Source organism: Rhodobacter maris (genome assembly GCF_900217815.1).
Classification (GTDB): domain Bacteria; phylum Pseudomonadota; class Alphaproteobacteria; order Rhodobacterales; family Rhodobacteraceae; genus Rhodobacter; species Rhodobacter maris.
Map to the genome: position 1 here is coordinate 275,630 of NZ_OBMT01000003.1, position 54,324 is coordinate 329,953.

A 54,324-nucleotide genomic window follows, 5' to 3' on the forward strand; every position below is an offset into this window, starting at 1 on the left:
GCATCAGTTTCCGGCGAGGGTGGAGAGGGAGTTTGCGCTGGTCGCCGAACCGGTGATCGCCGAAAGCGCCTTTTGCCACTGCACATAGGGCGCCTCTGTGACATAGACGGTATCGCCGTCGCGGATCACGAAGTCGCGCGCCATGAACATGCCGTTCGGCTCGGTCAGGTTGAGCACATAGATCATGCGCTGATCGCCCACGAGATCATTCCGGCCAAGCACCACCGAGGCAATCTCGGCCGGTTCGTTGCGCAGAACGAAGACGCCGGTGGGATCGGCGAGGTTGGTCTGCAAGCCGCCGACGGTGGCAATGGCTTCGAGCGCGGAAAGCGTCTGGGTCTGGAAAGGCACGCGGGCCTGTGCGCCGGTTGCGCCAAGCGAGGTGAAGGCGCGGGTGTCCTCTTCCACGAGGATCACATCGCCCGGGCGCAATGCGATGTCCATGCGCGGGTTCTTGTAAAGATCGGTGAGCCAGGCGGTGCCCTGCTTGCCGCCGCGCTTGACGGTGATCTTGGCGATCTCGGGCTTGATGCTGACGCCCCCCGCGCGCGCGATCATCGCGGAAAGGGTGCGGGTGGGGCGCTCGATTGCATAGACGCCCTGGCCGCCGACCGCCCCCATGATCGAGACGGTCGCACCATCGCCCGCGGCCCGGGTGACGAGCACTTGCGGGTCCGGGGTCTGGGCATCGAGCTTTTCGGTGATGATCTTGCGCAGGGCGTCGGGCGAATTCCCCGCCGCCTTGATCTTGCCTGCGTAAGGCACGAAAATATTGCCCGCGCCATCGACCTGCACTTCGGACAACTGGGTGGCCGAGGCCCCCTGGGGCGCCAGAAGCCCGTTGTCGACGTTTTCCCAGATCGTCAGCATCAGTGTGTCGCCGGGGTTGATCGTATCCGACCCGATCACCCCAGCCCTTTGAAAGTCAGACGAAAATCCGAGGGCGGGTTGTACAGCGGTGGCACGCGCGACATGGTCGTTGACGGAGACGACAAAGGCGTCGCCCTGCCGCATCACGGAGCCGGAAAAGATCTCGCGCTTGTTCGGGCCAGAGCGCGGCAGGCCACAGGAGGCCGTCCCCAGAACGGCCACCGAAAGGCCCAGCATGAGGGCCCTGCGGGGGAGTTTTGTCGTCACTGCTCGGGCTCCTCTTCGGGATGGCCGTTTTGTTTCGCGACAAGTTAGCGCGTAACTGCCGAAAAATCCATCACGATCAGTTCACAACGCGCAACTGTTGCCGTGGCGCCGCGTTTCCAGCGACGAGCGCCTCATAAGGATCTTCGGGGGCGAGCATCATGTCGATCACCTGACGCATCAGGATCCGCCGTCCCCGCGCCGAATAGAAACCGCCCGGGATCTGCGAGGTCTCAAGCAGATAGTGGCGGTAATCGCGATAGCCGCGGGTATCGGGGCGGGCCGGGGCCGCGAAGAAGGCGGCGAGCGGCTGGGCGGAGACGAATTCGGGTTTGTCGTAGACGGCGCGGCCAAAGATCTTGAGCGGCAGGCCGCGCCAGAGCACCTGCTGGCCTGCGGTCGAGTTGATGGTGACGGCCGAGCGCGCCTGGGCGAGCAGCGCCGCGAGCTTGCCGCCACCGATGAAATGCACCCGCCCCGCGAGCCCATGGCGCCGGGTGGCGGCCTGGATCTTGCCGGCGAGCGGTGCACGCCCGTCTTCAAGCGGATGCGCCTTGAAGACAAGATGGTGATGGCGCGGCGCCCCCTCGGCAAAGCCCGTGGTGACGAGGTCGATGAACTCTTCCTGCGTGCGGAACGGCGAATGCATCTGCATCGAGGCGTCATGCTCGAGTTGCAGCAGCACGAGATGGATCGGATGACCGGAAAGCCGCACCCGCGCGGTTGAAATCATCCGTTCGAGCGCCTGAAACGGCATCCCTATGAGCCGCTTGAAGTAGAGCCGGGTCTCCGAGACCACCGAGACACCGCGATGCGGCACGAAGCCCGGATAACCGCGGTTCATCGCCAGCACGAAAAAATGATAAAGCGCGCCATAAAAGATATGCTGGCGCGTGTCGCCCCAGCGCGGCGGGGCATCGGGAAAGTCGATCTCGCTTTGCGCGAGCGCGGCACGCATCTGCGCGAGGCTGAGGGACATCAACCGCGAATGGCCGTTCGCGCCGCCGCGCTCATAGGTGACCCAATAAGGGCGCAGGTACCCCTCCTCGAACACATGCACGGTGAGCCCGCGCGCCCGGGCCGCCGCGATCGCCTGCGCATGAACGGGTCTTGTATCGCCGTAAAGCACGAGATCGGTGACGGATTTCTGCGTGAGGATGGTCTCCAGCACTGCGGGCCAGTCCGCGGGCGGGCCGTTGAAGGGCAGGTAATGCGCCTTGTCCGGCCAGAAAGCCTGATCGCCGCGGTTGAAGCCTATGCGCCAGACCTCGGCGCCCGCGCTCTGCAGCATCCTCCCGAGTTGCGCGAAAAAGGGTCCGTGTGGACCTTGCAACAGAAGGAAGGTGCGGCCGGAGGCGGTCATTGCGGGCGGGGTCTTTCAGTCTGGCTCCTTCTTGTGGCGCGGGGCGGGGGCGGTGTCACGCTCAAATAGGGAGAGGGACGCGACCGGGAGGGCGAAACCCGGACAAACGCGACGCTCGGACGCATTTCTGCGCCGGTCCTGTGCACTCATGCGTCGGGCGCAAGCCTTGCGTGCGCGCCCCGTGCGAGCTAGGCAGAAGCAAATCAGGCAAAGGAAGAGCCATGTTCACCGGAATCGTGACCGATCTGGGCGAGATCGTCAGTCTTGAGAAAACGGGCGACCTGCGCGCCCGCATCCGTTCGGGCTATGACATGAGCACGGTCGAGATCGGCGCCTCCATCGCCCATGCGGGGGTTTGCCTCACCGTGATCGCCACCGGGGCGGATTGGTATGATGTGCAGATTTCCGGCGAGACGGTCTCGAAAACCAATATCGGCGCCTGGGAACTGGGCAAACACATCAACCTCGAACGCGCGCTGAAAGTGGGCGACGAGCTGGGCGGGCATATCGTTTCGGGCCATGTCGATGGCGTGGCCGAGATCATCGCGATGAAGGACGAGGGCGAAAGCATCCGGTTTTCCTTCCGCGCGCCGGACATGCTCGCCAAATACATCGCGCCGAAAGGCTCCGTCGCGCTCGACGGATGCTCGCTCACCGTCAACGAAGTGGACGGCTGCACCTTCGGCATCAACATCATTCCCCATACCAAGTCCGTGACCACTTTTGGCACCGCCAGAGTGGGCGACATGGTCAACCTCGAAATTGATACGCTCGCGCGCTATGTCGCGCGGCTGACGGAGTGGAAGGCATGACGAACCCGGTGGACAAGTCCGGCGCACACGACAAACCCGGCCCGGTGGAGCAAAGCTATCACGATGCGATCTCGACCATCGACGAGATCATCGAGGATGCGCGCAACGGCAAGATGTTCATTCTCGTGGACCATGAAGACCGCGAGAACGAGGGGGATCTGATCATCCCCGCGCAGATGGCCACACCCAATGCGATCAACTTCATGGCCAAGCACGGCCGCGGCCTCGTCTGCCTTGCGCTGACCGCAGACCGGATCGAGGCTCTGGGCCTGCCGCTGATGGCCTCGGCCAATTCCTCGCGCCACGAAACGGCCTTCACCGTCTCGATCGAGGCCCGCGAGGGGATCTCCACCGGCATCTCGGCGCATGATCGCGCCCGCACCGTGGCCGTGGCGATCGACCCGACCAAGGGGCCGCAAGACATCGCCACGCCGGGACACCTGTTCCCGTTGCGCGCCCGCGAAGGCGGCGTGCTGGTGCGCGCGGGCCATACCGAAGCCGCGGTCGACATCTCGCGGCTTGCCGGCCTGAACCCCTCGGGCGTGATCTGCGAGGTGATGAACGAAGACGGCACGATGGCGCGGCTTCCCGACCTGATCGCCTTCGCGCAGATGCACAACATCAAGATCGGCACGATCTCTGACCTGATCGCCTATCGCCGCCGCCATGACAGCCTGGTGCGGGAAACCGCGCAACGCCCGGTGCATTCGGTGCATGGCGGCGACTGGTCGATGCGCGTTTTCACCGACCAGACCGAGGGCGCGGAACATATCATTCTCACCAAGGGCGACATTTCGACGCCTGAGCCGGTGCTGGTGCGGATGCATGCGCTTGATCCGCTCGCCGATGTGCTTGGCCTCAATGCCTCGAAAGTGGGCGATCTGGGCCGTGCGATGGAGGCAATTGCCGCCGAAGGCCGCGGCGTCGTCGTGCTCTTGCGCGAGACCAGCGCCAAGATGGTGATGCCGGGCGAGGCCTCGCCGCAGACGCTGCGCCAATACGGGCTCGGCGCGCAGATCCTGCTCGGGCTGGGGATCAGCCATCTGAAGCTGCTCACCAACTCGCCCAAGCCAAAGCTTGTCGGCATCGAGGGCTACGGGCTCACCATCGAAGAAACGCGGAGCTACTGAGATGGCGGGCAACGAAAGCCATTACACGCTGCCGCTTCCGGCGTTTGACAAGCCGGTGAAGCTCCTGATCGTTGTCGCGCCCTATTACCGGGACATCGCCGACAACATGATCAAGGGGGCGAAAGCCACCGCCGAAAAGGCGGGCGCGAGTGTTGATATCATCGAGGTGCCCGGCGCGCTGGAGATCCCGACCGCGATCGGCATGGCCGGGCGGATGGCCGATTACGATGGCTATGTGGCGCTTGGCTGCGTGATCCGCGGCGAGACCACGCATTATGACACGGTCTGCAATGACAGCTCGCGCGGCCTCACGCTCCTCGGCCTGCAGGGGCTCTGCATCGGCAACGGCATCCTGACGGTGGAAAACCGGCTCCAGGCCGAGGTCCGTGCCGACCCCGCCGATCAGGACAAAGGCGGTGGGGCCGCGGCTGCGGCCTTGCATCTTGTCGCGCTCTCGCGCAAATGGGCCACCCGGACGAAGGGAATCGGCTTCCGCCCCGCAGGCGAAGAGATCCGCATCGCCGGTGAGACCGAAGGACCGAGCCGCGCATGACCGACACTACCCCCGAGACCCCGAAGAAACCGAGCCCGGAAGAAAAACGCCGGATGCGCTCGGCGGCACGGCTCTATGCCGTGCAGGCGCTTTTCCAGATGGAAGCCGCGGGGCAGGGGGTGGACCGGGTTGCGCGCGAATTCGAGGATTTCCGCTTCGGCATGGCGACCGAGGATGAGGGGACGGAGCTTTCCGAGGCCGATCCCTCGCTGTTTCGCCGCCTTCTCGACGATGCGGTGATGTGGCAGGCGCGGGTGGACCAAGCCACCGACCGCGCGCTGGTGGCCACCTGGCCGATCGACCGGATCGACCCGGTCTTGCGGGCGCTGTTCCGCGCTGCGGGCGCCGAGATGGTCAACCCGGCAACGCCGATCAAGGTGGTGATCACCGAGTTCGTCGAGGTGGCGCGCGCATTTTTCCCCGAGGGGCGCGAGCCGAAATTCGTCAATGCGGTGCTCGACCACATGGCGCGCGAGATCCGGCCCGAGGCCTTTTGAACCGGACCGGAGCGGCCCAATGGGCCAAACCTTGACATTAAATATGCCATTTTGTCGATATTTTGTGACGCGACTGCGGCAAATTGGCAAAATTTCGGTATGAATCTCCGGATTTCGCGCTAGACTGATTCCAAAGCTGGAGGAATCGACATGCCGGAGTTGGTGCGTCTCTACATCCGCAACATCCTTTTCGGGGCTCTTCTCTCGGCGGCCTTTGTGGGCATGTTGCTTGGCTTCAACGTCGTAAATCTGCGGCATCTGATCCTCACCTCCGATATCGGCTATATCGCGATCGCGCTTCTCTTCGTGTTCAACACGGTGGTGTTCGCGGGCGTCCAATTCGGCATCTCGGTGATGGCTCTGGCGGAGAAAGAGCCACCGCGCGGGGGGGGGCGGCGCGATGCCATTCCGACCTTCGAGATGCCGCTCGACATGGTGGCCATTCCGGTTCCGGTCGACTCCAAATCCAAGCGCAAGATCGTCAAGAAACTGTACTGAACCCTCCGGACACGGAAGCCCCTCGCTTCGGCGGGGGGTTTTCGTTTGTGAAGGCTCAGCTTTTCGCGTCGGCGAGTGTTGCGGTTGCGCGTTGAAGGGCCTGAAGGCCACGGCATCGGCAAAAGGTGGCGGAAACCGCAGCGACCGTGGGGGCGAGATTTCCCGAGAGCCTGACAAGTCAGGTGGGTGCCAGATACCCAGGCCAGGGCCAGGGCAGAGCCAGTTCCCTCAGGAATGGTTATCGGCCACTGGAAAAAGGCCCCGTTCACGCGAAGAGCAGTAACCGCCGCCTCTCAGATAGGATGTGCCGGGGCGCAGGGCAAGGGCTCAGAGTTCCTCCCAGCGGCTCAATCCTTTGCGGCACCAGCGTTGCTGCTCGATGAGCCCGATCGAGAGCGTGTAGATCGGGATGCCGAGCAGCGTCGAGGCAAGAAAGATCGTCGGATCCGCCACGATTCCGCGCCACCCGAACACCGCATTCACGGTGATCCAGACCAGCCCGAACGGCAGCCCATAGGCGAGCAGCCGCAGATGCAGCGGCAGATAGGGCCAGGGGCGCGGCTCCTGCCCGACCAGTTGCATCAGCCGGATGGCGACAGGGCTAAGCGGCCGCGCCCGCAGGCCGGCAGCTTTCATTTCGGCCTGCGCGGCCGCTAGACGGCGTTCGTGCTCGGACATGGCCTGACCCTTGAAGATCGTTACCGCCTCAGCCTCGCGTTCCGCCCTCGCGTCGTCAAATGTCGCAATGCCGCACTCGACAAATGTTCTCTCTTCGTTCATGCTTCGGGCATGGCAAAGGATCTTCTCCCCGGTCAACTTATCGCGCGTGGCGTGATGCGCTGTCTGATGGATCATGGCTTCGCCTGCCTGCCCGAGGTCGTGCCAAAGCCCGGATTACGGGTCGATGTGATGGCGCTTGGCCGCAAGGGCGAGATCTGGGTGGTGGAGTGCAAATCCTCGCGGGCGGATTTTACCTCGGACCGCAAATGGCAAGGCTATCTGGCTTATGCAGACCGGTTTTTCTGGGCGGTTGAGGGAGATTTCCCGACCGCGATCCTGCCGGAAGAAACCGGTCTGATCCTTGCGGACCGGTTTGGTGGCGAGATCCTGCGCCTGCCGCCCGAGGCGAAGCTCGCGGCTCCGCGCCGCAAGTCCGTGATGCAGGGATTTGCCCGCACCGCGGCCCTGCGCCTTGCGGGGCGCGATGCGGCAGGGCTCAGCGTTTTCCTCTAGGCTTGGCGCCTTTCGGCTTTCCGCCAGCGGCGATCTCGCGGGCCGCCTCGGCCGCGGCGAGCAGCTCCTCGGCGATTTCTTCCGCCTCTTCCGGGTCGAAATCGAAGGGCAGTTCGAACCCGTCACCCGAAACGAAGATCCGCACCATGCCCTGATCGGTGGGGCCGATCTGCAAATCGCCCGCCATTTCGTTTTCGTCGTTGATCCCCATCCTCTCCTCCGCTGCGGCTTCTCGTCCCGGCCTAGCCAAAGCAGCGCGGCGGGGCAAGCGCTTCGGTCATTTCTGCGCCCGCTTCCCTCTTGCATTCCCCCGCGCCAGAAGCTAAACGCCCCTCAGTGCCGCCTTAGCTCAGTTGGTTAGAGCGCTGGATTGTGGATCCAGAGGTCCCCCGTTCGAGCCGGGGAGGCGGTACCATCCCCCCTAAATGAGTGAACCGCAAGCACCTCGTGATCAGAGGTTGGGCGTGCGGCGCAACGGTCGGCTGTCGAGGATCTCCCAGTCTGCGACGGGAATGGTTGCGGCGGACCGCACGATCTGCACCCGGTCGAACCGGAGCGACCGCCCGCACCAGAGCGCAAGGCCGCGTGCCGCAGCCGTGCGATGCGCATGGGCGCGCGGGCCGTAACCCAACGAGAGATGTGGCCGGAAGGCGCCGTGCCCTGCCTCGGGGGGGAGCGATTCCGCGAGCGCGCGGCGCAGGCCTGTCAGCCCCGGTCCGGGCTGGAGCGCGAGGTAGAGCGCGCGAAACCGCTTGGTCTCGCCGGCCAGCGCCGTGATCCGGGCCGTGAGCGGTGGGGTGGAGCGGGCCAGCGCGTCAACGGCCGCCTCGAGCCGCGGCAGGGGAGCGGCATTGTCGCCGATCAACGTTACATGCGGGGCGAAAGCCGCGGTGCCGGTCCGCGTGGCGATCCGCGCGATCTCCGCCGCGAGGGCGCGCGCCTCTTCTGCGGCCGGGACGAGCCAGATCGAATGCAGGGCGGCGGGGGTCAATGGCTGTTCCTTGCGATGAAAGGCGCGGGGATCCGCACCACGCGGCCGGGGCGCTGTGGCTCGGCAAGCCTGCTGGCGAGCAAGGAGAGGATCTCGGCCACTGTGGCGCGCGCATCGTTGCGCACGGTCGAAAGCGCGATGCCGGGCCAGCAGGCGATCGAGATATCGTCAAAGCCGACGACCGAAATATCCTCGGGAACGGCACGGCCATGGATCTCGCGCAGCGCGGCCATCGCGCCCATCGCCATCGCATCATTGCCACAAAACAACCCGTCGAGCGCCGGGGCCTGACCGAGCAGCCCGGCGACGGCGGCGTAGCCGCCCTCGAAGCTGTAATCGGCGCTGCAGGTGGCGGCGGGCAGAAGCCCCGCTTGCGCGATCGCGGAATGAAACCCCGCCCGCCGTTCGGCATCAGAAAAGAGATCAGCCGGACCGCCGAGGTAGCCGATCTGGCGCCGCCCCCGGGCGATGAGTGCCCCGACCGCCGCCTCGGCGCCGCCAATATTGTCGCCGCAGACCGAATCGACGCCGGGCAGATCCATCACCCGCCCCGAGACGACGAGCGGGATGCCAAGCTTGCTGCAATAGTCCACCACCGGCGCCCCAACCGAGCCGCCGCGCAGGATCAGCGCATCGAGCGGAAAGCCGAGCACGCCGAGAATATCTTCCTCGATCATTTCGGGAGCGGCGAGGATCACGAGCGGCCATTTGCCCATCGCCGCGAGCCCCTCAAGGAGGATTGCCTGAAAATCGCTGTCGAAATGATTGGCGAGTTGCCCCACCAGCACCGCCACGAGGTTGGACCGGCCGCGCCCCTGCAACCCCGCGGCGAGCCTGTTGGGCCGATAGCCGAGCTGCTCGGCCACCTTGAGGATGCGGGTGCGTTTGTCGGCATCGAGGTAGCTTCCCGGCGTGAAGGCGCGCGAGACCGCCGAGCGCGAGACGCCCGCGCCCTGCGCAACTTCGGCCGCTGTTACCCGCCGCACGGGTCCGCGGCTCTCGTTTGCCTCGACACTCATCCGCCCCTCCCGGTCTCGTCCCGTCACACCGCTGTAACAGCGGCGGTCTATGTGAACACGTGTGCAGATTTTGCATGACGGTTTCATGAAGGCGAACCCATGACCCTTGTCGAACACCGCACTTCACCGCTCGGACGGAGTATTTCCCTTGCAGGGCTTCATCTTGGCTATGACGGTGCGGATGTGATCACCGATCTGTCGCTTGATGTGGCTGCGGGCGAGTTCATCGCGCTTCTGGGCGAATCGGGCTGCGGCAAGACGACAATCCTGCGCGCGCTTGCCGGCTTTGTGCCGGTGCGGGCGGGAGGGATTGCGGTCGACGGAGTCGACATGAGCCAGACCGCGCCCGAGGCGCGCGGCATGGCGATGATGTTTCAGAGCTATGCGCTCTGGCCGCATATGACAGTGGCCCAGAATATCGGCTACGGGCTGAAATTGCGCCGTCATCCGCGCGACGTGATCCGCGCAAGGGTGGCGGAAATGGCCGCGATGGTGGGGCTTGAGGATCTCACCGGGCGGCGGGTCTCTGATCTCTCGGGGGGGCAACGGCAGCGCGTGGCGCTGGCGCGTGCGCTCGCCATCGATCCGCCGGTGCTGCTCCTCGACGAACCGCTCTCCAACCTCGATGCCGGGATCCGCGCGAGCATGCGTCACGAGATCCGCGCCCTGCAGCAGCGCCTTGGCCTCACCACCATTCTCGTCACCCATGATCGCGAGGAGGCGATGTCGATGGCCGACCGGATCGTGATCCTGCAGGAGGGCCGGATCGCCCAGGCGGGCCGCCCGGAAGAGGTCTGGCACCGGCCGGCAAGCCCCTATGTGGCGCGCTTCATGGGGGTGGACAACCGCCTTGCCGCGCGGCTTGAGGGCGGGCTTTTGTGCGTCGGCCCTGCGGCGCTGTCGCTCACCGGTGCGCTCCATGCGCCGCAAGGGCTCGCCGAGGGCGCCGCGGAGGTGATGTTTCGCGCCGAGACCGTCCGGCTTGAGCCGCCCCCCGGTCCTTCCCTCTCCCTTGCGGGGGAGGTGCTTTCTCATTCTTATCTGGGCTCCGTCTACCGCCACGAGGTCGCGATTGGCGCGGACCGGATCATGGTGGACGCCCCGACCCGACATGGGACCGGCGCGCGCGTCGATCTGCATGTACCGGCCACGGCGCTCTGTCTGTTTCCTGCAAGATCCGAGAGCGCCGCGACCGGCCAAGAGGCGGCATAGCTGCCGTTCCCCCCTTGATCCGCTAGGAGAAAACCATGCCCCTGCGAATTGCAAAGACTTTCTGGCCCGCCGTGCTGACGCTGGCCGCCGCGCTGGGCGGCGCGAGCCTCGCCGAGGCCGAGGAGACCCTCACCGTCGCCACCGGCGGCAGCGAGAACATGGTCGATTACGTGACCGATTACCTCGGCCCGATGTTCGAGGCACAAAACCCCGGCTGGAAGGTCACCACCGTCGGTACCGGCCCGGGTGATGCCGGCAGCCAGGCGATCCTCGAAAAGCTCACGGCCCAAAAGGACCGCGATGTCTGGGATCTCGATGTGATCGTGACGAACCAGCTCAAGACCGGCGAGATGGTCGAGAGCGGGCTTTTGCAAAAATACCGCGACGAGATCGCCACCGGCCCGCTCGTGACGAGCGTGAGCGCCGAAAACGCGCTGGGCACCGATGTGGCGGGCTACGTGATGCCGATGTTCATCTCGCAAACCGCGATCGCTTATAACCCCGATCTGGTGCCCGAGCCGCCGCAAACGATGGCCGGGCTCCGCGACTGGGCGGCGGCACACAAGGGCGCCTTTGGCTACAACGGCATCAAAAACGGCATGTCGGGCGTTGCCTTTGCCACTGCCTGGATCTACGCTTTCGGCGGCGATGCGGCCGTGCTGATGACCGGCCCCTATGACAAGGCGCAGGAGGCCGGCTGGACGGCAGCCTTTGCCGAGCTCAAGGCCTTCAACGAAAATGTCACCTTCACGCCGGGCAATGCGGGCACGCTCGACATGCTCAACCGTGGCGAGATCGCGATGGGTCCGGTCTGGGTCGACATGTTCTACAGCTGGCAGCAGGACGGGCGGCTCAATCCGAACCTGAAGATTTTCCTGCCCGAGCCCGGCATGCCCGGCCAGCCCTATTACTACGCGATCCCCGCGAAGGCCGCGCATGCGGAAGCGGCGAAAAAATTCATCGCCCTTGCCACTTCGCCCGAGGTGCAGGCCGAGGGGATCGTGAAAAAGTTCAACTGGTATCCGGGGATTGATGCGACGCATCTGCAAGGCGTGCTCGATGAGGCGAGTTGGGCCAAGCTCTTCACCGACATCACCCCCGAGGATCTGGCGGCAAAGGCCAAGCCCTTCCCGCTGGGCGCCTATTTCAACGATCTGCTTGAAGATTACGAGACCAAAGTCACGAACTGATCTGCGCGACATCCACCGGGGGCGGCGGTGACCGCCCCCGGATTTTCGTCCTGAAGGCAAACCCCATGTTCGGTCGCAAGGCTTCGCTCCTGCTCATCACCCCGGCGCTGACGATGATGGCCGTGCTGTTTCTCTTCCCTCTCGCGTCCTCGCTTGCCTCCGCCTTCTGGCAAGACGCGGAGGCGCGCTGGGGGATGGGCAATTTCTGGCGCGCCTGGCAGTTCTACTCTGCCGATATCCTGTTCTCGCTCGTCATCGTTGTTCTGGCAACGGCACTTGTGGCTGTGCTCGCCGTGGCTATCGCGGGCTATCTGACGCTCGGCGAGAGCCGCCTGTTCGTTGCGCTGCTGGGCTGGCTTTACCGCTGGCCGCTCTTCATTCCCTTCGTGGTGGCGGCGCAGCTGATGCGTACCTTCCTTGCCAAGAATGGCATGATGAACACTGCACTGGTTGAACTGGGTCTGCTCACCCCCTTCACTACCCAGAGCTTTCTCGACTGGCGTGGCATCGTCATCACCTTCGTCTGGAAGCAGACCCCGTTTGTCGCGCTGCTTCTGGCGGGCGCGATGGCCGCGCTCGACCGCGCCACGATCGAGGCGGCGCGCAACCTTGGTGCGAAGCGGTTGCGGTTGCTGCTCGATGTGGTGGTGCCGCAGGTGATGCCGAGCCTCGCTTCCGGGCTGATCCTGAGCTTCGTCACCATGATGTCGGTGCTGTCCGTGCCGATGATGATCAATGCCGAAAACCCGACCATGCTCACCGTCGACATGGCCTGGCGCATCAATGCTTATGGCGATTACGGCATGGCGAATGCGCTTGGACTCATCGCCTATGCGATGACCGGGCTCGTGGCCTGGGGCTATTTGCGGCAGGGGCTCAAGGAGAAATCGGCATGACGCCGCGCCGTCCCGTCCTGCCTTCCGCCCTCAGGGCCACGCTCACCGGCCTTGCACTGGCCGCGCTCGCGCTCGCGGTCTTCGGGCCGCTGACAAACATGCTTCTCTGGGCCTTTGCCGAGACCTGGTATTTCCCCGCCAAACTGCCGCAAAGCTATGGGTTCGCGTTTTGGGAGCGAGTCTTCCGGCCGCAGGGCAATGCAATGATCTCGCTGGGAAATTCGCTTGTGATAGCGGTGCTGACCGTCGTCGTCTCGCTTCTTGTGGCGGTGCCGGCAGGGCTTGCGCTCGCGCGCGGGCGACTCCCGGGGCGGGCGCTTTTCCTGTTTTTGTTCCTGCTGCCGCAGGCCTTTCCGGCGATTGCGGTACAGATGAACGTGGCGCGCATCTTCTATAGCCTCGGGCTCAATGGCACTTTCCCCGGGGTCGTTCTGGTGCATGCGATCCAGGGGCTGGTGTTCTCTGTCTGGATCTCGGCCGCCGCCTTTGCTGCCGTTGATCCCGCGCTTGAGGAGGCGGCCGCGAATATGGGCGCGCCCCGGTTCACCGTGTTTCGCACCGTCACCCTGCCGCTGGCGCTGCCGGGTTTGATCGCCAGTGCGATCTTCGTTTTCCTGATCTCGCTCGATGAATTCACCGGAACGTTCTTTGTGGGCGTGCCCGATGTCACGACGCTGCCGCTTCTGCTTTACAGCGCCGCGCTGGAGGGGAATTACCAGATCGCCTCGATCACGGCGCTGATCCTGCTCGTTCCCTCGGTCGTCTTCATGCTGGTGATCCAGCGGTTTCTGAAAGCCGATGTGCTCGCCCGGATCGGTTGAGCTCACGCCGCCCCAAGCGTGAGGAGGGCACGGCGAAATTCGGGCTCGCTCAGCACCACCTCGCCGGCGCCGAGGGCTGCCGCATGGGCGAGCGCGCGGGAGGTGAGCCTTTGCGCGGTTTCCACCGCCTGCGGCAGGGGGTGGCGGCGGCCGAGCCCGGCAAGGATCAGCCCGGCAAACAGATCCCCCGTGCCGGGGAGCGCGATCGGCAGATGCGCGGTCGGATGGCGGCTCGTGCCCGAGGGACCGAGGATTACACTCTCGATCTGTCCCGGGGCGGTGTCGTCGAGCGCGCAGCCTGTGGTGATGAGTGTGGCCGCGGGCGCAAGGTTCAGCGCCGCTTTCGCGGCGACGAGATCGGCCAGCGTGGCCACCGGTTGCCCGGTGAGCCAGCCGAGCTCGAACGGGTTCGGCGTGGCGAGATCGGCAAGCGGCAGGAGACGGTCGCGCATCACCCCGGCAATCGCCGCGGGCACATAAAGCCCGGGGCCCGCATCGCCCAGAACCGGGTCGCAAAGATAGCGGAGCCGAGGGTTCGCGGCCTTCGCCTCTGCAACGAAATCGGCAGTCATTTCTGCCACTTCCTGCGAGCCGATATAGCCGGTGAGGAGAAAATCGGCGCGTTCGGCCAGCCCGCGTTCACGCGCGCCCTGCAATAGGTCGGAGAAGAATTCAGGCGGCAGGGCGCGGCCGCGCAGCGTTGGATAATCGGGGGTGTTGGAAAATACCACGGTCGGGATCGCGGCGACCTCGAGCCCGGCGGCCTGCATCGGAAAGAGCGCCGCGGAATTGCCGACATGGCCGAACACGACCTGGCTCTGGATCGAGATCACGAAGGGAGGGGGAAGCATTCTGGCCGCTTGGTCCTTTGCGCCGGTTCGTGCCGTCGCGACGGGCGGGAGGGTCGCGCAGGGCTATGCGGCCCAAATAAGGCGCCTTGGCGGCGGGATGCAAGCCCGGCCGGAGCGCGGGAACGGCCCTGACGGTCTGACAAAGCCGAGGCCCGCGGATCGTGCCGCGCGAACCTGGGGTCACCCGGGCGCCAGACTTCGGGCAGTTCCGGCGATTCCTGCCAGCCCACGGCGCGCGTTGCCCCGGATCCGGAGCGGGCGGGCTCAAAGCCGGGAAAGCGTGGCGCTGCGCAGAAGCCGGCGCACGTCGCGCTCGGTACAAAGCTCGGTGGCGGGGGTCATCACCGCTGCCGCGGCTGCCGCTGCGCCCCAGCGCAGTGCCTCGGGCAGCGCGAGTCCGCGCCCGAGGCTGAGCGTGAAGGCGGCCACAAAACTGTCCCCCGCGCCGACCTTGGAGATCACCTTCTCGGGCACCGCCTGCGCCACCCAGCGCTCGGTTGCGGTGGCGAGCACGTTGCCATCGGCCCCGCGCGCCACCACCACCGCATGCGCGATACCCTTGTGCACGAGTTCCTGCGCAAAATCGGCGCTGTCGGAGCGGGCGGGCAGCGCTCGTCCGGCGAGCTCTTCCGCCTCAAGATCGTCCATGCGGAGCACATCGACCGGTTGCGCCCCGGCAACGAGGAGCTGATGCAGTGCCTTGCCCGAAGTATCGAGAAAGAACCGTGCCCGGGTGCGGGCAATTTTCGTGGCGAGCCGGGCCGGGAAATCATCGGGTACGCCCGGCGGCTGGCTGCCCGACAGCACGACGATGCCGTTTTCGGGTGCGGATTTCGCGATCCGGTCGAGCACCTTGCGTACATCGGGGCCGCTCCATTCCGGTCCCGGCATCACGAAGCGGTATTGTTCGCCGCTTGCGGCATCGGTGACGGTAAGGCTCTGGCGCGTCTCGCCCGGTGCGGGGAAGGGGGCAAGGCCGATTCCCTGCTCGGCAAGCAGGTGCATGACCTTGTCGCCGGTCGGCCCGCCGAGAGCGACAAAGGCGGTCGAATGGCCGCCGAGCGCCGAAATTGCCCGGCTCACATTGATGCCGCCGCCGCCCGGGTCGGTGTCGGGCCGGGTGCAGCGCAGCTTGCGCTCGGGGGCGACAGTATCGGCAAAAATGGAAAGATCGACAGTGGGGTTAAGGGTGACGGTGAGAATCGCTGTCATGCCTTGCCTTTCCGGGGGGCGCCTGGCCCGGGGAGTATTTAGCGCCAACATTGCAGGTTCACCCTCCCGGGGGAAGGGCAGAAACCCGTTATTAAGATCTAGATGTTTATTTATTCAAGAACACGATTGGAGGTGTGAATGATTCCTGATGTGTCCGATCCGCGCTGGAAGCGGGTCCTTACGAGTGACTCCGATCTGTCGGCGGCGTCCCTGGCAACCCGGATCCTGATCTCGCGCATGCGCCGCGAGGTGGCCGAAGCGCCGGGGGCGCTTGCTGCCAAAGTGGGCGAACTGCGCGATTTCGTGACGAAGAACCCCTTTGCTGTCGCTGATGTGTCGAAATTCTGACCGGAGAAAACGATGAAAAACGAAATGTTGACGGTTTCCGAGGTCTCGAGTCGAATCGAAGCCGGGGATGTGATGGTGATCGCGGGCGACGAGGCGCTGCTGGCGCAACTGCCCAAGGGTGCCTGGATTGGCGGGACCACTGTTTACTTCGTCACCGAAACCGGCGGTGCGGTGGTGCGTGACCGGCTCTTTTGCACCACGATCAGCGCCGCGACCGGCGCCACGCCGCGCCATCTCGATGTGGCGGGGCTTCCGGGCATCTCCGCGGGTTACAAGCCCGGCGGTGTGACGATGATCATGATCCCGGCCTTCTCGGTGGCGCATTCGCAATTCGCCGTGGATGGCCAGAGCTATCCGGGCCTGTTCGACCAACCGCTCGCGGGCTGGATCACCGGCGTGCATCTCGACGAGATCGGCAAGCGCGCGCCGAAAGTGTTCGACGGCACCACCGGCATCGGTCATGACGAGGGTGCGGTTCTGCTCCATGTTGCGCTGCCCGAGAGCGTCTCGATCGACCTCGACATCCTCAACATCTTCGCCCGGGGTGATGACGCGAAGCTGAGCTTCGTCTTTGACGAAAGCGGCTTTGTGGCGAAAACCGCGATGGTGAATGGCGAACGGGTGAACCTCGCCGCCTATATCACCGAAAACAAGATCGACACGCGCCTGCCGCTGGTGGCGAATTACGCAGGCGCGCTCGTCAATGTCTCGATCCAGTCGGCCGATCCCGAAACCGGCGAGGTGAAATTTTACGCGCCTGTTGTCGCGGGCGTCGAATATCGCCTGGCGAATGCGCTGGGCTCCTATGCCCAGGCCTTTGCGCAGGGCGCGGGCGATGCGGGCGCGGGCCAGTATTCGTGCAACTGTATCCTGAACTACCTCTATGGCGAGCTTGAGGGCCAGCGCACCGGCGGCTTCACCGGCCCGGTCACCTTCGGCGAAATCGCCTATATCCTGCTCAACCAGACGCTCGTGCGGATGGACATCAACGAAAACGCCGCTTGATCGCAGTTCGCGCGGCCCGTTCGCGCGGAGGTTCATGCGGCTTCGGGGCGCGGCTTGCCGCGCCCCGGCCTTCGGTACAGGTCTCTCTCCGGGGACCTCCCCCCCCGGCGCGACGGTGCGAGCCCGCGCCGGGAGGTTTTGTTTGCGGGGTGGCAGGCGCCGTCCATCCGGACGCCGGTCCCGTCTAAAAAGTGGCGGCAGGCCCGCGCGCGGCGTCCCGGGGTCATCGTGATCCGGCGGCAGGGGCGCGCCCGGCCATCAGGGACGCGCGAGATCGAAGGTTTCCGTGATCGTCGCGTAATCCTGATAGCCGAGCCGGGAGAGGCGATCCGGCGGGCGGAAACGGCCATCATGCAGGCAATCGGGGCGGATGTGCACGCCCACGACTTCGCCGTGAATGAGGTAGTTGTAGGCGCCCAGCAGCGAGATCACCTGCACCAGCCGGCATTCGAGGCTCGCGGGCGCGATGGCCACACGCGGGCAGTCGATCCCCACACATCCCGCCTTTTCGAGCCCGGTGGCGACGAATTCATCCATGCCCGCAGGCAGCGCCGCGGAGGAGGCATTCATCGCTGCGATCAGATCGGAAGAGACGAGATTGACGCAAAACACCCCCGTTTCGCGGATCTGGGCGAGGCTGTCCTTGGTATCGCCGCGATCGGCCTTCGCCGAGGTCGAGGCAAAAACGAGCTGCGGCGGGGTATAGGCGACGGCATTGAAGAAAGAATAGGGGGCGAGATTGTCGCCCAGTCTTCCGCGCGTCGAGATCCAGCCGATCGGACGCGGGGCCACGATCGCGCCAAACGGGTTGTGGGGCAGGGGACAACCCTCCTCGGGGCGGTAGAACATCGGCTTCTCCTTTGATTTGAACCCGAGATTAGCGCGTGTTAGGCGCGGGGAAAGACGGATAATCGCGGGAATCGGGGGCGATATGTACCAGCTTGAGGAAGAGACCGAGGCCGACTGGTGGGAGGTGGAGGCGCTTTATGACCTCTGCTTCGCGCCGGGGCGAACGGCGCTCTCCTCCTACCGGTTGCGCGAGGGGGTGGCGCCGGTGCAGCCGCTTTGCCTGACGCTGCGCGAAGATGGGGTGCTTGCTGCGGTGATCCGCTACTGGCCGGTGCTGGTGGGCGGCGCGCGGGTGCTGCTTCTGGGCCCCGTCGCCGTGCACCCGACGCGGCAGGGCGAGGGGCTCGGCGGCCTTTTGATGCGCGAGAGCCTGGCCGAGGCACGGCGGCTCGGCTGGGAACGGGTGCTGCTCGTGGGCGATGCGCCCTATTACCAGCGGTTCGGGTTCGAGAAGATCGACGGGGTGGAGATGCCACCTCCGACCAACCCCGAGCGGGTGCTGGCGCTGGAGTTGCGCCCCGGCGCCTGGGCGGGGGTGCGCGGGCCGGTGGAGAAATTCGTCCCCTGATCTTTCGCCCGCGTCTCCCGCGCCCCATATCGGGGAAAACAGGGGAGAACCATGCAGCCCGAAATTCTTTTGCCGGTCACCGATCCCGGCCTGACCTCGGCGCTCGATGCACTGGCGCGCCGCCATCGCTCCGCCTCGGGGCCGATGATGCAGGTGATTTCGCTTGTCGGCGCCACCACGGAGGGGCTGCTCGGACGGCTCCCCGCCCCGGTATTGAACGGTCTGCAAACGGCCACCGAACGCGGGCTCGACACCGCTTTCGAGGCGGCGCGCCGCTCGCGTGGTGTCGTCGCGGACCGGCCCGACTGGGTGAACAAGGCATTGGGTACCGCGCTTGGTGCGGCGGGGGGCGCGGGCGGTTTGCCGAGCGCTCTGGCCGAGTTGCCTTTCACCATCACGCTGCTCTTGCGCGCGATCCAGGGCATTGCCGCCGAACACGGGTTCGATCCGGAAAGTGAGGAAGTGCGGGTGGAGTGTCTGCGCGTCTTCGCCGCCGCCGGGCCACTTGATGCCGATGACGGTGTCGACATGGGGTTTTTGACGGCACGCATGACGCTGACCGGCGCCGGGTTGCATGGGCTGATCGGCAAGGTTGCGCCCAGGCTTGCTCTGGCGCTTGGCCAGAAGCTCGCGGCGCAGACGGTACCGGTGCTCGGCGCGGTGGCGGGTGCGGCGGTGAACTACGCTTTCACGAGCTATTATCAGGAGATCGCGCGGGTCCATTTCGGGCTCAAGCGGCTTGCGCAGGAAAGCGGCGAGGACGAGGGGCTGTTGCGCGAGGAACTGGTGATGCGGCTGACCCGATCCAGCCGCTGACCCTGTCGCCCGCTCCCGGTTCAGTCCGGGGGGGCGCCTGGGGGATCCGGGAGGCAATGCCGTTGCGCGGTGCCGAGCCTTTGCCTGGCCTGTCGGCGCTACGCCGCTCCGGTCAGCCAGTCGCGCAGCACGGTGCAGAGCCCGTCCGGTGCCTCTTCATGCAGCAGATGCCCCCCCGGCATCTTGCGCAATTCGACTTGCGGCATCGCATGGGCGGCGCTTTCCGAGACCTCGGGCGGCACCGCCTTGTCGCCCGCCCCGGCGAGCAGGAGTGCGGGTTTGCGCAGCCGCGGCAGGTTCAGGATCAGCGTCTCGAGCCGCCATTGCGCCATCATTTCCAACGCGCCCCGGACATGCTCGGTATCCCTGATCAGGCGGGTATATTGCGCCTTGCCCTTGGGCTCGATCACCGAGCCGGTGCTGTCGAGGAGCCGGCTCACCCGCGCGGGCGAGGCCCAGAGCCGCGCCGCCATCGGCGCGGTGAGCGGGAAGGCGGCAAGCCCTTGTGCGATGAGCGGGAAAAGCACCCCGGCCACGCCTTCGAAATGGTCGAGCGCGGCATTGATGCCGATCACCCGCGGGATCGCCGTGTTGAGCGCCATCTGCAACGCGATCGCCCCGCCCGCGGAATGGCCGATCACCGCGGCGGGGGTCGTGCCGAGCGCGTCGCAAAGCGCGGAGAGATCCTCGGCAATCGGGCCTAGGCCCAGCCGGTCGCGTTCACGGGTGCGGGTGCAGCCATGGCCGGGCAGGTCGGGCACGATCAGCCGGAAATGCTTCGAGAGCCCGGGAATGGTGCGCCGGAAGCTGTGGCCCGAGGCGCCAAGGCCATGGAGCAGCAGGAGTACCGGGGCCGCGCGCGGGCCGATGTCGATTACCCACCAGTCGATGCGATCGACCCGATGAATCCGCGCGGCAGACCGGTTGGGCCAGTTTGCCGGCAGGTTTCGCGGATCCATCTACGCCTCCAGAGCGGCTCCAAGCACATCGGCCATGCGATGCGCATTGGCCCTTGGCAGCGCAATGTAATGCCCGCCCATGTTCTGCGCCAGTTCCTTGAGGCGCTGATTGGGCCGCATCGCCGTGTCGATGATAACCGCAGGTGTGCCGGCGGCGCGGATCGCCCGGGCCATCTGGGTGGCTTGCTCTTCCGCCAGCGCGCGGTTCGCGCTGCCATCAAGGGCGATATTGCCGCGCCCGTCGGTGAGCAGTGCGATGGTGGGCGTCATGCCGCGCGAACGCGCCTGTTTCGCGGTCGAAAGCGCAAGTTCGAGCCCATGCGCGAGCGGTGTGCCGCCGCCGCCGGGGAGCCCCGAGAGGTGACGCTTCGTTTGCGTCAGCGAGCGCGACGGCGCAAGCAGAAGCTGCGCCCCCTCGCCACGGAAGCTCACAAGCGAGACATGGTCGCGCTGGCTGTACGCGCGCGCGAGCAGGAGTTCCACCGCGCCCTTCGCCTCGGAGAGCCGCGCCATCGCCGCAGAGCCAGAGGCATCGACGGTAAAGATCAGAACCCGGTCCGACATCTCCTTGCGGCGGCGCAGATGGATGTCGGAGGCATCCACCAAGAGCACCTGCTTTTTGCGCGCGGCGGGGGCCGATTTGCGGCGCATCCCCTGCCAGGGAGCGGCGCAGCGCAAGGTGGCCACAAGGTCGATGCGGGCATTGTCTTCAAGCTTGCCCTTGCGCGAGGGCAGCGGGCGGCCACGGCGGTTGCCGATCCGCTCTTCGCCCGAACCCGCGCCCCCATTCGCGGCCTTCAGGCGGGACCGCAGGTCGATGGTTTTGAGAAGGTCATCGGGCAGCATCGCCCGCACCGCCTCGACGATGATCTCGCGCGGCAGGCCCTCGCCCGGATCGGTCTGATCCTGATCGTCATTCTCGGGCCGGTCATTGTCTTGCGGCTCGGGCGGCGGAGGGGGCGGGGGCTCGTCTTGCATATCTTGCAGCGGCATGGCGCGATGGGCGAGCGTGAGTTGCGCGGCGTGGAGGACATCATCCTTTTCCACCACGGTCCGGCCATCGAGCGCCGTGAGGATGCGCGCGGCGGTGAGCGCCAGCATCGGCGCGCGCAGGCTGAGGATGCGCAGCCGTGCGCAGCCCTCGACCACTTCGCGCACCCGCTCCGAGGGCATCTCGATGTGCGGGAGCAGCACGCGGGCACTGGCGATGCGCTCGGGGTCGGGCAGGAGCGCCGCGCCGTCGATCGAGCGGGTCTCGCTCAGGTCGATGAAGAGGCCAAGCCGGTCGGCGATCGAGAAGGGCAGGCCCTCTTCGGCCTCGGCGGCCTCGTCGAGCGCAATGAGCGCCTGTTGGCGGGCATCGAGCGCCTGCGCGAGGCGGGCGCCGAGCTTCGGTGTGCAGCGCTCGGCCATCGGCAGGATGAACACGCGCGGCTCATCGAGCAGGCCGCCGCGCAGCACCGGGCGGCCGGTGTGCAGCGTCTCGGCCACATCAAGCCCGCCGTAAAGCGCCTGATCGTCCAAATTGGGGGGCAGGCGGCGCAGCGCCATCGGGAACGGGAGTGCCGCCAGAACATCGGTGAAAGCCGTGCGCACGGGGCCGGCGCGCGAGCGCAGCCAGAGCCCGCCCAGTGCCGCCGGATCGACCGTCAGCACCGCAAGCGCCGAGCGGAGATGATCTTCTTCCATGGTCAGGGCAACGTTTCTTCGACCGTGCGGGCCACGCGGGCGGTGGAGCCGGCTTCATCCAGCGGGTCGCGGCGCAGACGGTGCGAAAGCGCCATGCCCGCCACCTTGCGGATATGTTCCCGGCCCACGGCGGGGGCACCTTCGAGCGCGGCGAGGGCGCGCGCAGAACGCAGGAGCGTGAGTTCCCCCCGCAGACCATCCGAGCCCAGCGCGATGCAGAGCGCGGCGCAGTCGTAAAGCGCGGTATTGGGCGCCTCGACCTTCGGCAGATGGGCGCGCGCGGTCAGGATCTGCTCGCGGATCTCCATATCTTTCGGGCGCCATTCCTCAAGGAACTTGAGCGGGTCGGCGTCATAGGTATCGCGCCGCCGGATCACCTCGACGCGGGTTTCCACGTCGCGCGGGGAGAGCACCTCGACCGAAAGGCCGAACCGGTCCAGAAGCTGCGGGCGCAAATCGCCCTCTTCGGGGTTGCCCGAGCCCACCAGCACGAAGCGCGCCGGGTGGCGGATCGAGAGCCCGTCGCGCTCGACCACGTTCTCGCCCGATTGCGCCACATCAAGGAGCAGGTCGACGATGTGATCTTCAAGGAGGTTGCATTCGTCGATGTAGAGATAGCCGCGGTTGGCGCGCGCCAGAAGGCCCGGCTCAAACGCCTTCTCGCCATGCGAGATCGCGCGTTCGATGTCGAGCGCGCCCACCACGCGGTCTTCGGAAACGCCAAGCGGCAGGTCCACCACCGGGGTTGCCTTGCGCACGATGTCTTTTGAGAGCACCGTCGCCCATTCCGGGATCATCTCGACTTTCGGCGAGTTGACCGGGCAGCCCTCGACCGCCTCGATCTCGGGCAGAAGGGCGGCAAGTGCACGCACGGCGGTGGATTTGCCGGTGCCGCGGTCGCCAAACACCAGAACGCCGCCGATGCCGGGGTCAACGGCGGTGAGCAGGAGCGCAAGCTTCATGTCTTCCTGGCCGACGATGGCCGAGAAGGGAAATACGGGTCGCGGTCGTGCGCCTTCTGCCTGGGGACGAATTTGAGCGACAGCAGAGGTCATGCAGCTTCCCTTTCCAAGTCTTTCCGGGCCTCCAGCGGGTTTCTGCCCATCCAGGTGCCCTCGGTTCCAAGCAGACGGAACCGGGCGTAGAGTTCTTCGGTGAACCATCCTTGCTCGCGTGCGGCGCGGATGGCCCGTCCGTGCGGGGTGTCGCCCCGCGCGAATTGCGACATCGCCTTCACATCGGGCCAGATCGAGAAGGTGACCTGATGGAAAAGCGGAATTTCTCCGATGCCGATCTTGAACATCAGGTTCGGATCGGCGCCGACTTTTTCGGAAATATCGGGCACGCGCGACCAGAAACGGGTCGCCATATGCGGTTTGATCGAGGCACGGGTGAGCGCGACCACCGGGCCGGTGCCGGGCTCGGCATCGGGTTCGGGGATGAACGGGTTGCGCCCCGCCCAGCTGCCGCGCGAGGAGACCGGCTCGAGATGGATGAAGAGCTGTTCGTCCGAATGCTTGCGCCAGTTCTGCCAGACGGGGCTTTCCTGGGTGACGGCGCGGGCGTCTTCCTCATTGGCGAAAGCGGACATGATCGCCCAGACATGGACATTGGGTTTGGGTGTGAACCCTTCACCGGTGCCCGAGCCGCAGAGTTTGAAGAAGCGCAGCCGGGTTTCGTCGTGAAGCGGTTTGCGGGCAAGGATCATTTGCGAGATGATCCAGGGCAGGCGGCTCGTGCTTTCGAAGCGGAACAGGCTGAGCGTCGCGACGGCCATCAGGCATCCCCCTCACATTTCCCCAAGTGTAAATGCATATTTACATAGCCCCCCTGCGATGGAAAGGGGGACAGACGTTTTGTCGCTGTGCCGCCATGTCGGTTGTAAATCGGGATTGACGCCCTATCATCCGCGCCATGCAACGGAATTCCAGTGAAAAGACCATGTCCATGAACACTGAAGGCAAGGGCCGGGCCGTCGTTATCGGCGCCGGTCTCGGAGGTTTGGCGGCGGCGATGCGCCTTGGCGCCAAGGGGTGGAAAGTGACGCTCGTCGACAAGCTCGACCGCCCCGGCGGCCGCGGCTCCTCGATTACTAAGGGCGGTCACCGATTCGACCTCGGCCCGACCATCGTCACCGTGCCGGACCGGCTGCGCGAGCTCTGGGCCGAGTGCGGGCGTGACTTCGACGCGGATGTGAAGCTGGTCGAGATGGATCCGTTCTACAAGATCCTGTTCCCCGATGGCGAAAGCTACACCGCCTACGGTGATGACGAGAAGGTCAAGGCCGAGGTGGAGCGGATCAGCCCGCGCGATGTGGAAGGCTTCCGCCATTTCATGTGGGATGCCCACGCGCGTTACGAATTCGGCTACGAGAACCTCGGCCGCAAGCCGATGCACAAGCTGTGGGATCTGATCAAGGTTCTGCCCACTTTCGGCTGGCTGCGCGCCGACCGCTCCGTCTATGGCCATGCGAAGATGATGGTGAAGGATGACCATCTGCGCTTCGCGCTCTCCTTCCATCCGCTCTTCATCGGCGGCGACCCTTTCCACGTCACCTCGATGTATATTCTCGTCAGCACGCTCGAGAAGAAATTCGGCGTGCATTACGCGATGGGCGGCATTCAGGCGATTGCCGATGCCGCGGTGAAGGTGATCGAGGCGCAGGGCGGCACGGTGCTGCTGAACACCGAGGTCGACGAGATCCTCGTGTCGCGCGAGGGCAAGGCCACCGGGATTCGCCTCGGCGACGGCAGCGAGCTCCCCGCCGAAGTGGTGGTCTCGAACGCCGATGCGGGCCACACCTACAAGCGCCTTCTGCGCAACACCACGCGTTGGCGCTGGACCGACGAGACGCTCGAAAAGAAGCGCTGGTCGATGGGCCTTTTCGTCTGGTATTTCGGCACCAAGGGCACGGCCAACATGTGGAAGGATGTCGGCCATCACTCCGTCGTCGTCGGCCCGCGCTATAAGGAGCATGTGAAGGACATCTTCATCAACGGCACGCTCGCCGATGACATGAGCCTTTACGTCCACCGCCCCTCCGTGACCGATCCGAGCGCCGCGCCGAAGGGGGATGACACCTTCTATGTGCTCTCGCCGGTGCCGCATCTGGGCCATGACAATGGCGTGGATTGGGACAAGGAAATGGAGGCCTACAAGGCCAAGGTGCTCAAGGTGATCGAGGAGCGGCTGCTGCCCGGCGTCGGCGCCAAGATCACCGAGGAAGTGGTGTTCACGCCGAACACCTTCCGCGACCGCTATCTCTCGCCCTTCGGCGCGGGCTTCTCGCTTGAGCCGCGGATCTTCCAGTCGGCTTGGTTCCGCCCGCACAATGTCTCTGAAGAGGTCGATGGCCTCTATCTGACCGGCGCGGGCACCCATCCGGGGGCGGGTGTGCCTTCGGTGATTGGCTCGGGGGAACTCGTGGCCGACATGATCGGCCCCGCTCCGGGTTTTGTCGCCACCGAGAAACCTGCGGTGAAACCGGCGCCCCCGCCTGTCGCGGCGAAACCCGCCCCGGCTGCGGCCCCGGCGCCCGAGCCCGCGAAACCGGCACCGGAAAAGGCGGCTGCGGTGAAGGCGGCTGCGGTGAAAGCGGAGGCCCCGAAACCGGCGCCCGAGCCCAAACCCGAACCGGTAGCGCCCGCGCCGCAAGCGGAAGCCGCGAAACCGGCTCCGGCGGCGGCCAAGCCTGCGGCGAAACCCGCGCCCAAGCGCGCTCCGCGTGGTAAGGGCCGGAAATGATCGCCCCGGAAGATATGGCGGTTTGCCGCGAGCTGATCCGCACCGGGAGCTATTCGTTCCATGCCGCCTCGCGGGTTCTGCCCGCGCGGGTGCGCGATCCGGCGCTCGCCCTTTATGCTTTCTGCCGCGTCGCCGACGATGCGGTGGATGAAGTCGCGGCCTCCGACAAGGGGGCCGCGGTTGCGCGCCTGAAAGACCGGCTCGACCGGATCTATGCCGGTCAGCCGCGCGATGCGGCCTCCGACCGGGCCTTTGCCTCGGTGGTGGAGGAATTCGAGATGCCGCGGGCGCTGCCCGAAGCGCTGATCGAAGGGCTCGAATGGGATGCCTCGGGGCGGCGCTACAAGGATCTCTCCGAGCTTCAGGCCTATTCGGCGCGTGTGGCTTCGGCCGTTGGCGCGATGATGTGCGTGCTGATGCGGGTGCGCGACCCCGATGTGATCGCGCGGGCCTGTGACCTTGGCCTTGCGATGCAGCTCACCAATATTGCGCGCGATGTGGGCGAGGATGCCCGCGCCGGGCGACTGTTCCTGCCGCTCGACTGGCTCGCCGAAGAGGGGATCGACCCGGAAGAATTCCTTGCCGATCCGCAACCGCTTCCCGGCATTTGTCGCTGCACCGAGCGGCTGATCAAACGCGCCGACATGCTTTACTGGCGTGCCGCGACCGGCGTGCGCTGCCTGCCGCTCGACTGCCGCCCCGGCATTTTGGCTGCGGGCCGGGTTTATGCCGCGATTGGTGATCAGGTCGTGCGCCGGGGCCATGACAGCGTGACGAGCCGCGCCTATACCTCCGGGCGGCGCAAGCTGGTGCTGATGGTCGGCTCGGTGTTCTCGTCGATGGGCTTTTCGCTGTTGCCGCGCTCGGCGCGGCTTCATGCAAAACCCGAGCCCGAGATCGCCTTCCTCGTCGATGCGGCATCGCGCAAGCCCGAAGGGCAGGATCGTGCCGAGCTTCTGATCGGCGCGATGATGGCGCTGAAGGCGCGCGACCGCGGGCTCGCCTGAGCCTGCGGCCTCGCGCCCGCGGGCTGCGACAAAACGTCAGGGCGCCCGATTTGAGCGGAACCTCGGGCGCCACAAGGGGTTATGGAAGGAACGTGCAACCTTCCCAACCGGAGGCCTCTGATGAGCCTGCCCCTGTTTTTTGTGTTCCTTGCTTCCTGCCTCACCGCTGGCACCACGGGTGCCGTGTTCAAGCCCAATACCTGGTATGACAGCCTCAACAAACCCGAGTGGACCCCGCCGAACTGGGTGTTCCCGACGGTCTGGACCACGCTCTACATCCTGATGTCGATTGCCGCGGCACGGGTGGCGGGGCTCGCGGGCGAGAATGCCGAGGTGGGCATGGCGCTTGCGCTCTGGGGCCTGCAGATCGGTTTCAACACGCTCTGGACGCCGATCTTTTTCGGTCTGCATCGTCTGGGCGGCGGCATGATCGTGCTGGTCGGGTTGTGGCTGACCGTGTTTGCCACCACGATCCTGTTCTGGCGCATCGACTGGGTCGCGGGGCTGCTGTTCGTGCCCTATGTGATCTGGGTGACCACTGCGGGTGCGCTGAACTGGAGCGTGTGGCGTCGCAATCCCAATGAGCCCGCCGTCACGCCGTAAGCGCCACGCCGTAAGTTCTGACGAGACTCAAAAAGCCCGCCTTGCCAATGCAGGGCGGGCTTTTCATGCCTGAGCGGCGTCTCAGTCCTTGAACGTCCAGCCCGCGCGGCGCGGCACGCGCACGGCAAGCATCGGCTTCAACACCGGCTGACGGAACCGCACGAGGTCGAGCGCCTCATGCATGCCCATGCTTATTTCGCCGTCGATCGTGGTTTCCATGAGCGCGCGCGAATAGAAAGGCGCTTCGAGAAGCGAGAACACGCCCTTCGGCTTTGCGCCCGGATCACAGCGGGTTTCGCGCCGCACAAACCAGGGCGTGCGCTTCATCTTCACGAGCGGCGGCGGGGTCTCCACCTCGCGCACCGAGCCATCGGGGTTGATCTGCACCGCGAGCGCGACCTTGGTGCCGTCGAGCCGGGTGGCATCGTAAAAGCAGACCGTGCGGTCCTTCAGCGGGAACCGTCCCCAGGTCCAGAAGGCGAAATCTTCCTCAAGCGCGCGGGAGCCGAAATTGGCGTCAAAATAGCCATGCCCGGTCCATTTGTGCCCGGGCGCGAGGTCGACCTCGACCTTGGCGATGGGGGCAAAGGGGCGCCAGGTGTGGCCGGCATCGGGGGTGAGGCGCACTTCGGCCTGCGTGACGGCCTGGGGCGTCAGAACGATCCGGCCCTTGAGCTTGCCGAGCTTGGGCAGGGCCCCCCATTCATCGACATCGATGATCAGTTCGGTCCCGGTCCAGGTGAGCTTCGACGGGCCGACCTCGAACGTGTCGCGGGTCTGGCGCAGTGCCGAGCGGCCGCGGTCAGTCATCGTGAAGCGGCCGTCACGGCCGGTCGTCACCAGGTTGATGCAGCAATGGTTCTGCGGCTCCTTGCGGCCCGACCAGCGATACCACGGCGAGAACACCGAGCCGATGAAGGCGATCATCGAAAACGCCTTGGTGCCATCGTCCGAGATGCCGTCGCAATACCACCAGGCGTAGCCGTTCGGCCCTACTTCGCGGCGGAAATCCGGTCCGCCGCCAAGGCCCTCGCCGCATGCCTGCCGGAAGTCAGCGCCATGGGAACCCCCGCGCCAGGATGGGTGCCCCCACCCGCCAGATAGAGCCCCTTCAGCCCGGTCCGTGCCAAAGGCCGCTGAAATGTCGCCAACACCCCCTCGGGTGAGCCCCCGTAGATCGCCCCCTGCGAGCCCGGAAACCGGCGCGACAGCAGCGCGGGCGTCGTCAGCCCCGGCGCGTCCGGCTCCGGTTCGAACCTCAGCCCCATCGCGGCCAGCGTCGGGAAGGTGCGTGCCCTGCATTGCGATTCCTCCTGCGGGAAGGGTTGGTGGCCCGCAGGCCCGTTCATGATGATCTCGAAGCGCTCGATCTCGGGGGGCGGGCTCGCCATCTCGCGGTCCTGCGCGCAGACATAGAGCGTCGGCTCTTCCGGCATCCGGCCCACGCCGATCGGGCCGAATTCAAGCTCCGGGTCGGCGCTGAAAAAGACGTTGTGATGAGCAAGCTCAACGCCCACGGGCTTCGCGCCAAAGGCCCAGACCCAGGCCGAAAGGCTCGGCTCGGGGCGGCGGGTATCCTCCATCGAGGCGCGCGCGGCATCGCCCAGAAGCCCGTCGCGCAAAGCCCCCGGATCGCCGTTGAACACGCAAGCCGAACAGGGGATCGAGGTGCCGTTCTCGATTTCCACCGCGACCACGCGGCCCTCCTTGCGCACGATCCGCTTGGCGCGGGAGTTGAAGTGGAACTTCACCCCCTTCCGCTCGGCAACACGCGCGAGCGCCGCGGCAACGCCATGCATCCCTTCCGCGATCGCCCAGACCCCTTGCACTTCGGCCTGCCAGATCAGCGAGAGCACCGCGGGCGTCTGGCTGGGCCTGCCGCCGACATAGGTGGCGTAACGGCCAAAGAGCTGCACCAGCCGCGGGTCGGAGAAATGGGCGCGCAAGAGGTCTTGCATCGTCAGTCCCGGGCGCAGGGCGCGCCAGAGTTTCGGGCGGGCCAGTGTGGCGGCGACGATTCGGCCAAGATCCGGCTTTGGCGCCGCGATCACCGAGCCCGAGAAGGCGTCCCACATCCCTCGCGTGATCCGGTCGAAGCGGCGGAATGCCGCAGCCTCCTTCGGCCCGAAGGCCGCCTCGATCGCCGCGATATTGGCCTCGAGATCGGTGAAAAAGTCGAGCATCGCCCCGTCGGGCCAGAAATGGCGCGCGAGCCGCGGCAGCGGAATCAGCGTCAGCTCGTCTTCCGTCCGGGTGCCGCATTCGGCGAAGATCGCATCGAGAACATGGCGCATTGTCAGCACTGTCGGGCCGGTATCGGCCAGCCCGGAGGGGGTTGGCACCCCGCGGGCCTTGCCGCCGGGTACGTCGCCCGCTTCAACAACCGTCACCTTGATGCCTTGCGCCGCGAGCCCCGCCGCTGCCGCCAATCCACCCATTCCGGCGCCGATCACCACGACGCCCGTCTCACCTTGCATTCCCGCGCTCCAAACATATCCCCGGAGGGTGCAATTTGTCCCATCCCCCGGGTGTAACTTTCAGTTTACACATGGAGGGGCGAATGCCAATGTCCCGAGTGACGCAGCGGAGGGCCCTTTCATGTCCATGATGGATACCCGTATCGAGACGGCGCTGAAAGCCGCGCTCTCCCCCGAGGCCCTGGCGGCTTGCCCGCCGCGGCTCGCCACCTCGCTGCCCTATGCGGTGTTTCCGGGCGGGGCGCGGATCCGCCCGACGATCCTGATGGCGGTGGCTACGGCCTGCGGCGACGACATGCCCGCGGTGAGCGACGCGGCCGCCGTGGCGCTTGAGTTGATGCATTGCGCGAGCCTCGTGCATGATGATCTACCCGCCTTTGACGATGCCGATATCCGCCGTGGAAAGCCCTCGCTGCACAAGGCCTATAGCGAGCCGCTCGCGGTTCTGGCGGGCGACAGCCTGCTCATCCGCGGCTTTGAAGTGCTCGCCGCCGTCGGGGCGCAATCGCCCGACCGCGCGCTCAAGCTCATCGCCAAACTCGGCCAGCTCTCGGGCGCCTGCGGCGGCATCTGCGCGGGTCAGGCCTGGGAAAGCGAGCCCGAGGTTGATCTGGCCGCCTATCACCAGTCCAAAACCGGCGCGCTTTTCATTGCGGCAACGCAGATGGGCGCGATTGCGGCGGGTGCCGAGCCCGAGCCGTGGTTTGATCTCGGGATGCGGATCGGCTCCGCTTTCCAGATCGCCGACGACCTGAAAGATGCGCTCGTCCCCGCCGAGGTGATGGGCAAGCCCGCCGGGCAAGACAGCACCCACCAGCGCCCGACCGCGGTGCAGACGATGGGGATCGCGGGGGCGACCAAGCATTTGCAAGACGTGCTCGCGGGCGCCATCGCTTCGATCCCGTCGTGCCCCGGGGAGGCGAAGCTCGCCCAGCTCGTGCAGCTTTACGCACAGAAAATCATGGATATCCCGGCTGCCGCTGACCGGAGTTGAGCCGTGGCCAAGGATGATGTCAGCGTTTCGAGAAGCGAGGCTGCGGCCGCGCCGGTGAAACCGCCTGCGGGCCCGGTGCCCGATCTGGGCCGTGAGGAACCGCCGCGCCCGCCGGGCAGGGTCGGCTTTTTTACCCGCATCGCGCTTTCGCCGCGGCTGCATGAAATCTTTGAGCGCATGCCGCTGATGAACCGCGTCACACGGCGCGAGGGCGTGGCGCTGTTCGATGTCGTCTCGGGCTTCGTGCAGAGCCAGGTTTTGCTTGCCGTGGTCGAGTTCCGGCTTTTGCACATCCTCGCCGAGGGGGCCTGGCGGCTCGAGCAGATCTCGTTGCGCTCGGGGCTGGCCGAAGACCGGCTTGCGGTTCTGTTGCAAGCCGCTGCCGCGCTCAAGCTCGTGAAGTTCCGCCGCGGCCTGTGGCATCTGATGCCGCGCGGCGCGGCCTTCATCACCGTGCCGGGGCTCGAATCGATGGTGCGTCACCATCCGGTCCTGTACCGCGACCTTTGCGACCCGGTTGCCTTCCTCAAAGGCCAGACCGAGCCGGAGCTTGCGGGCTTCTGGCCCTATGTCTTCGGTCCGCTCGCGCGGGAGGATGCCGGGCTTGCCGCGCGCTATTCGCAGCTCATGGCGGACAGCCAGCGCACCGTCGCCGATGATACCTTGCGGCTGATCGACCTGTCCAAGGCGAAGCGACTGATGGATGTGGGCGGGGGCACCGGCGCGTTCCTGCGTCAGGCGGCGGCGCTCTACCCCGAGCTGGATCTGACGCTCTTCGATCTGCCGCATGTGCTTGAGGTGGCAGACCGCTTCAGCCCGCGACTCACGCTCGCGCCCGGCTCGTTCCGCGATGACCCGATTCCCGAAGGGGCCGATGTCATCTCTTTGGTGCGGGTTCTGTATGATCATCCTGACAGCGTGGTCGAGCCGCTGCTGAAAAAAGTGCATGCTGCGCTGCCGCCCGGAGGCCGTCTGATCATCTCCGAAACCTTCGGTGGCGGCGAAAAACCGGATCGCGCCTGCGACGTTTATTTCGCCTTCTACACGATGGCGATGTGCTCGGGGCGCACGCGATCCCCCGAAGAGATCAAGCAAATGCTTGAAAAGGCAGGGTTCGTTCGGGTGACGAAAGCCCGCACCCTGCGCCCCTTCATCACCTCGGTGATCGAAGCCGAACGCGGATGAGCCCGCGCGGCCCGGCCCGGAAGGGGCCGGGCGGGGTCAGAAAGTCGCACGCCCGATTGCGTCGAAAGTGTCTAATCAAATTGACAGTCGGGCGTGTAAGTTTAATCATACATCTAGGCGTGATCTGCCCGACTCTCCGGCCCGATCGCGTCGGGAGTGAGAGATGGAAACGCAAGTCGTCATAATGTCCGGTCCGAAAGCGATCTCGACGGGCACCGCTGGACTGATCGACCCCGGTCCTTCGGATCTCGTCGTCGACGTCGCCTATTCCGGCATTTCGACAGGTACCGAAAAGCTGTTCTGGCTTGGCACCATGCCACCCTTCCCGGGCATGGGGTACCCTCTCGTTCCCGGCTATGAGAGTTTCGGAGAGGTTGTCGAAGCCGGCCCCGACACCGGCTTTCGACCGGGTGATCACGTCTTCGTCCCCGGGGCGAACTGCTACTCGGGCGGAGTGCGCGGATTGTTCGGCGGTGCCTCCAGGCGTCTGGTCACGGCAGCGTCGCGGGTCTGCCGCCTCGATGCCGGGATCGGCGCCGAGGGGGCGCTGCTCGCGCTCGCCGCCACCGCCCGCCATGCGCTTGCCGGGTTTGACAATGCGCTCCCCGATCTGATCGTGGGGCATGGCACGCTGGGCCGTTTGCTCGCGCGCCTCACCATCGCTGCGGGCGGCAAGCCGCCGGTGGTGTGGGAGATCAACGCCGCTCGCCGGTCCGGTGCGCAGGGCTATGAGGTGCTTGACCCGGCCGAGGATCCGCGCCGCGATTACAAGGCGATCTATGATGCCTCCGGGGCGCCCGGGCTGATCGACCAGCTCGTCGGCCATCTCGACAAACATGGCGAACTGGTGCTGTGCGGCTTTTATACCGTGCCCGTGTCCTTCGCCTTCGTGCCCGCCTTCATGAAGGAGATGCGCCTGCGCATCGCCGCAGAATGGCAGCCCGCCGACCTCTCCGCGACCCGGGCCCTGATCGAGAGCGGCGCGCTCTCGCTCGATGGTCTCATCACCCATCGCCGCCCCGCGGCCGATGCGGCCGAGGCCTACAGAACCGCTTTTGAAGACCCCGACTGCCTGAAGATGATCCTCGACTGGAGTAAAGCCGCATGAGCGACGCACCGAACCTGAGAGGATATGACGACCGGCTTCGGGCCGAGGCCTCCGAGGAGCCGACCATGGAACTACCCGACTTCCCGCCCACCAAGAAAACGCAGATCATCGCGATCTACGGCAAGGGCGGCTCCGGCAAGTCCTTCACGCTGGCCAACCTCAGCCACATGATGGCGGAGATGGGCAAGCGCGTGCTGCTGATCGGTTGTGACCCGAAATCGGATACCACCTCGCTGCTCTTTGGCGGCAAGAACTGCCCCACCATCATCGAGACCGCCGCCGCCAAGAAGGCCGCGGGCGAAGAGGTGAAGGTGAGCGATGTCTGCTTCAAGTCCGGCGGCGTTTTTGCCATGGAGCTGGGCGGGCCGGAAGTGGGCCGCGGCTGCGGCGGGCGCGGCATCATCCACGGCTTTGAAACGCTCGAAAAGCTCGGCTTCCATGAATGGGATTTCGACTTCGTTCTGCTCGACTTCCTGGGCGACGTGGTCTGCGGCGGCTTTGGCCTGCCGATCGCGCGTGACATGGCGCAAAAGGTGATCGTGGTCGGCTCGAACGACCTGCAATCGCTCTATGTGGCCAACAACGTCTGCAATGCGGTGGAATATTTCCGCAAGCTCGGCGGCAATGTCGGCGTGGCGGGCATCGTCATCAACAAGGACGATGGCACCGGCGAGGCGCAGGCCTTTGCCAAGGCCGCGAATATTCCGATCCTCGCGGCCATTCCCGCCGATGAGGATCTGCGCCGCAAATCGGCCGCCTATCAGATCGTCGGCACCAATGCGACGGCTTGGGGGCCGCTCTTTGCCGAACTCGCGCAAAACGTCGCCGATGCGCCGCCCCTGCGGCCGCGCCCGCTCAGCCAGGACGAACTCCTGAGCCTGTTTGAGGCGAGCGACGAGGGCGGGCATGTCGATCTCGTGCCCGCGACCGATGAAGACCTGCGGGGCGCCAATGCCGCGCCGAAGCAATCTCTGGAAGTGATCTACGACGATGTCTGAGAGCCAGGGCGCATATGGGCCGGGCGAAGGTAGCTGCGGCGCGGGAGACGAGCGGCTTCAGGCCGCCGCGCGCGCCGCGGGCAATGCCGAACTGCTCGAGCGCTTCGCCGCCGACTATCCGCAGGGGCCGCATGACCGGCCGCAAACCATGTGCCCGGCCTTTGGCTCGCTCCGTGTAGGGCTCAGGATGCGCCGCACTGCCACCGTGCTTTGCGGCTCGGCCTGCTGCGTTTACGGGCTGAGCTTCATTTCCCACTTTTACGGCGCGCGCCGCTCGGTGGGCTATGTGCCCTTCGACTCCGAAACCCTCGTGACGGGGAAACTCTTCGAGGATATTCGCGCCGCGGTGCATGAGCTGGCCGACCCGGAGCGTTACGACGCGATCGTCGTCACCAACCTCTGCGTGCCCACCGCCTCGGGTGTGCCGCTGCGGCTGTTGCCGAGCGAGATCAATGGCGTGCGCGTGGTGGGGATCGACGTTCCCGGCTTTGGTGTGCCGACCCATGCCGAGGCGAAAGACGTGCTTTCGGGCGCGATGCTGAACTATGCCCGGCAAGAGGCGATGGCCGGTCCGGTGCAGGCGCCTGCCTCGGGCCGGGCCGACCGGCCAACGGTCACGCTTCTGGGCGAGATGTTCCCGGCCGATCCGATGGTGATTGGCGGGATGCTCGCGCCGATGGGCCTTGCGGTTGGTCCGACGATCCCCTGCCGCGACTGGCGCGAGCTTTATGCCGCGCTCGACAGCAAGGTGATTGCCGCGATCCACCCGTTCTATACTGCCGCGATCCGCGAGTTCGAGGCGGCGGGGCGGACCATCGTCGGCTCGGCTCCCGTGGGCCATGACGGCACGATGGACTGGCTCGCCAATATCGGCAAAGCCTACAACGTGGCGTCCGAGCAGATTGCCGCCGCGCAAAACGCGTTCGGTCCCGCGATCAAGGGGGCGATTGCCAATGCGCCGATCAAGGGGCGGATCACGCTTTCGGGCTATGAGGGCTCGGAGCTTCTGGTCGCGCGTCTCTTGATCGAATCCGGCGCCGAGGTGCCTTACGTCGGCACCGCACTTGGCCGCACCCCCTGGAGTGCCGCCGACAAGGACTGGCTTGAGGCGCGCGGCACGGTGGTCAAATACCGCGCCAGTCTCGAAGATGACTATAAAGCGATGGAAGCCTTCGAGCCCGATCTCGCCATCGGCACCACACCCGTGGTGCAGAAGGCGAAGGAAATGGGCACGCCCGCGCTTTACTTCACCAACCTCATCTCGGCGCGCCCGCTCATGGGCCCTGCCGGCGCGGGCAGTCTTGCGCAGGTGATCAACACCGCGATGGGCAACCGCGAGCGTATGGTCTCGATGAAGGCCTTCTTTGCGGGGGTGGGCACGGGCGATACCGCCGGGATCTGGGAAAACGAGCCGGTGCTCCATCCCGACTTCCGCGAAAGCCAGCGCAAGAAACAGGAAAAAGCCGCCCGTGTGGCCAAGGCCGAGGAGATGATCTGATGCTCATCCTCGACCATGACAGGGCAGGGGGCTACTGGGGCGCGGTTTATGCGTTCTGCGCCGTCAAAGGCCTGCAGGTGGTGATTGACGGTCCGGTGGGCTGCGAGAACCTTCCCGTGACCTCGGTTTTGCATTACACCGACGCGCTGCCGCCGCATGAACTCCCCATCGTCGTCACCGGGATCGGTGAGGAAGAGCTTGGCCGCGAGGGCACGGAAGCGGCGATGAGTCGGGCGTGGAAAACGCTCGACCCGCATCTGCCCGCCGTGGTGGTGACGGGCTCGATTGCCGAGATGATCGGCGGCGGCGTGACGCCGCAGGGCACGAACATCCAGCGCTTCCTGCCGCGCACCATCGACGAAGACCAATGGCAATGCGCCGACCGCGCGATGACCTGGCTGTTCACCGAATTTGGCATGACCAAGGGGCGGATGCCCGGCGAGCGTGTGCGCCCCGAAGGGGCGAAGCCGCGGGTGAACATTCTTGGGCCGATGTACGGCACCTTCAACATGGCCTCGGATCTCGCGGAGATTCGCCGTCTGATCGAGGGAATCGGGGCCGAGGTGAACATGGTGTTCCCCTTGGGCGCGCATCTGAGCGAGATGCGCAACCTCGTGAATGCCGATGTGAACGTGGTGATGTACCGCGAGTTCGGCCGCAACCTCGCCGAGAAGCTCGGCAAGCCCTATCTGCAGGCGCCGATGGGCCTTGAGGCGACGACGAAGTTCCTGCGCACGCTCGGCGAGCTGACGGGACTCGACCCCGAACCCTTCATCGAGCGCGAAAAACACACGACTCTGAAGCCGCTGTGGGATCTGTGGCGATCGGTCACGCAGGACTTCTTTGGCACCGCTTCCTTCGGCGTTGTCGCGAATGAGACATATGCGCGCGGTATCCGGGCGCTTCTTGAACGCGATCTGGGCCTGCCCTGCGCCTTTGCCGTGCCCCGCGTGGCCGGAAAGAAGACGAATAACGAGGAAATTCGCGGTTTGATCCGCCAAACCCGGCCTCTGGTCGTGTTCGGCTCGATCAACGAGAAGATTTATCTCGCCGAAACCAAGGGCGGGCATGGGCCTGCGGCCTCTTTTGTGGCCGCCTCCTTCCCCGGAGCGGCAATCCGCCGCGCGACGGGCACCCCCTTCATGGGCTACACAGGGAGCGTCTACTTGCTGCAGGAAGTCTGCAACGGCCTGTTCGACGCTCTGTTCAATATCCTGCCGCTCGCCTCCGAAATGGACAGCGCCGCGGCAACGCCTACCACCTTGCGTCGCGACATGCCTTGGGATGTGGATGCGCAAGTGGCACTTGACCGGATTGTGAGTGAACATCCGGTACTTACGAGGATTTCAGCGGCCAAGTCCCTGCGGGATGCGGCCGAGAAAGCAGCCCTTGATCAAGGGGCGGAACGTGTCGTGCTGGAGATGGTCGAAGCCCTGGGCGGGCTCGGGCGCTCCGAGAAGAGGGGGGATACCAAGTGAACAGCAACGAGATCCGCGCTCATGGGGTGTCGCATGGACACCGTGCCCCCCGGCCCGAATACACGCTTTATTTCTCGCTCATCCTGATCGTCGCGATGCCCTTCGCGCTGATCGGCTGGGTGAACCGTCTTGTCCGTGATCGTCGTCTGCCCGAGATGGGCCCGTTTGCCCGCGCCTGGCGCGAGGCGACCGAGATCACGCCCGAGATCTTCCGGCCCTGAGCCGGACGGAATTTCCAACGGGCGCCAGCGCCCTGCGGATGTGAGTTCTCCATGGGCGGGATGAGCCCGGCCATGGCGGAAATGCGGGATGGTATGGTGCCATCTCGTCTACCCGGCCGCAGGGGTTGCGGCGTCAGTCTGCCAATCCGGAGGTTGTTATGGCTGATAAGAACGACCTGAGCTTCACAGGTCTTACCGACGAGCAGGCGCAGGAACTGCATGCCGTCTATATGAGTGGTCTCTCGGCGTTCATCGCCGTTGCGGTCCTTGCTCACCTGGCGGTCTTCATCTGGCGTCCGTGGTTCTGAGGAGAATCTGAAAATGTCCAAGTTCTACAAAATCTGGCTCGTTTTCGATCCCCGTCGCGTGTTCGTGGCGCAGGGCGTGTTCCTGTTCCTCCTCGCGGTGCTGATCCATCTGATCCTGCTCTCGACCCCCGCTTTCAACTGGCTCACCGTCGCCACCGCCAAACATGGCTATGTGGCCGCTGCTGCCGAATAAGCGAGACTGAGGCGTTGCGGGCGGGGCGCATGCCGTCCCGCCCGCGACCATACCGCAAGACGCAACCCATCGGCACGATCCGGAGCCTTTCGCCGGGCTAAGGACCGTCCCGCAACAGCGGAGACACGGGCATGGCTTTGCTCAGCTTCGAACGAAAATATCGCGTGCCGGGCGGCACCTTAGTTGGCGGGAACCTTTTCGACTTCTGGGTCGGACCCTTCTACGTGGGGTTCTTCGGGGTCACCACCATCTTCTTCGCTGCCCTTGGCTTTCTTCTGATCCTGTGGGGGGCTGCGCTGCAAGGCACGTGGAACCCGCAACTGATCTCCATCGTGCCGCCGTCGGTCGATGTGGGCCTTGGCATGGCCCCGCTCGCCCAAGGTGGCCTGTGGCAAGTGATCACCGTCTGCGCCATCGGCGCCTTCTGCAGTTGGGCGCTGCGTGAAGTGGAGATCTGCCGCAAGCTGGGCATCGGCTACCATATTCCGATCGCCTTCTCGATGGCGATCTTCGCCTATATCACGCTGGTGGTGATCCGCCCGGTGATGATGGGTGCTTGGGGCTATGCCTTCCCCTACGGGATCTGGACCCACCTCGACTGGGTTTCGAACACCGGCTACACCTACGGGAACTTCCACTACAACCCGTTCCACATGGTGGGCATCTCGCTGTTCTTCACCACTGCCTGGGCTCTGGCCATGCACGGCGCGCTCGTGCTCTCGGCGGCGAACCCGGTGAAGGGCAAAACGATGCGCTCGCCTGACCATGAGGACACCTATTTCCGTGACCTCATCGGCTACTCGCTCGGCACGCTCGGCATTCACCGCGTCGGCCTGCTGCTCGCTCTGAATGCGGTGTTCTGGTCGGCGGTCTGCATGCTGATCACTGGCACCATCTACTTCGATCTCTGGAGTGACTGGTGGTACTGGTGGGTGAACATGCCGTTCTGGGCCGACGTCGCGGGAGGCATCAATGGTTGAGTATCAGAACTACTTCGCTCAGGTGCAAGTTAAGGGGGAACCCGAACTCGGCCTGAAGGAGCAGGTGGACCTCTCCGAACGTACCGGTGCCGGCTTCATGAGCATCCTGGGCTGGATGGGCAACGCCCAGATCGGTCCGATCTACCTCGGCATCGCGGGCACCGTCTCGCTGGCCTTCGGGATTGCCTGGTTCATGACCATCGGCTTCTGGTTCTTCTACCAGGCGGGCTTCAACCCGGCCGTGTTCATGCGCGACCTGTTCTTCTTCAGCCTTGAGCCGCCGCCGGTCGAATACGGCCTCGGTCTCGCTCCGCTGGGCGAAGGTGGCGTGTGGCAGATCGCGTCGCTCTTCATGGCGATCTCGGTCATCACCTGGTGGATCCGCGTCTACACCCGCGCCGACCAGCTCGGCATGGGCAAGCACATGGCCTGGGCGATGCTCTCGGCAATGTGGCTCTGGTCGGTTCTCGGCTTCTGGCGCCCGATCATGATGGGGTCCTGGAGCGTGGCTGTGCCCTACGGCATCTTCTCGCACCTCGACTGGACCAACCAGTTCTCGCTGGACCACGGCAACCTGTTCTACAACCCCTTCCACGGTCTCTCGATCGCTTCGCTCTATGGCTCGGCCCTGCTGTTCGCCATGCACGGCGCGACGATCCTTGCGGTCAGCCGCTTCGGCGGGGAACGGGAACTTGAACAGATCTGCGACCGCGGCACCGCCTCGGAACGCGCCGCCCTGTTCTGGCGCTGGACGATGGGCTTCAACGCCACCATGGAAGGTATCCACCGCTGGGCGCTGTGGATGGCGGTTATGGTGACGCTGACGGGCGGTATCGGCATCCTGCTCTCGGGCACGGTCGTCGACAACTGGTACGTCTGGGCCCAAAACCACGGCTATGCGCCCGTGACGCCCTGAGGAGATAGTGACCATGTTCGGCAAACCCTTGTTCGACAAACCCTATGACTTCAACAACAGCTCGAAGTTCACCATGGGGATCTGGATCGGCCGTCAAATGACCTGGGGAGCGGTGCTCGCATCGATCTTCGTGGGCTTCCTGCTTGGCCTGTTCCTCGTGTCTTACGCCGTTGGCATGTTCCTGCCGGAACGTTCCAAGCAAGCGCCTTCGCCCTACACGGCTCTCGAAGTCGTCTCGGTCACCGAAGTCGCCTGATCGCTTTCCCGGCCGGCCGCGCTTGCGCGTGGCCGGCCGGGTTCCGTTTCCGGACCCCTGTCCGGAAGTTGGGGCCCCCACAGGTCCCGATCCCTTCCCTGTTCAAACAGGCACCTGGTGCCGTGCGGGCGCGCCCCTCGGCACCATTTTTCAAAGACCGCTCATCGGAGGACGCAACCATGAGCACCAAGACCCCCACCCCCCATCTTGACCGCGTCACCGGCCCGGCCGATCTCAAGGGTATGAGCACCGCCGAACTCACCGCGCTCGCCGGCGAAGTGCGCCGCGAAACGGTCGAGATCGTCAGTCAGACCGGCGGTCACCTCGGCTCCTCGCTTGGCGTGGTTGAGCTGACCGTGGCGCTCCATGCCGTGTTCAACTCCCCCGGCGACAAGCTGATCTGGGACGTGGGCCACCAATGCTACCCCCACAAAATTCTCACCGGGCGGCGCGACCGCATGCTGACACTGCGTCAGGCGGGCGGCCTTTCGGGCTTCACCAAACGCTCGGAAAGCCCGCATGACCCGTTTGGTGCGGGCCATTCCTCGACCTCGATCTCGGCCGCCCTTGGCTTCGCAGTCGGTCGGGAGCTGGGCCAACCGGTCGGCGACACGATCGCGATCATCGGTGATGGCTCGATCACCGCGGGCATGGCCTATGAGGCGCTCAACCACGCGGGCCACCTGAAATCGCGCATGTTCGTGATTTTGAACGACAATGACATGTCGATCGCGCCTCCCGTCGGGGCGCTCCAGCATTACCTCAACACGATCGCCCGGCAGGCGCCCTTTGCCGCGCTCAAGGCTGCCGCGGAGGGGATCGAGATGCATTTGCCGGGCCCCGTGCGCGACGGCGCGCGGCGTGCCCGCCAGATCGTCACTGCGATGCCGGGTGGCGCGACTTTCTTTGAAGAGCTGGGCTTTGATTACATCGGCCCGGTGAACGGGCATGACATGGGCGAGCTGGTAGAGACGCTGCGCGTGGCCCGCGCCCGCGCCTCGGGGCCGGTGCTGATCCATGTCTGCACCACCAAGGGCAAGGGCTATGCCCCCGCCGAGGGCGCGGAAGACAAGCTCCATGGCGTGTCGAAATTCGACATCGAGACCGGTCAGCAGAAGAAATCGGTGGCGAATGCCCCCAATTACACCGCCGTATTTGGCCAGCGCCTGACCGAGGAAGCCGCGCGTGATCCGGCGATTGTCGGCGTCACCGCCGCGATGCCCACCGGCACCGGGCTTGATGTGATGGGCAAACGTTTCCCGAGCCGGGTGTTTGACGTTGGCATTGCCGAGCAGCACGCGGTGACCTTTGCCGCCGGGATGGCGGCGGCGGGGCTCAAGCCCTTCGTTGCGCTTTATTCGAGCTTTGTGCAGCGCGCCTATGACCAGATCGTGCACGATGTCGCGCTGCAAAATCTCCCGGTGCGGCTGATGATCGACAGGGCCGGGCTGGTGGGGCAGGACGGCGCCACCCATGCCGGTGCGTTTGACGTGTCGATGCTTGCGAACCTGCCGAATTTCACCGTGATGGCGGCGGCGGATGAAGCCGAGCTTTGCCACATGATCGTCACCGCCGCGGCCCATGATCAGGGGCCGATTGCGCTGCGCTATCCGCGCGGTGAGGGCCGGGGCGTCGAGATGCCCGAGCGCGGCGAGGTGCTGGAACTCGGCAAGGGCCGGGTGCTGCAGGAGGGCACGGATGTCGCGATCCTGTCTTACGGCGCGCATCTGGGCGAGGCGCTGAAGGGCGCGGAGCTGCTCGCGGCCGAAGGCGTTTCTGTCACCGTGGCCGATGCCCGCTTCGCGCGCCCGCTCGACACCGATCTGATCGACCGGTTGATCGACGCGCATCCGGTGCTGATCACGCTCGAGCAGGGCGCGATGGGCGGGTTTGGCGCGATGGTGCTGCATTATCTCGCCCGCACAGGTCAGCTTGAAAAAGGCCGGGCGATTCGCACCATGACGCTGCCCGACCACTTCGTCGATCACGGCGCGCCGAACGAGATGTATGCTTGGGCGGGCCTCACCGCCGCCGACATCTGCAAGACTGCGCTCGCCGCGCTGCGCCCGAGTGCTGCACGACATCAGCTCCACAGCGCCTGAGATGCGCGCCGGATCTCAGATCCGGCGCAAGTCTGCCTTGGCCACCAGCCGCCCGGTGGCCACGCCGCCGGGCGCGCCGCCCCGCGGCTCCTCGGTAATCGCAAGCGTCGCATTGGCAATCCGGTCGCGCAGAGCCGCCGGGATCGGCATCGCCGCCTGCCCGCGGCGTGGCATCACGCCAAGCGAGATGGGAGCAGCCTCTCCGGCAATCAGCCAGAGCTCGAAATCGCGCCCCGAGGCGGGTTCGGAGCCGCCCATCGAGACCCGCATCTCGCCGGTTTTCTCGTTGTAAAGCGCGGCGAGGCGCACACTGCCATCGACCGAGATCATGTCGGAGACCCACATCCGGCCCTGGGTCGGCATCAGCGGTTCGCCGAACCACAGGATCGCGCCGAGAAAGGCGGCAGAGAGCGCCGAGGCGCCGGCGAGCCAGCGCCACAGCCCGGAGCCCGCAGGGGCCGGTGATCCATAGGCGCGGGCCTCGATCCCCGCCCAGAGCCGGGTCGGAGGCGCGACCGGGCGCACTTCCTCGGCCAGCGGATCGAGCCGCGCCTCCCAGCGGGCCACCTCGCGCGAAAAAGCCGGATCGGCCACGATTCGCCGCGCCGCCGCCTGCCGTTCGCCCAGGGGCAGGGTGCCCAGCACATATTCGCCCGCAAGGGCAATGTCTTCTGCCGTGAGCTCAGGCATCTCCGAGGCACTCCCGGAGCGAGATCAGTGACCGGCGCAGCCAGGATCGCATCGTGTTGAGCGGCACTTCGAAACGCTCGGCCAGCTCGAGATAGCTCTCCCCCTCGACATAGGCGCGCCGCACCGCCTCTGCCCGCTCGGGCGCAAGCCCCTCCATGCAGGCGGCAATGCGCCGCCCGTCCGAGGCGCGGATCGCCTCCGCCTCGGGCCCGGGCGCAAGGCTTGGCAGCGCTTCGAGCACCTCGACATCCGCCGCATCACCGCGCCGCGCCCGCAGCCGGTCGATGCAGAGATTGCGCGCCACGGCGTTGAGCCAGGCCGAAGGGCTTGCCACATCGGGCGCATACCGGTCTGCGTTGATCCAGATTTTCACGAATACATCCTGCAAGGCATCCTCCGCTTCACGGCGGTCCTTGAGGAGACGCAGGCAGATCGCAAAAAGTTTCGCGCCCTGCGCAGAATAGAGCGTCGAAAAGGCGACCCGGTCGCGGAGGGCCACCCGCGCCAAGAGCGCGGCGAGTGCTTCGCCCTGCGATTGTGCCCCTTTTGCCATGCCCTCTCCGATGAAATGCGTGCAGTACGCTTATGCACGTATATTTTTGCGTGCGCGTGCAACCTTTCGCCGGTTATCGCGTATTCTCACATGGGACAATCGCACAGGCGAGGCAAAGGTGACAACCGGAACGAAGCGGATTGCGGTGATCGGCGCGGGCATCTCGGGGCTCGGCGCAGCCTGGCTGATGCGGGGGCACGAGGTCGTGGTGTTTGAGGCCGGGCGGCGGATCGGTGGCCACGCGCGCACGATTGCGGCTTTCGGGGCGATGGTCGACACGGGGTTTCTGGTGTGCAACCGGGTGACCTATCCGCTTTTCACAGCGCTGATGGACAGTCTGGAGGTGCGGTTGCAAGCCGCGCCGATGAGTTTTGCCGCGAGCTTCGGTGATGGCGCCTATGAATATGGCACGGCGTCCGCCCTCGACATGTTCCGCCAACCCCGACGGATTTTTGACCGCTCGCACTGGCTCATGATCCGCGATATCCGCCGCTTCATGGCGGAGGCGCCAAAAATGGCCGGGCTGGGCGGCTCGATCGGCGAGGTGATCGCGGAACTCGGCCTCGGACGCGAGTTCCGGGATCGCTTTTTGATGCCGATGTCCGGGGCGATCTGGTCGACGCCGCCGCGTTTCATGCTCGATTTTCCGGCCGACCGGTTTTTGCGCTTTTTCGCGAGTCACGGGCTGATGGGCGAGGGACCGCGCCCGCAATGGCTGACGGTGACGGGCGGCGCTTCCACTTATGTCGAGGCGCTTGCGACCGCCTGCGGCGCAGAGATCCGCCGCTCCTGCCCGGTGCAACTGCTGCGCCGCGGCCCGGGCGGGGTGACGGTGGTGAGCCCGCGCGGCGAGGAACGCTTCGATCAGGTGATCCTTGCGACCCATGCGCCGCAGGCACTGCGGCTTCTCGCCGATGCCGATGCGACCGAGACCGCGGTGCTTGGCGCGCTTTCCGTCGAGCCGAACCGGATGGTGCTCCATTCCGATCCGGGCTTTCTGCCACGCCGCCGCGCGCTCTGGTCCTCCTGGAACCATGTCACCGCGGCCCCCCCGGGCGGGCTGCGCAACCGCCCCATTTCGCTCAGCTACTGGCTGAACCGGCTGCAACGGGTGGAAACCCCTGCGCCGCTTATCATGACCCTCAACCCAGAGCGCGAACCACAGGCGATCCATAACGAGGCGACGCTGTCGCATCCGCAATTCGATGCCCGGGCGCTTGCGGCGCTTGAGCGGCTTGGGGAGATCCAGGGCCGCGGCGGGATCTGGTATACGGGTGCCTGGACGCGCTACGGCTTCCACGAGGACGGGCTTCTTTCGGCGCTCAGGGTCGCGCAGGCGATGGGGCGGGACTGGCCGCTCGGCCCGGACCCCTGGGCTGCGGAGATGCCCGACTGGGTGCGCCGTCCGCGCAGCGCTGCAGGGCTTGCCGCATGAAGGATGCGCTCGCGCTGATCACGTTCGCGCTGGCTTTGGCCTTTGCGGCGGCGCCTGTGCTGACCGAGGGGTTTCGAGGCTTTACCCCGGGCCAGTTTCCAGTGCCCTCCGACCGCTGGCCGGTGGTTCCGGCAGGATGGGCCTTTGCGATCTGGGGGGTAATTTATTTGTGGTTGGTGGCCGGGGCCGCCTGGGGGCTGGTGCGCGCCCGCACCGCCCCCGCCTGGCAGGCAATGCGCGCGCCGCTGTGCCTCAGCCTTGCGATCGGTGTCCCCTGGATCTGGGTGGCGAACCTTCAGCCCGCGGCGGCCGCGGTGATGCTCGTTTTCATGGCCGCGACGGCGATTGCCGCCTTTCTCAAGGCACCCTCCGGCCCGTGGGCCGCCTGGCCGGTCGGGCTTTATGCGGGGTGGCTGAGTGCGGCGACCGCCGTGGCCTTTGGTGTGGTGCTGCCGGGGCAGGGGGTGCTCGCGCCGCACAGCGCCACGTTCGCGGCGCTTGCGGGGCTGCTGGGCGCAGCGCTGCTGGTGACCTGGCGGCGCAGCGATGTGCCAAGCTATGCCGCTGCGGTGCTCTGGGCGCTCTGGGGTGTCATCGTGGCCAATATGACGGCGGGCGATCTGCCGGTGAGCTTCGCAGCGGCGCTCGGCATGGTTGCGCTCATCACGGTTTCAATTCTGCGCAGGAGGGAGATGCAATGAAGGTTCTCACAATGGCGACGGCGCTGCTCACCGGCTTTGGTGCTTTGGGCGCAGCCTCGAAGCCCGCGCCCGCGGCCGATGCGCCGAGCTTCACCTTCGTCTCGATCGAGGGGGGCACCATCGATACGGCCGATTTTCGCGGACATCCAGTTCTGGTGGTCAACACCGCCTCGCTTTGTGGTTTCACCCCGCAACTCGGAGGGCTGCAGAAATTGCATGAGGAATTCGGCCCGAAAGGGCTCGTAGTGCTTGCCGTCCCCTCCGACGATTTCAAGCAGGAACTCGACAACGCCAAGGAAGTTTCTGAGTTCTGTACGCTGACCTACGGCATCACCTTGCCGATGACCGATATCACTCACGTGAAGGGGGAGGCGGCGCATCCGTTCTACAAATGGGTGAAAAGCCAGACCGGCTTTGTGCCGCGCTGGAATTTCAACAAAGTGCTTCTGGACGGCACCGGGAATGTCGTCGACACTTGGGGCTCGCTGACGCCGCCGGGCGCGGATGCGATCCGCGATGCGATCGTGCCGCTGCTGCCGGGAGCCTGAACGCAACCGGAGGCGAAACGAAAAGGCGCCGGAGAGCCCCCCGGCGCCTTTTTCATTGGGGCCGTGCGCTCAGCGGCCGCGGATACGCGGGTCGAGCGCGTCGCGCAGCCCGTCGCCGATATAATTGACCGAGAGCACGGTGAGCGAGATCGCTACGCCCGGCAGCACCACGCGCATCGGGTAGAGCTGGATCTGGTCGACCGCGTCGAACAGAAGCCGTCCCCATGTCGGGAAATCGGGCGGGAAGCCGAGCCCGAGGAAGGAGAGCGCGGATTCGGTGATGATCGCCGAGGCGATGCCGAGCGTCGCCGAGACCATGATCGGCGACATCACATTGGGCAGGATATGGCGCAGCACCATGCGATGCGCAGGCGTGCCGATCGAGCGTGCGGCGAGCACGAATTCGCGCTCCTTCAGCGCCAGCACCTCGCCGCGCACGATCCGTGCCGTCTGCATCCATGAGGTGGCGCCGATCGCGGTGACGATGAGCAGGAAGATCCCGCCCTCCGGGCCGAAGCTCTTGGAGAGCGGCTCGCGAAAGAGCGTCACCATCAAGAGCAAAAGCGGCAGGAGCGGCAGCGCAAGGAAGAGATCGGTCATCCGCATCAGCGGTCCTTCGAGGCGGCGGAAATAGCCGGCCAGAACCCCGATGGTGGTGCCGAGGAAGATCGCGAGCCCCATTGCGGTCAGCCCCACCGAGAGCGAGACTTTTCCGCCTGCCATCATCCGCGCGAGGATGTCGCGGCCAAGCTGGTCGGTGCCGAGCGGATGGGCCATCGAGAAGCCCTTGTTGCGCGCGCGCAGGTCCACATAAGTGGGCGCCATGTCCCACAGCCACGGCCCGATCAGGATCCCGGCTATGATGATCACGAAGATGGTCAGCCCGACCAGTGCGCCCTTGTGGGTCTTGAACTGGTCCCAGACATCCCACCACTGGTTGCGGGGCGGGCGGAAAGTTGCGGTGGTCTCAGTCATAGCGGATCCGGGGATCGAGGATGCCGTAAAGCAGGTCGGCGATCAGGTTGAAAAGCACGATCAGCGTGGCGAAGATGAAGGTGAGCGACATCACCATCGGCAGGTCGTTGGCGTGGATCGACAGGATCAGCTGCTGGCCGAGCCCGTTCACCTTGAACACCTGCTCGGTGATGATCGCGCCGCCGAAGATCTGCGGCACGCCAAGCGCGATCACGGTGACGACGGGGATGAGCGAATTGCGCAGCACGTGGACGAGCACCACGACCTTTTCCGTCAGCCCCTTGGCGCGGGCGGTGCGGACGTAATCCTGGCCGAGATTGTCGAGCATCGAGGAGCGCATGAAGCGCGAGATCTGCGCGGCGTTGTAAAGCGCCAGCACGGTGACCGGCATCACCATCTGGCGGAGCTGCGCGGTGAAGCTTGCCCAATCGGTGACCTTGAGCGTCGTGTCATAGACCGAGGGGAACCATTTGAGCTTCACGGCGAAGAGGATGATGAGAACGACCCCGGTGAAGAAGGTGGGGACGGAAAAGCCCACCATTGAGATGAAGGTACCAAGGTTGTCGAACCAGGAATATTGCCGGTAGGCCGACAGGATGCCGATCGGCACGGCGATGAGCACGCCCACGAGATAGGCAGAGCCCACCACCATCAGCGTTTGCGGGATGCGTTCGGCGATGATGTCCATCACCGGCTGGCGTGACTGGAACGAGATCACGCGCTGCATCCCCTCGGCCAGATGGGTGCCGAAGAGCGTGTCGACCAGATGCATGGGCTCGACCCAGAACATCTGCTTGAGCCAGAGGAAATAGCGGACATACCAGGCCGCATCGAGGCCGAGTGCGGTGCGCATCTTCGCTTTCACCTCGGGGGGCACGGTGAGCGGCACATCGCCCAGAGGGTCGCCCGGGGCGGCCTCCAGGAGCAAAAAGATCACCAAAGAGATGATCAGAAGCGTCGGGATCGCGATCAGCAAGCGTCGCAGGGTAAACTGGAACATCGGCGCCTCGGGGCATTTCTCTTGACCGGGGGGTGGCGGGGGGGCGCCGGGCCGCAGGCCCGGCGCCCCCCCGCCCGGGTCGGACCGGCCCTGCCGGTCCGACACCGCTTTCAGCGGGAAGGGATCACTTGATCCGATACCAGTCGGAAGCGTTCCACAGTTCGCTGTCCCAGGTGTTCAGGATCACGCCACCGAGACTGTTGGAATGCGCCGAGAGCCGGCCGCGGTCGACGAGCGGAACGACAACATAGCTGTCTTTTGTCAGCATCTCGTTCATCCGCTTGGCGAGCGTGGAGCGCTCCGTCATGTCGCCCGTCGCGCCGAGTTCCTTGACCTTCTCGTCATAAGCCGGATCGCAGAAGCGGTTGATGTTCTCGCCCTGCCACTGGTTGTCCGGGTTCGGCGCCTTTTCACAGGTGTATTGCGCCAGATAGGGCTCGGGATCGGTGCCGTCGAAGTTGTTGGCATACATCTCCACATCGGCATAGAACTTCTGGATCGTGTCCGGCGAGCCTGCGTCGCCGCCGAAGAACACCGACGGGTCGACCGTCTTCAGTTCGACCTCGACGCCGATATCATTCCACCATTGCTTGATGATCGACTGGAAGTCCTGCCGTATCGCGTTCACCGAGGTCTGATAAACCAGGCGCAGCTTCTTGCCGTCCTTGTCGCGGATGCCATCGCCGTCGCTGTCGGTCCAGCCCGCCTCATCGAGCAGCGCCTTGGCGCCTTCGACATCCTGGGTCAGGCAGTCGGTGTTGGGGGAGGCGAACATCTCGGGCGCGGGCACGAGGTTGCAGGTCGGACGGCCCGCCTCGCCATAGCCGATATCGACGAGGATCTGCCGGTCGATCGCCATCGAGAGCGCCTTGCGCACGCGCAGATCCGAAAGGATCGGGTGCGGGTGTTTCGCGGTCGAGCGTTCGCCCTCGGGCAGATCGGGCGATGGATCGGTCATGTTCATCTCGATGCGCTCGACGAGCGTGCCGAAAGCGTTGACGAACTGGCCCTTGCCCGCGGCCGCAAGCTCGGCCTGCAACTCGGGCGAGATCTGGGTGTTCCAGGCATAGTCAAACTCGCCCGTCTCCATCACCGCGCGCGCCGCCGCCGTCGCATCGCCGCCGCCCTTCACGAGCGCGGTGGCAAAAGCCGGTTTCGCCGGGTCGCGGTAGTTCGGGTTGGCTTCCAGCATCACCGTGTCATTCGTGCGGAATTCAGTCACACGGAACGGGCCGGTGCCGATCGGCTTGAAGTTTTCTTCGGTGCAGGTCGAGGCATTGGCGCCGGTGCAATTGGCGAATTGCGCGGCCTGCAGGATCGGCGAGGTGGCGCCGACAAAGGCCATGAACGGGTTCGGCTTTGGCTCCTTGAAGGTGATCTTCACGGTCAGATCGTCCAGCGCCTCGACCTTCTCGATGCCCTCGTAGCGGGCGAGCTGTGCGCAGCCGCCGGCCGGATCCATGCAGTAATTCGCGGTGAAGACCGGGTCATTGGCGGTAAAGGGCGTGCCGTCCGACCATTTCATTCCCGGCTTGATGTGCCAGGTGATGCTCTTCATGTCTTCCGAGATGCCGCCGTTCTCGACGCTCGGGATCTCGGTCACGAGGCGCGGGATCACCTCGCCTTTTTCGTTGAAGCCCGCGAGCGGCTCAAGCACGAGGCTGCCCACTTCGATGTCTTTCGTGCCCGACGAGAGATAGGCGTTCATCGTCGAGACGGCTTGCGCGTAAAGGATTTTCACATCGCCGTCGCTGCCGCGTTCGGCAAAGGCGGCGGGCGCGACCATCAGCGTCGCGGCGGCGCCGAGAAGGGCGGTTTTCAACTTCATGTCAAGCTTCTCCTTGTTGGAAGTTGGGGTCTTGCGGGCTCGGTTAGCGCCCCGGGTTGGCCCCGGAGTTTGCCGCTCCGACAGCGGCTTCTTGGATCAGATGGCAGGCAAGAAAATGCCCGGGCGCAACTTCAGTGAATGCCGGCTCCAGCTCGCGGCAGACCGGCATCACCTTCGGGCAGCGGGTGCAGAAATTGCAGCCCTTGGGCGGGTTGGCAGGCGAGGGCACATCGCCCTTGAGGATGATGCGTTGGCGCGCGGTCTCGGCATTCGGGTCGGGCTCGGGCACGGCCGACAAAAGCGCCTGCGTATAGGGGTGGCGCGGCGCATCGTAGAGCACATCGCGCGAGGCGAGCTCGACGATCCGGCCCAGATACATCACCGCCACCCGGTCGGCGATATGGCGCACCATGGAAAGATCGTGCGAGATGAAGAGATAGGTGAGCCCGAGGCTGTCTTGCAGCTCTTCGAGCAGGTTCACCACCTGCGCCTGGATCGAGACATCGAGCGCCGCGATCGGCTCGTCGCAGACGATGAATTTCGGGTTCAGCGCCAGCGCGCGCGCAATGCCGATGCGCTGGCGCTGCCCGCCCGAGAATTCATGCGGGTAGCGGTTGGCGAAATCGCGGTTGAGCCCGACCTTGTCCATCAGCTCGTAGATCCGCGCCAGCTTTTGCGCGCGCGACAGCGTGGTGTGCTCGTCGAGCGGCTCGCCGATGATGCTTGCCACCGTCATGCGCGGGTTCAGGCTTGCCTGCGGATCCTGAAACACCATCTGCATGCGCGGCCGCATCGCGCGCAGCTCGCTTGCCGGCGCGGCCAGAACATCCTCGCCGCCGAGCACGACACGGCCCGCCGTGGGCTCGTAAAGGCGCAGGATCGCGCGTCCGCAGGTGCTCTTGCCGCAGCCCGATTCCCCCACGAGACCAAGGGTTTCCCCCTCGTAGATCGTGAAGGACACGTCATCGACCGCCTTCACGTCGCCGACCTTCTTGCGGAACACCCCCGCCGTGATCGGAAAATACATCTTCAGCCCCTCAACTTCGAGCAGGGGGGCGCGGGTGCCGTCAGCCATGGGCGGCCTCCTTGATCAGCGCGTCCGTGCGCGGGGCGGAAGCGTCGAAATCCCAAAAACAGGCGGCGTCATGGCCGGGGCCGACCGGGGAGCGTGCCGGGTTGGCGCGGTCGCAGGTCTCAAAGCGCGTGGTGCAGCGGTCGCGGAACGGGCAGGCGGTGGGCGCGGCGCGCAGGATCGGCGGTTGCCCCTCGATCACGTTCAGCTTGTCGGCGCGCTCACCGCGCACGCTCGGCACGGTTTGCAGCAGTGCTCGCGTATAGGGGTGGCGCGGCCGGGCGAAAACCTCTTTGACCGGGCCCTGCTCGGCGATCTGGCCGCCATACATCACCATCACCCGGTCGGCGATGCCCGCGATCACGCCGAGATCATGGGTGATCCAGACGATCGCCATGCCAAGCTTCTGGCGCAGGTCTTTGACGAGTTCGAGGATCTGCGCCTGAATCGTCACGTCGAGCGCGGTGGTGGGTTCGTCGGCGATCAGCACCTTCGGGTCGCAGGCGAGCGCGATCGCGATCATCACCCGCTGCCGCATCCCGCCCGAGAACTGGTGCGGGTAGTCCCTCAATCGCTGTGCGGCATCGGGAATGCCCACGAGATCAAGGAGTTCCTTTGCACGCACCTGCGCTTGCGCCTTCGTCATCCCCATATGTTTGATCAGCGGCTCGCGCAGCTGATAGCCCACGGTGAAGACCGGGTTGAGCGAGGTCATCGGATCCTGAAAGATGAAGCCAACGCCGGGGCCGCGCACCGCGCGCAGCTGGGCCGGCGTGCATTTGAGCAGATCGAGCCCGTCAAACATCACGCGTCCCTCGCGCACCTCGGCGGGCGGAGAGGGCAGCAGTCCGATCAGCGACATCATCGTGACAGATTTGCCCGAGCCCGATTCGCCGACAACGCCCAGAAGTTCGCCGGGCTTAAGATCGAAGGAAACCGAATTGACAGCATGCACTTCGCCGCCGCGAGTGCGAAAGATCGTCTTGAGGTTCGTCACCTCGAGAACGGGCTGCGCCCTGTCGCGCATGAGTCCCCCAGTCTTTTGTTTTTGCACCGTTTTTCGGGGCATATTCTGATAATCCTCACCAGAAGGTGAAGATATTTGACCGATTGTTAGAGATTTTTTCGGCTCACGCAAGCGCTAACGCGGGACGAGCCCTGCATCGGCTGCATGGCGCCTGCCCGGTGGGCAGGGCTTGACCATGGCCGCGCGCCCGGCAAGCCTGAGCCACCGCTCCTGCCCCTCCGAAAGAGATCGCCATGCAATTTCCCATCCGTGCCACTGATGCTCCGCGTTTTTCCGCAGCCTTGCCAGAGGCCTGCGATGTCGTCGTGGTGGGCGCGGGTGTCGCGGGGGTGATGAGCGCCTATTACCTCGCCAAGGCGGGGCGGCGGGTCGTGCTTTTGGAAAAGGGCCGGGTGGCGGGGGAGCAATCCTCGCGCAACTGGGGCTGGATTCGTCAGCAGGGCCGCGACCCGGCGGAGCTTCCGATCATGATGGAGGCGATGCGGCTCTGGGAGGGCCTTGCGGACGAGCTTGGCCCGGACCTCGGATTTGCGCGCTGCGGCGTGGCGTATCTGAGCGACAGGCCCGGGGCGATGGACGGGTTCGAGGCCTGGGTGACGCTGGCGCGTGCGCATGGGCTCGAAAGCCATCTGCTTGGCCGCGCCCAGCTGGCCGCGGCCGTGCCGCATCGCACGAACTGGGTTGGAGGGCTGATCACCCCTTCCGATGCCCGCGCCGAGCCCTTTGTGGCGGTGCCGATGCTGGCCGGGCTGGCCGAAAAGGCCGGTGTGACGATCATTGAGGGCTGCGCGGTGCGTGCGCTCGATCTCGCCGCGGGCAAGGTCGCGGGGGTGGTGACCGAAAAGGGCCGGATCCGCGCCGGGCAGGTGCTGGTTGCCGCGGGGGCCTGGTCATCGCTCTTCCTGCGTCGCCACGGGCTTGCGCTGCCGCAGCTTCTCGTGCGCTCCTCGGTGGCGCAGACCGCGCCGATGCCGGAGATCACGCAGATCTCGGCGGTGGATGATGTGTTCGCCTGGAGGCGCCGCCTCGATGGTGGTTACACGCTCGCGCCCGGCACCTCGCATGATTTCTACCTTGGTCCCGATGCGCTGCGCCATTTCCTGAAATACGTGCCGCAGATGCGCCGCGACCTTTCGAAAACCGCGATCCATCCGCGCGCGCCCGCCGCTGGCTGGCCCGATGGCTGGTTCACGTCCCGGCACTGGGCGGAGGATCGCGAGAGCCCGTTCGAGCGGATGCGGGTGCTCGATCCGCCGCCGAACCGGATCTATCTCAACAATGTCACGCGCGCCTTCGCTCGCGCCTTCCCCTCGCTCGGCGCGCCGAAACTGATCCGCAGCTGGGCGGGGATGATCGATGTGCTGCCCGATACCGTGCCGGTGCTCGATGCCGCGCCGATTGCCGGGCTTTATGTCGCCACCGGGCTTTCCGGTCACGGTTTCGGTATCGGCCCCGGCGTCGGGCGGGTTATGGCCGCGCTGATGACCGGCGCCCCTCCGGGCCACGATCTGACGCGCTTCAGGTGGAAACGCTTTACCGACGGGTCAAAAATCGACCTTGGCCCCACCTTCTGAGCTTGCGGCGGGCAGGCGAATAGGGAAACCTGTCTCGATGATACCGCTTTTGCGATCCCCTGAAAGAAGAGCAAGACCATGCCTGTGAAAAACCGTTTCGCCGAATTGCTGCCCGAGATCACCGAATGGCGCCGGGACATCCATGAAAATCCGGAACTTCTGTTCGATCTGCCGCGCACCTCGGCCAAGGTGGCGGGGCTGTTGCGCGATTTCGGCTGTGACGAGGTCGTCGAGGGTATGGCCGGCACCGGCGTTGTCGGTGTGATCCGGGGCAAGACCGACACGGCGGGCCGGGTGATCGGTCTGCGCGCCGATATGGATGCACTGCCGATCATCGAGGCGACCGGGCTCGACTATGCCTCGAAGACGCCGGGCAAGATGCATGCCTGCGGCCATGACGGGCACACCGCGATGCTGCTGGGCGCGGCCAAATACCTGGCCGAGACGCGGCAGTTCGACGGCACTGCGGTGGTGATCTTCCAGCCTGCGGAAGAAGGCGGCGGCGGCGGGCGCGTGATGGTCGAAGAGGGGCTGATGGAGCGCTTCGGCATCCACGAGGTCTACGGGATGCACAATTCGCCGGGTATTCCGCTGGGCACCTTTGCGATCCGCCCGGGCCCGATGATGGCCGCGGCCGATCAGTTCGAGGTGGTGGTGACCGGCAAGGGCGGCCATGCGGCGAAACCCCATGAGGGGATCGACACCACGCTTGTCGCCTCGCATATCGTTGTGGCGCTGCAACAGATTGCCTCGCGCAATGTCGACCCGCTCAAGCAGGTCGTGGTCTCGGTCTGCACTTTCCGTACCGAAAGCGAGGCGCATAACGTGATCCCGCAGAAGGTATTGCTGCGCGGCACCGTGCGCACGCTCGAGGCCGAGGTGCGCGACTATGTCGAGGGGCGGTTCCGCGCCGTGGTCGAGGGCATCGCCGCCGCGCATGGCGCAACCACCGAGATCAAATACGAGCGCGGCTATCCGGTGACACTGAACGCGCCCGACAACACCGATTACGCGGTGGCTGTCGCGCATTCGGTCTCGGGCAGTGTCGATACCTCCGTGGCGCCGCTGATGGGCGGGGAGGATTTCTCCTATATGCTCAATGCCCGCCCCGGCGCCTATATCTTCCTGGGCAATGGCGACACTGCGAGTCTGCACCACCCGGCCTATAATTTCGACGACAATGCGATCCCGTTCGGATCGAGCTGGT

At 65.5% G+C, this 54,324-nt stretch carries 57 protein-coding genes, 1 tRNA gene, 1 other RNA gene and 1 pseudogene (2 of these 60 only partly in view); 36 read left to right on the forward strand and 24 right to left on the reverse strand.

Features of this window, described 5'->3' with window-relative positions:
- The 3 genes from CRO22_RS07320 to CRO22_RS07330 all read right to left on the reverse strand — a co-directional run.
- Nucleotides 1-4: the start of a capsular polysaccharide biosynthesis protein gene (locus CRO22_RS07320; protein ID WP_097069473.1), read on the reverse strand. 2,036 nt of this gene lie to the left of the window's left edge; only the first 4 of its 2,040 coding nucleotides appear in the window; it begins with the start codon at nt 2-4; its stop codon lies beyond the left edge, outside the window.
- Nucleotides 4-1,107: a polysaccharide biosynthesis/export family protein gene (locus CRO22_RS07325; protein WP_176518576.1), complete on the reverse strand. Its 1,104-nt coding sequence runs from the start codon at nt 1,105-1,107 to the stop codon at nt 4-6. Before CRO22_RS07325 ends, CRO22_RS07320 begins: the two co-directional genes overlap by 1 nt.
- A gap of 106 nt (nt 1,108-1,213) precedes the next feature.
- Nucleotides 1,214-2,497 (reverse strand): capsule biosynthesis protein, encoded by a 1,284-nt coding sequence (locus CRO22_RS07330; protein WP_097069474.1) that lies wholly within the window; start codon nt 2,495-2,497, stop codon nt 1,214-1,216.
- A gap of 221 nt (nt 2,498-2,718) precedes the next feature.
- Between CRO22_RS07330 and CRO22_RS07335 the strand changes: the two genes are divergently transcribed.
- From CRO22_RS07335 to CRO22_RS07355, 5 genes are all read left to right on the forward strand, one after another.
- Nucleotides 2,719-3,309, forward strand: coding sequence for a riboflavin synthase (locus tag CRO22_RS07335; RefSeq protein ID WP_097069475.1), 591 nt, complete (start codon nt 2,719-2,721; stop codon nt 3,307-3,309).
- On the forward strand, nt 3,306-4,439 hold the full coding sequence (ribB, locus tag CRO22_RS07340; protein WP_097069476.1) for a 3,4-dihydroxy-2-butanone-4-phosphate synthase: 1,134 nt from the start codon (nt 3,306-3,308) through the stop codon (nt 4,437-4,439). Before CRO22_RS07335 ends, ribB begins: the two co-directional genes overlap by 4 nt.
- 1 nt (nt 4,440) lies before the next feature.
- A complete protein-coding gene (locus tag CRO22_RS07345) occupies nt 4,441-4,992 on the forward strand; it encodes a 6,7-dimethyl-8-ribityllumazine synthase (protein ID WP_097069477.1) in 552 nt (183 codons plus the stop codon).
- Complete coding sequence (nusB, locus tag CRO22_RS07350; protein ID WP_097069478.1) at nt 4,989-5,489, forward strand: transcription antitermination factor NusB; 501 nt, start codon at nt 4,989-4,991, stop codon at nt 5,487-5,489. The genes CRO22_RS07345 and nusB overlap by 4 nt, the downstream gene beginning before the upstream one ends.
- A 150-nt stretch (nt 5,490-5,639) precedes the next feature.
- Complete coding sequence (locus tag CRO22_RS07355; protein ID WP_097069479.1) at nt 5,640-5,987, forward strand: hypothetical protein; 348 nt, start codon at nt 5,640-5,642, stop codon at nt 5,985-5,987.
- A gap of 128 nt (nt 5,988-6,115) precedes the next feature.
- On the opposite strand, the gene ssrS is transcribed toward CRO22_RS07355, so the two are convergent.
- Both ssrS and CRO22_RS07360 read right to left on the reverse strand, forming a co-directional pair.
- Nucleotides 6,116-6,273: non-coding RNA, 6S RNA (gene ssrS / locus CRO22_RS19480), on the reverse strand.
- Between the two features lie 41 nt (nt 6,274-6,314).
- Nucleotides 6,315-6,767, reverse strand: coding sequence for a DUF6404 family protein (locus CRO22_RS07360; protein ID WP_097069480.1), 453 nt, complete (start codon nt 6,765-6,767; stop codon nt 6,315-6,317).
- A gap of 9 nt (nt 6,768-6,776) precedes the next feature.
- On the opposite strand from CRO22_RS07360, the gene CRO22_RS07365 reads away from it, so the two are divergent.
- Nucleotides 6,777-7,220, forward strand: a complete 444-nt coding sequence (locus CRO22_RS07365) for an MmcB family DNA repair protein (protein ID WP_097069481.1) — start codon at nt 6,777-6,779, stop codon at nt 7,218-7,220.
- On the opposite strand, the gene CRO22_RS07370 is transcribed toward CRO22_RS07365, so the two are convergent.
- A complete protein-coding gene (locus tag CRO22_RS07370) occupies nt 7,204-7,431 on the reverse strand; it encodes a DUF6324 family protein (protein WP_097069482.1) in 228 nt (75 codons plus the stop codon). The two genes, CRO22_RS07365 and CRO22_RS07370, sit on opposite strands and share 17 nt — an antisense overlap.
- 127 nt (nt 7,432-7,558) lie before the next feature.
- Here CRO22_RS07370 and CRO22_RS07375 point away from each other — a divergent pair.
- A tRNA-His gene (locus tag CRO22_RS07375) sits at nt 7,559-7,635 on the forward strand.
- A 36-nt stretch (nt 7,636-7,671) separates the two neighbouring features.
- Here the strand turns inward: CRO22_RS07375 and CRO22_RS07380 are convergent.
- Both CRO22_RS07380 and CRO22_RS07385 read right to left on the reverse strand, forming a co-directional pair.
- Entirely contained in the window at nt 7,672-8,211 is a 540-nt protein-coding gene (locus tag CRO22_RS07380; RefSeq protein ID WP_097069483.1) for a 2'-5' RNA ligase family protein, read from the reverse strand.
- Nucleotides 8,208-9,230 (reverse strand): LacI family DNA-binding transcriptional regulator, encoded by a 1,023-nt coding sequence (locus tag CRO22_RS07385; protein WP_097069484.1) that lies wholly within the window; start codon nt 9,228-9,230, stop codon nt 8,208-8,210. Before CRO22_RS07385 ends, CRO22_RS07380 begins: the two co-directional genes overlap by 4 nt.
- A gap of 99 nt (nt 9,231-9,329) precedes the next feature.
- Between CRO22_RS07385 and CRO22_RS07390 the strand changes: the two genes are divergently transcribed.
- The 4 genes from CRO22_RS07390 to CRO22_RS07405 all read left to right on the forward strand — a co-directional run bounded on the left by CRO22_RS07390 (nt 9,330) and on the right by CRO22_RS07405 (nt 13,349).
- Complete coding sequence (locus tag CRO22_RS07390) at nt 9,330-10,442, forward strand: ABC transporter ATP-binding protein (RefSeq protein WP_097069485.1); 1,113 nt, start codon at nt 9,330-9,332, stop codon at nt 10,440-10,442.
- Between the two features lie 35 nt (nt 10,443-10,477).
- Nucleotides 10,478-11,632 (forward strand): extracellular solute-binding protein, encoded by a 1,155-nt coding sequence (locus CRO22_RS07395; RefSeq protein WP_097069486.1) that lies wholly within the window; start codon nt 10,478-10,480, stop codon nt 11,630-11,632.
- Between the two features lie 65 nt (nt 11,633-11,697).
- Nucleotides 11,698-12,528 carry an ABC transporter permease gene (locus CRO22_RS07400; protein WP_097069487.1) on the forward strand — a complete coding sequence of 277 codons (831 nt, stop codon included), beginning with the start codon at nt 11,698-11,700 and terminating at the stop codon, nt 12,526-12,528.
- The gene (locus CRO22_RS07405) at nt 12,525-13,349 is read left to right on the forward strand and encodes an ABC transporter permease (RefSeq protein ID WP_097069488.1); all 825 of its coding nucleotides are present in this window, start codon (nt 12,525-12,527) and stop codon (nt 13,347-13,349) included. Before CRO22_RS07400 ends, CRO22_RS07405 begins: the two co-directional genes overlap by 4 nt.
- Nucleotides 13,350-13,351: 2 nt before the next feature.
- Here the strand turns inward: CRO22_RS07405 and pdxY are convergent, their stop codons facing one another.
- Together pdxY and CRO22_RS07415 are read right to left on the reverse strand one after the other, a co-directional pair.
- On the reverse strand, nt 13,352-14,200 hold the full coding sequence (gene pdxY, locus CRO22_RS07410) for a pyridoxal kinase (RefSeq protein ID WP_097069489.1): 849 nt from the start codon (nt 14,198-14,200) through the stop codon (nt 13,352-13,354).
- A gap of 264 nt (nt 14,201-14,464) precedes the next feature.
- Entirely contained in the window at nt 14,465-15,412 is a 948-nt protein-coding gene (locus CRO22_RS07415; protein ID WP_097069490.1) for a 1-phosphofructokinase family hexose kinase, read from the reverse strand.
- A 138-nt stretch (nt 15,413-15,550) separates the two neighbouring features.
- Between CRO22_RS07415 and CRO22_RS07420 the strand changes: the two genes are divergently transcribed.
- Together CRO22_RS07420 and CRO22_RS07425 are read left to right on the forward strand one after the other, a co-directional pair.
- Nucleotides 15,551-15,760: a hypothetical protein gene (locus CRO22_RS07420; protein WP_097069491.1), complete on the forward strand. Its 210-nt coding sequence runs from the start codon at nt 15,551-15,553 to the stop codon at nt 15,758-15,760.
- A 12-nt stretch (nt 15,761-15,772) separates the two neighbouring features.
- A complete protein-coding gene (locus CRO22_RS07425; RefSeq protein ID WP_097069492.1) occupies nt 15,773-16,765 on the forward strand; it encodes a DUF6976 family protein in 993 nt (330 codons plus the stop codon).
- Between the two features lie 258 nt (nt 16,766-17,023).
- Here the strand turns inward: CRO22_RS07425 and CRO22_RS07430 are convergent, their stop codons facing one another.
- On the reverse strand, nt 17,024-17,614 hold the full coding sequence (locus CRO22_RS07430) for a flavin reductase family protein (RefSeq protein WP_097069493.1): 591 nt from the start codon (nt 17,612-17,614) through the stop codon (nt 17,024-17,026).
- Nucleotides 17,615-17,696: 82 nt separating this feature from the next.
- Between CRO22_RS07430 and CRO22_RS07435 the strand changes: the two genes are divergently transcribed.
- Complete coding sequence (locus CRO22_RS07435; RefSeq protein ID WP_097069494.1) at nt 17,697-18,182, forward strand: GNAT family N-acetyltransferase; 486 nt, start codon at nt 17,697-17,699, stop codon at nt 18,180-18,182.
- Between the two features lie 51 nt (nt 18,183-18,233).
- Nucleotides 18,234-18,998 (forward strand): EcsC family protein, encoded by a 765-nt coding sequence (locus CRO22_RS07440; RefSeq protein WP_097069495.1) that lies wholly within the window; start codon nt 18,234-18,236, stop codon nt 18,996-18,998.
- Nucleotides 18,999-19,096: 98 nt separating this feature from the next.
- Here the strand turns inward: CRO22_RS07440 and bchO are convergent, their stop codons facing one another.
- From bchO to crtA, 4 genes are read right to left on the reverse strand one after another with little or no spacing between them, the layout of a single operon-like run.
- A complete protein-coding gene (gene bchO / locus CRO22_RS07445) occupies nt 19,097-19,957 on the reverse strand; it encodes an alpha/beta fold hydrolase BchO (protein ID WP_097069496.1) in 861 nt (286 codons plus the stop codon).
- Complete coding sequence (locus tag CRO22_RS07450; RefSeq protein WP_097069497.1) at nt 19,958-21,646, reverse strand: magnesium chelatase subunit D; 1,689 nt, start codon at nt 21,644-21,646, stop codon at nt 19,958-19,960.
- A gap of 2 nt (nt 21,647-21,648) precedes the next feature.
- Entirely contained in the window at nt 21,649-22,701 is a 1,053-nt protein-coding gene (gene bchI / locus CRO22_RS07455) for a magnesium chelatase ATPase subunit I (protein WP_097069498.1), read from the reverse strand.
- Nucleotides 22,698-23,423: a spheroidene monooxygenase gene (gene crtA, locus CRO22_RS07460; protein WP_097069499.1), complete on the reverse strand. Its 726-nt coding sequence runs from the start codon at nt 23,421-23,423 to the stop codon at nt 22,698-22,700. The genes bchI and crtA overlap by 4 nt, the downstream gene beginning before the upstream one ends.
- Nucleotides 23,424-23,587: 164 nt before the next feature.
- On the opposite strand from crtA, the pseudogene CRO22_RS07465 reads away from it, so the two are divergent.
- From CRO22_RS07465 to tspO, 3 genes and pseudogenes are all read left to right on the forward strand, one after another.
- A pseudogene (locus CRO22_RS07465) lies at nt 23,588-25,135 on the forward strand (phytoene desaturase); the annotation flags it as partial.
- A 251-nt stretch (nt 25,136-25,386) separates the two neighbouring features.
- The gene (gene crtB / locus CRO22_RS07470) at nt 25,387-26,397 is read left to right on the forward strand and encodes a 15-cis-phytoene synthase (protein WP_097069500.1); all 1,011 of its coding nucleotides are present in this window, start codon (nt 25,387-25,389) and stop codon (nt 26,395-26,397) included.
- Nucleotides 26,398-26,517: 120 nt separating this feature from the next.
- Nucleotides 26,518-27,000: a tryptophan-rich sensory protein TspO gene (gene tspO / locus CRO22_RS07475; RefSeq protein ID WP_097069501.1), complete on the forward strand. Its 483-nt coding sequence runs from the start codon at nt 26,518-26,520 to the stop codon at nt 26,998-27,000.
- Nucleotides 27,001-27,081: 81 nt separating this feature from the next.
- On the opposite strand, the gene crtC is transcribed toward tspO, so the two are convergent.
- Nucleotides 27,082-27,927, reverse strand: coding sequence for a carotenoid 1,2-hydratase (gene crtC / locus CRO22_RS07480; protein ID WP_097069502.1), 846 nt, complete (start codon nt 27,925-27,927; stop codon nt 27,082-27,084).
- 65 nt (nt 27,928-27,992) lie between these two features.
- On the reverse strand, nt 27,993-29,477 hold the full coding sequence (gene crtD / locus CRO22_RS07485; protein ID WP_097069503.1) for a 1-hydroxycarotenoid 3,4-desaturase CrtD: 1,485 nt from the start codon (nt 29,475-29,477) through the stop codon (nt 27,993-27,995).
- Between the two features lie 121 nt (nt 29,478-29,598).
- On the opposite strand from crtD, the gene CRO22_RS07490 reads away from it, so the two are divergent.
- The 13 genes from CRO22_RS07490 to dxs all read left to right on the forward strand — a co-directional run bounded on the left by CRO22_RS07490 (nt 29,599) and on the right by dxs (nt 41,714).
- A complete protein-coding gene (locus tag CRO22_RS07490) occupies nt 29,599-30,471 on the forward strand; it encodes a polyprenyl synthetase family protein (RefSeq protein ID WP_245860910.1) in 873 nt (290 codons plus the stop codon).
- 75 nt (nt 30,472-30,546) lie between these two features.
- Complete coding sequence (locus tag CRO22_RS07495; RefSeq protein ID WP_394341484.1) at nt 30,547-31,656, forward strand: methyltransferase; 1,110 nt, start codon at nt 30,547-30,549, stop codon at nt 31,654-31,656.
- Nucleotides 31,657-31,819: 163 nt separating this feature from the next.
- Complete coding sequence (bchC, locus tag CRO22_RS07500) at nt 31,820-32,764, forward strand: chlorophyll synthesis pathway protein BchC (RefSeq protein WP_097069505.1); 945 nt, start codon at nt 31,820-31,822, stop codon at nt 32,762-32,764.
- Entirely contained in the window at nt 32,761-33,762 is a 1,002-nt protein-coding gene (locus CRO22_RS07505; protein WP_097069506.1) for a chlorophyllide a reductase iron protein subunit X, read from the forward strand. The genes bchC and CRO22_RS07505 overlap by 4 nt, the downstream gene beginning before the upstream one ends.
- The gene (gene bchY / locus CRO22_RS07510) at nt 33,755-35,260 is read left to right on the forward strand and encodes a chlorophyllide a reductase subunit Y (protein ID WP_097069507.1); all 1,506 of its coding nucleotides are present in this window, start codon (nt 33,755-33,757) and stop codon (nt 35,258-35,260) included. The genes CRO22_RS07505 and bchY overlap by 8 nt, the downstream gene beginning before the upstream one ends.
- Nucleotides 35,260-36,738: a chlorophyllide a reductase subunit Z gene (gene bchZ / locus CRO22_RS07515; protein WP_097069508.1), complete on the forward strand. Its 1,479-nt coding sequence runs from the start codon at nt 35,260-35,262 to the stop codon at nt 36,736-36,738. The genes bchY and bchZ overlap by 1 nt, the downstream gene beginning before the upstream one ends.
- Nucleotides 36,735-36,959 (forward strand): cytochrome PufQ, encoded by a 225-nt coding sequence (gene pufQ / locus CRO22_RS07520; protein ID WP_097069509.1) that lies wholly within the window; start codon nt 36,735-36,737, stop codon nt 36,957-36,959. Before bchZ ends, pufQ begins: the two co-directional genes overlap by 4 nt.
- A gap of 158 nt (nt 36,960-37,117) precedes the next feature.
- Nucleotides 37,118-37,267: a light-harvesting antenna LH1, beta subunit gene (gene pufB, locus CRO22_RS07525; RefSeq protein WP_097069510.1), complete on the forward strand. Its 150-nt coding sequence runs from the start codon at nt 37,118-37,120 to the stop codon at nt 37,265-37,267.
- A 13-nt stretch (nt 37,268-37,280) separates the two neighbouring features.
- Complete coding sequence (gene pufA, locus CRO22_RS07530) at nt 37,281-37,460, forward strand: light-harvesting antenna LH1, alpha subunit (RefSeq protein ID WP_097069511.1); 180 nt, start codon at nt 37,281-37,283, stop codon at nt 37,458-37,460.
- Between the two features lie 131 nt (nt 37,461-37,591).
- Nucleotides 37,592-38,440: a photosynthetic reaction center subunit L gene (gene pufL / locus CRO22_RS07535; RefSeq protein WP_097069512.1), complete on the forward strand. Its 849-nt coding sequence runs from the start codon at nt 37,592-37,594 to the stop codon at nt 38,438-38,440.
- A complete protein-coding gene (gene pufM / locus CRO22_RS07540; protein WP_097069513.1) occupies nt 38,433-39,356 on the forward strand; it encodes a photosynthetic reaction center subunit M in 924 nt (307 codons plus the stop codon). Before pufL ends, pufM begins: the two co-directional genes overlap by 8 nt.
- 13 nt (nt 39,357-39,369) lie before the next feature.
- Entirely contained in the window at nt 39,370-39,612 is a 243-nt protein-coding gene (pufX, locus tag CRO22_RS07545; protein WP_097069514.1) for an RC-LH1 core complex protein PufX, read from the forward strand.
- A 179-nt stretch (nt 39,613-39,791) separates the two neighbouring features.
- A complete protein-coding gene (gene dxs / locus CRO22_RS07550; RefSeq protein ID WP_097069515.1) occupies nt 39,792-41,714 on the forward strand; it encodes a 1-deoxy-D-xylulose-5-phosphate synthase in 1,923 nt (640 codons plus the stop codon).
- A 15-nt stretch (nt 41,715-41,729) separates the two neighbouring features.
- Here the strand turns inward: dxs and CRO22_RS07555 are convergent, their stop codons facing one another.
- Nucleotides 41,730-42,404 (reverse strand): anti-sigma factor, encoded by a 675-nt coding sequence (locus CRO22_RS07555; RefSeq protein WP_097069516.1) that lies wholly within the window; start codon nt 42,402-42,404, stop codon nt 41,730-41,732.
- Complete coding sequence (locus CRO22_RS07560) at nt 42,397-42,957, reverse strand: sigma-70 family RNA polymerase sigma factor (protein ID WP_097069517.1); 561 nt, start codon at nt 42,955-42,957, stop codon at nt 42,397-42,399. The genes CRO22_RS07555 and CRO22_RS07560 overlap by 8 nt, the downstream gene beginning before the upstream one ends.
- Before the next feature lie 118 nt (nt 42,958-43,075).
- Between CRO22_RS07560 and CRO22_RS07565 the strand changes: the two genes are divergently transcribed.
- Genes CRO22_RS07565 through CRO22_RS07575 form a run of 3 tightly spaced genes read left to right on the forward strand, consistent with a single transcriptional unit; the run spans nt 43,076 to nt 45,641 of the window.
- Nucleotides 43,076-44,392 carry an NAD(P)/FAD-dependent oxidoreductase gene (locus tag CRO22_RS07565; protein WP_245860911.1) on the forward strand — a complete coding sequence of 439 codons (1,317 nt, stop codon included), beginning with the start codon at nt 43,076-43,078 and terminating at the stop codon, nt 44,390-44,392.
- On the forward strand, nt 44,389-45,093 hold the full coding sequence (locus tag CRO22_RS07570; RefSeq protein ID WP_097069519.1) for a tryptophan-rich sensory protein: 705 nt from the start codon (nt 44,389-44,391) through the stop codon (nt 45,091-45,093). The genes CRO22_RS07565 and CRO22_RS07570 overlap by 4 nt, the downstream gene beginning before the upstream one ends.
- The gene (locus CRO22_RS07575) at nt 45,090-45,641 is read left to right on the forward strand and encodes a glutathione peroxidase (protein ID WP_097069520.1); all 552 of its coding nucleotides are present in this window, start codon (nt 45,090-45,092) and stop codon (nt 45,639-45,641) included. The genes CRO22_RS07570 and CRO22_RS07575 overlap by 4 nt, the downstream gene beginning before the upstream one ends.
- A 69-nt stretch (nt 45,642-45,710) precedes the next feature.
- Here the strand turns inward: CRO22_RS07575 and CRO22_RS07580 are convergent, their stop codons facing one another.
- The 5 genes from CRO22_RS07580 to CRO22_RS07600 all read right to left on the reverse strand — a co-directional run bounded on the left by CRO22_RS07580 (nt 45,711) and on the right by CRO22_RS07600 (nt 51,543).
- Nucleotides 45,711-46,616 carry an ABC transporter permease gene (locus CRO22_RS07580; RefSeq protein WP_097069521.1) on the reverse strand — a complete coding sequence of 302 codons (906 nt, stop codon included), beginning with the start codon at nt 46,614-46,616 and terminating at the stop codon, nt 45,711-45,713.
- Nucleotides 46,609-47,616 carry an ABC transporter permease gene (locus CRO22_RS07585; protein ID WP_097069522.1) on the reverse strand — a complete coding sequence of 336 codons (1,008 nt, stop codon included), beginning with the start codon at nt 47,614-47,616 and terminating at the stop codon, nt 46,609-46,611. The genes CRO22_RS07580 and CRO22_RS07585 overlap by 8 nt, the downstream gene beginning before the upstream one ends.
- Nucleotides 47,617-47,740: 124 nt before the next feature.
- The gene (locus tag CRO22_RS07590; RefSeq protein WP_097069523.1) at nt 47,741-49,444 is read right to left on the reverse strand and encodes a peptide ABC transporter substrate-binding protein; all 1,704 of its coding nucleotides are present in this window, start codon (nt 49,442-49,444) and stop codon (nt 47,741-47,743) included.
- 43 nt (nt 49,445-49,487) lie between these two features.
- Complete coding sequence (locus tag CRO22_RS07595) at nt 49,488-50,519, reverse strand: ABC transporter ATP-binding protein (protein WP_097069524.1); 1,032 nt, start codon at nt 50,517-50,519, stop codon at nt 49,488-49,490.
- A complete protein-coding gene (locus CRO22_RS07600; RefSeq protein WP_097069525.1) occupies nt 50,512-51,543 on the reverse strand; it encodes an ABC transporter ATP-binding protein in 1,032 nt (343 codons plus the stop codon). The genes CRO22_RS07595 and CRO22_RS07600 overlap by 8 nt, the downstream gene beginning before the upstream one ends.
- Before the next feature lie 233 nt (nt 51,544-51,776).
- Here CRO22_RS07600 and CRO22_RS07605 point away from each other — a divergent pair, with 233 nt between their 5' ends.
- Nucleotides 51,777-53,117, forward strand: a complete 1,341-nt coding sequence (locus tag CRO22_RS07605; protein ID WP_097069526.1) for an NAD(P)/FAD-dependent oxidoreductase — start codon at nt 51,777-51,779, stop codon at nt 53,115-53,117.
- Between the two features lie 78 nt (nt 53,118-53,195).
- Nucleotides 53,196-54,324, forward strand: the 5' portion of a protein-coding gene (locus CRO22_RS07610) for a M20 aminoacylase family protein (RefSeq protein ID WP_097069527.1). It continues 38 nt past the right edge of the window; 1,129 of the gene's 1,167 nt are visible here — the first part of the coding sequence; the start codon lies at nt 53,196-53,198; its stop codon lies off the right edge, out of view.

Coding starts and splice junctions, on each gene's coding strand:
- CRO22_RS07395 (WP_097069486.1), top strand. CDS start 10,478: ATGCCCCTGCGAATTGCAAAGACTTTCTGGCCCGCCGTGCTGACGCTG.
- bchI (WP_097069498.1), bottom strand. CDS start 22,701: ATGACCTCTGCTGTCGCTCAAATTCGTCCCCAGGCAGAAGGCGCACGA.
- CRO22_RS07365 (WP_097069481.1), top strand. CDS start 6,777: ATGGCAAAGGATCTTCTCCCCGGTCAACTTATCGCGCGTGGCGTGATG.
- crtD (WP_097069503.1), bottom strand. CDS start 29,477: ATGCAAGGTGAGACGGGCGTCGTGGTGATCGGCGCCGGAATGGGTGGA.
- pufM (WP_097069513.1), top strand. CDS start 38,433: ATGGTTGAGTATCAGAACTACTTCGCTCAGGTGCAAGTTAAGGGGGAA.
- CRO22_RS07490 (WP_245860910.1), top strand. CDS start 29,599: ATGTCCATGATGGATACCCGTATCGAGACGGCGCTGAAAGCCGCGCTC.
- CRO22_RS07425 (WP_097069492.1), top strand. CDS start 15,773: ATGAAAAACGAAATGTTGACGGTTTCCGAGGTCTCGAGTCGAATCGAA.
- CRO22_RS07575 (WP_097069520.1), top strand. CDS start 45,090: ATGAAGGTTCTCACAATGGCGACGGCGCTGCTCACCGGCTTTGGTGCT.
- CRO22_RS07605 (WP_097069526.1), top strand. CDS start 51,777: ATGCAATTTCCCATCCGTGCCACTGATGCTCCGCGTTTTTCCGCAGCC.
- CRO22_RS07430 (WP_097069493.1), bottom strand. CDS start 17,614: ATGTTCTACCGCCCCGAGGAGGGTTGTCCCCTGCCCCACAACCCGTTT.
- CRO22_RS07330 (WP_097069474.1), bottom strand. CDS start 2,497: ATGACCGCCTCCGGCCGCACCTTCCTTCTGTTGCAAGGTCCACACGGA.
- CRO22_RS07585 (WP_097069522.1), bottom strand. CDS start 47,616: ATGTTCCAGTTTACCCTGCGACGCTTGCTGATCGCGATCCCGACGCTT.
- CRO22_RS07420 (WP_097069491.1), top strand. CDS start 15,551: ATGATTCCTGATGTGTCCGATCCGCGCTGGAAGCGGGTCCTTACGAGT.
- dxs (WP_097069515.1), top strand. CDS start 39,792: ATGAGCACCAAGACCCCCACCCCCCATCTTGACCGCGTCACCGGCCCG.
- bchZ (WP_097069508.1), top strand. CDS start 35,260: ATGCTCATCCTCGACCATGACAGGGCAGGGGGCTACTGGGGCGCGGTT.
- crtA (WP_097069499.1), bottom strand. CDS start 23,423: ATGGCCGTCGCGACGCTCAGCCTGTTCCGCTTCGAAAGCACGAGCCGC.
- bchY (WP_097069507.1), top strand. CDS start 33,755: ATGTCTGAGAGCCAGGGCGCATATGGGCCGGGCGAAGGTAGCTGCGGC.
- CRO22_RS07595 (WP_097069524.1), bottom strand. CDS start 50,519: ATGGCTGACGGCACCCGCGCCCCCCTGCTCGAAGTTGAGGGGCTGAAG.
- CRO22_RS07560 (WP_097069517.1), bottom strand. CDS start 42,957: ATGGCAAAAGGGGCACAATCGCAGGGCGAAGCACTCGCCGCGCTCTTG.
- nusB (WP_097069478.1), top strand. CDS start 4,989: ATGACCGACACTACCCCCGAGACCCCGAAGAAACCGAGCCCGGAAGAA.
- crtC (WP_097069502.1), bottom strand. CDS start 27,927: ATGATCGCCTTCATCGGCTCGGTGTTCTCGCCGTGGTATCGCTGGTCG.
- CRO22_RS07580 (WP_097069521.1), bottom strand. CDS start 46,616: ATGACTGAGACCACCGCAACTTTCCGCCCGCCCCGCAACCAGTGGTGG.
- pufA (WP_097069511.1), top strand. CDS start 37,281: ATGTCCAAGTTCTACAAAATCTGGCTCGTTTTCGATCCCCGTCGCGTG.
- CRO22_RS07440 (WP_097069495.1), top strand. CDS start 18,234: ATGCAGCCCGAAATTCTTTTGCCGGTCACCGATCCCGGCCTGACCTCG.
- tspO (WP_097069501.1), top strand. CDS start 26,518: ATGAGCCTGCCCCTGTTTTTTGTGTTCCTTGCTTCCTGCCTCACCGCT.
- bchC (WP_097069505.1), top strand. CDS start 31,820: ATGGAAACGCAAGTCGTCATAATGTCCGGTCCGAAAGCGATCTCGACG.
- pufL (WP_097069512.1), top strand. CDS start 37,592: ATGGCTTTGCTCAGCTTCGAACGAAAATATCGCGTGCCGGGCGGCACC.
- CRO22_RS07400 (WP_097069487.1), top strand. CDS start 11,698: ATGTTCGGTCGCAAGGCTTCGCTCCTGCTCATCACCCCGGCGCTGACG.
- CRO22_RS07415 (WP_097069490.1), bottom strand. CDS start 15,412: ATGACAGCGATTCTCACCGTCACCCTTAACCCCACTGTCGATCTTTCC.
- CRO22_RS07590 (WP_097069523.1), bottom strand. CDS start 49,444: ATGAAGTTGAAAACCGCCCTTCTCGGCGCCGCCGCGACGCTGATGGTC.
- CRO22_RS07385 (WP_097069484.1), bottom strand. CDS start 9,230: ATGAGTGTCGAGGCAAACGAGAGCCGCGGACCCGTGCGGCGGGTAACA.
- CRO22_RS07570 (WP_097069519.1), top strand. CDS start 44,389: ATGAAGGATGCGCTCGCGCTGATCACGTTCGCGCTGGCTTTGGCCTTT.
- CRO22_RS07325 (WP_176518576.1), bottom strand. CDS start 1,107: ATGCTGGGCCTTTCGGTGGCCGTTCTGGGGACGGCCTCCTGTGGCCTG.
- crtB (WP_097069500.1), top strand. CDS start 25,387: ATGATCGCCCCGGAAGATATGGCGGTTTGCCGCGAGCTGATCCGCACC.
- CRO22_RS07555 (WP_097069516.1), bottom strand. CDS start 42,404: ATGCCTGAGCTCACGGCAGAAGACATTGCCCTTGCGGGCGAATATGTG.
- bchO (WP_097069496.1), bottom strand. CDS start 19,957: ATGGATCCGCGAAACCTGCCGGCAAACTGGCCCAACCGGTCTGCCGCG.
- pufX (WP_097069514.1), top strand. CDS start 39,370: ATGTTCGGCAAACCCTTGTTCGACAAACCCTATGACTTCAACAACAGC.
- CRO22_RS07600 (WP_097069525.1), bottom strand. CDS start 51,543: ATGCGCGACAGGGCGCAGCCCGTTCTCGAGGTGACGAACCTCAAGACG.
- ribB (WP_097069476.1), top strand. CDS start 3,306: ATGACGAACCCGGTGGACAAGTCCGGCGCACACGACAAACCCGGCCCG.
- CRO22_RS07360 (WP_097069480.1), bottom strand. CDS start 6,767: ATGAACGAAGAGAGAACATTTGTCGAGTGCGGCATTGCGACATTTGAC.
- CRO22_RS07405 (WP_097069488.1), top strand. CDS start 12,525: ATGACGCCGCGCCGTCCCGTCCTGCCTTCCGCCCTCAGGGCCACGCTC.
- CRO22_RS07390 (WP_097069485.1), top strand. CDS start 9,330: ATGACCCTTGTCGAACACCGCACTTCACCGCTCGGACGGAGTATTTCC.
- CRO22_RS07505 (WP_097069506.1), top strand. CDS start 32,761: ATGAGCGACGCACCGAACCTGAGAGGATATGACGACCGGCTTCGGGCC.
- CRO22_RS07450 (WP_097069497.1), bottom strand. CDS start 21,646: ATGGAAGAAGATCATCTCCGCTCGGCGCTTGCGGTGCTGACGGTCGAT.
- pufB (WP_097069510.1), top strand. CDS start 37,118: ATGGCTGATAAGAACGACCTGAGCTTCACAGGTCTTACCGACGAGCAG.
- CRO22_RS07435 (WP_097069494.1), top strand. CDS start 17,697: ATGTACCAGCTTGAGGAAGAGACCGAGGCCGACTGGTGGGAGGTGGAG.
- CRO22_RS07345 (WP_097069477.1), top strand. CDS start 4,441: ATGGCGGGCAACGAAAGCCATTACACGCTGCCGCTTCCGGCGTTTGAC.
- CRO22_RS07335 (WP_097069475.1), top strand. CDS start 2,719: ATGTTCACCGGAATCGTGACCGATCTGGGCGAGATCGTCAGTCTTGAG.
- CRO22_RS07370 (WP_097069482.1), bottom strand. CDS start 7,431: ATGGGGATCAACGACGAAAACGAAATGGCGGGCGATTTGCAGATCGGC.
- CRO22_RS07355 (WP_097069479.1), top strand. CDS start 5,640: ATGCCGGAGTTGGTGCGTCTCTACATCCGCAACATCCTTTTCGGGGCT.
- pdxY (WP_097069489.1), bottom strand. CDS start 14,200: ATGCTTCCCCCTCCCTTCGTGATCTCGATCCAGAGCCAGGTCGTGTTC.